This window comes from Streptomyces cyanogenus, assembly GCF_017526105.1.
Taxonomy (GTDB): domain Bacteria; phylum Actinomycetota; class Actinomycetes; order Streptomycetales; family Streptomycetaceae; genus Streptomyces; species Streptomyces cyanogenus.
In genome coordinates this window covers 2,019,698-2,077,368 of record NZ_CP071839.1, presented here as the reverse complement: position 1 = coordinate 2,077,368, position 57,671 = coordinate 2,019,698, and the positions used below count along the sequence as shown (strand labels likewise).

51 protein-coding genes and 1 pseudogene (2 of these 52 running past the window's edge) are annotated in these 57,671 nt (G+C 71.1%); 36 read left to right on the top strand and 16 right to left on the bottom strand.

Annotated elements, in window-relative coordinates; all coding sequences use genetic code 11:
* Together S1361_RS09235 and S1361_RS09230 are read right to left on the bottom strand one after the other, a co-directional pair.
* Positions 1-330: the 5' portion of a helix-hairpin-helix domain-containing protein gene (locus S1361_RS09235; protein WP_208031355.1), read on the bottom strand. The gene continues 2,010 nt to the left of window position 1, outside the view; only the first 330 of its 2,340 coding nucleotides appear in the window; its start codon is at positions 328-330; its stop codon lies beyond the left edge, outside the window.
* On the bottom strand, positions 327-1,310 hold the full coding sequence (locus S1361_RS09230) for an aldo/keto reductase (RefSeq protein ID WP_208031354.1): 984 nt from the start codon (positions 1,308-1,310) through the stop codon (positions 327-329). The genes S1361_RS09235 and S1361_RS09230 overlap by 4 nt, the downstream gene beginning before the upstream one ends.
* Before the next feature lie 169 nt (positions 1,311-1,479).
* Between S1361_RS09230 and S1361_RS09225 the strand changes: the two genes are divergently transcribed.
* The gene (locus S1361_RS09225) at positions 1,480-2,535 is read left to right on the top strand and encodes an LLM class F420-dependent oxidoreductase (protein ID WP_208031353.1); all 1,056 of its coding nucleotides are present in this window, start codon (positions 1,480-1,482) and stop codon (positions 2,533-2,535) included.
* A 265-nt stretch (positions 2,536-2,800) separates the two neighbouring features.
* Positions 2,801-3,589 carry a ferritin-like domain-containing protein gene (locus S1361_RS09220; protein ID WP_208031352.1) on the top strand — a complete coding sequence of 263 codons (789 nt, stop codon included), beginning with the start codon at positions 2,801-2,803 and terminating at the stop codon, positions 3,587-3,589.
* Between the two features lie 7 nt (positions 3,590-3,596).
* On the opposite strand, the gene corA is transcribed toward S1361_RS09220, so the two are convergent.
* Positions 3,597-4,592, bottom strand: coding sequence for a magnesium/cobalt transporter CorA (gene corA, locus S1361_RS09215; protein WP_208036530.1), 996 nt, complete (start codon positions 4,590-4,592; stop codon positions 3,597-3,599).
* Between the two features lie 62 nt (positions 4,593-4,654).
* On the opposite strand from corA, the gene S1361_RS09210 reads away from it, so the two are divergent.
* The 4 genes from S1361_RS09210 to mshC all read left to right on the top strand — a co-directional run bounded on the left by S1361_RS09210 (position 4,655) and on the right by mshC (position 8,143).
* Complete coding sequence (locus S1361_RS09210) at positions 4,655-5,341, top strand: histidine phosphatase family protein (RefSeq protein WP_208031351.1); 687 nt, start codon at positions 4,655-4,657, stop codon at positions 5,339-5,341.
* A 100-nt stretch (positions 5,342-5,441) separates the two neighbouring features.
* Positions 5,442-6,032, top strand: coding sequence for a DUF3090 domain-containing protein (locus tag S1361_RS09205; RefSeq protein ID WP_208031350.1), 591 nt, complete (start codon positions 5,442-5,444; stop codon positions 6,030-6,032).
* Positions 5,996-6,820, top strand: a complete 825-nt coding sequence (locus tag S1361_RS09200; protein WP_208031349.1) for an SCO1664 family protein — start codon at positions 5,996-5,998, stop codon at positions 6,818-6,820. Before S1361_RS09205 ends, S1361_RS09200 begins: the two co-directional genes overlap by 37 nt.
* Positions 6,821-6,913: 93 nt before the next feature.
* The gene (mshC, locus tag S1361_RS09195) at positions 6,914-8,143 is read left to right on the top strand and encodes a cysteine--1-D-myo-inosityl 2-amino-2-deoxy-alpha-D-glucopyranoside ligase (protein ID WP_208031348.1); all 1,230 of its coding nucleotides are present in this window, start codon (positions 6,914-6,916) and stop codon (positions 8,141-8,143) included.
* A 171-nt stretch (positions 8,144-8,314) separates the two neighbouring features.
* On the opposite strand, the gene S1361_RS09190 is transcribed toward mshC, so the two are convergent.
* From S1361_RS09190 to S1361_RS09165, 6 genes are all read right to left on the bottom strand, one after another.
* On the bottom strand, positions 8,315-9,235 hold the full coding sequence (locus tag S1361_RS09190; RefSeq protein WP_208031347.1) for a PAC2 family protein: 921 nt from the start codon (positions 9,233-9,235) through the stop codon (positions 8,315-8,317).
* Positions 9,236-9,398: 163 nt separating this feature from the next.
* Positions 9,399-10,070, bottom strand: coding sequence for a FadR/GntR family transcriptional regulator (locus S1361_RS09185; protein ID WP_208031346.1), 672 nt, complete (start codon positions 10,068-10,070; stop codon positions 9,399-9,401).
* A 388-nt stretch (positions 10,071-10,458) separates the two neighbouring features.
* Positions 10,459-12,075, bottom strand: coding sequence for a glycerol-3-phosphate dehydrogenase/oxidase (locus S1361_RS09180; RefSeq protein ID WP_208031345.1), 1,617 nt, complete (start codon positions 12,073-12,075; stop codon positions 10,459-10,461).
* 47 nt (positions 12,076-12,122) lie between these two features.
* Positions 12,123-13,661 carry a glycerol kinase GlpK gene (gene glpK, locus S1361_RS09175; protein ID WP_208031344.1) on the bottom strand — a complete coding sequence of 513 codons (1,539 nt, stop codon included), beginning with the start codon at positions 13,659-13,661 and terminating at the stop codon, positions 12,123-12,125.
* A gap of 65 nt (positions 13,662-13,726) precedes the next feature.
* Positions 13,727-14,521, bottom strand: coding sequence for an MIP/aquaporin family protein (locus tag S1361_RS09170; protein ID WP_208031343.1), 795 nt, complete (start codon positions 14,519-14,521; stop codon positions 13,727-13,729).
* A 338-nt stretch (positions 14,522-14,859) separates the two neighbouring features.
* Positions 14,860-15,624, bottom strand: a complete 765-nt coding sequence (locus S1361_RS09165) for an IclR family transcriptional regulator (RefSeq protein ID WP_208031342.1) — start codon at positions 15,622-15,624, stop codon at positions 14,860-14,862.
* Positions 15,625-15,904: 280 nt separating this feature from the next.
* On the opposite strand from S1361_RS09165, the gene metH reads away from it, so the two are divergent.
* From metH to S1361_RS09145, 4 genes are all read left to right on the top strand, one after another.
* Positions 15,905-19,420: a methionine synthase gene (gene metH, locus S1361_RS09160; protein ID WP_208031341.1), complete on the top strand. Its 3,516-nt coding sequence runs from the start codon at positions 15,905-15,907 to the stop codon at positions 19,418-19,420.
* Between the two features lie 112 nt (positions 19,421-19,532).
* Positions 19,533-20,234, top strand: a complete 702-nt coding sequence (locus S1361_RS09155) for an HAD family hydrolase (protein ID WP_208031340.1) — start codon at positions 19,533-19,535, stop codon at positions 20,232-20,234.
* 433 nt (positions 20,235-20,667) lie between these two features.
* The gene (locus S1361_RS09150) at positions 20,668-22,272 is read left to right on the top strand and encodes an ABC transporter substrate-binding protein (RefSeq protein WP_208031339.1); all 1,605 of its coding nucleotides are present in this window, start codon (positions 20,668-20,670) and stop codon (positions 22,270-22,272) included.
* Between the two features lie 100 nt (positions 22,273-22,372).
* A complete protein-coding gene (locus S1361_RS09145) occupies positions 22,373-23,953 on the top strand; it encodes an ABC transporter substrate-binding protein (RefSeq protein WP_208031338.1) in 1,581 nt (526 codons plus the stop codon).
* Positions 23,954-24,047: 94 nt separating this feature from the next.
* Here the strand turns inward: S1361_RS09145 and S1361_RS09140 are convergent, their stop codons facing one another.
* Both S1361_RS09140 and S1361_RS09135 read right to left on the bottom strand, forming a co-directional pair.
* On the bottom strand, positions 24,048-24,719 hold the full coding sequence (locus tag S1361_RS09140) for a response regulator (protein WP_208031337.1): 672 nt from the start codon (positions 24,717-24,719) through the stop codon (positions 24,048-24,050).
* Between the two features lie 53 nt (positions 24,720-24,772).
* Positions 24,773-25,651: a RecB family exonuclease gene (locus S1361_RS09135; RefSeq protein WP_279577653.1), complete on the bottom strand. Its 879-nt coding sequence runs from the start codon at positions 25,649-25,651 to the stop codon at positions 24,773-24,775.
* Between the two features lie 487 nt (positions 25,652-26,138).
* Here S1361_RS09135 and S1361_RS09130 point away from each other — a divergent pair, with 487 nt between their 5' ends.
* The 3 genes from S1361_RS09130 to S1361_RS09120 all read left to right on the top strand — a co-directional run bounded on the left by S1361_RS09130 (position 26,139) and on the right by S1361_RS09120 (position 29,409).
* The gene (locus S1361_RS09130) at positions 26,139-27,656 is read left to right on the top strand and encodes a site-2 protease family protein (RefSeq protein ID WP_208031336.1); all 1,518 of its coding nucleotides are present in this window, start codon (positions 26,139-26,141) and stop codon (positions 27,654-27,656) included.
* Between the two features lie 44 nt (positions 27,657-27,700).
* Positions 27,701-28,603, top strand: a complete 903-nt coding sequence (locus S1361_RS09125; RefSeq protein ID WP_043499232.1) for a tRNA (adenine-N1)-methyltransferase — start codon at positions 27,701-27,703, stop codon at positions 28,601-28,603.
* Between the two features lie 224 nt (positions 28,604-28,827).
* On the top strand, positions 28,828-29,409 hold the full coding sequence (locus tag S1361_RS09120; protein ID WP_208031335.1) for a hypothetical protein: 582 nt from the start codon (positions 28,828-28,830) through the stop codon (positions 29,407-29,409).
* Between the two features lie 7 nt (positions 29,410-29,416).
* On the opposite strand, the gene S1361_RS09115 is transcribed toward S1361_RS09120, so the two are convergent.
* On the bottom strand, positions 29,417-29,719 hold the full coding sequence (locus S1361_RS09115; RefSeq protein ID WP_208031334.1) for a ferredoxin: 303 nt from the start codon (positions 29,717-29,719) through the stop codon (positions 29,417-29,419).
* Positions 29,720-30,238: 519 nt separating this feature from the next.
* On the opposite strand from S1361_RS09115, the gene arc reads away from it, so the two are divergent.
* The 6 genes from arc (at position 30,239) to prcA (ending at position 36,380) form a co-directional block, all read left to right on the top strand.
* Positions 30,239-32,005 carry a proteasome ATPase gene (arc, locus tag S1361_RS09110; RefSeq protein WP_208031333.1) on the top strand — a complete coding sequence of 589 codons (1,767 nt, stop codon included), beginning with the start codon at positions 30,239-30,241 and terminating at the stop codon, positions 32,003-32,005.
* A gap of 232 nt (positions 32,006-32,237) precedes the next feature.
* Positions 32,238-33,749 carry a depupylase/deamidase Dop gene (gene dop / locus S1361_RS09105; RefSeq protein ID WP_341829299.1) on the top strand — a complete coding sequence of 504 codons (1,512 nt, stop codon included), beginning with the start codon at positions 32,238-32,240 and terminating at the stop codon, positions 33,747-33,749.
* 172 nt (positions 33,750-33,921) lie between these two features.
* Positions 33,922-34,140, top strand: coding sequence for a ubiquitin-like protein Pup (locus S1361_RS09100; RefSeq protein ID WP_020939002.1), 219 nt, complete (start codon positions 33,922-33,924; stop codon positions 34,138-34,140).
* Between the two features lie 113 nt (positions 34,141-34,253).
* Positions 34,254-34,766, top strand: coding sequence for an endonuclease VII domain-containing protein (locus S1361_RS09095; RefSeq protein ID WP_208031332.1), 513 nt, complete (start codon positions 34,254-34,256; stop codon positions 34,764-34,766).
* Positions 34,718-35,563 carry a proteasome subunit beta gene (gene prcB / locus S1361_RS09090; protein WP_208031331.1) on the top strand — a complete coding sequence of 282 codons (846 nt, stop codon included), beginning with the start codon at positions 34,718-34,720 and terminating at the stop codon, positions 35,561-35,563. The genes S1361_RS09095 and prcB overlap by 49 nt, the downstream gene beginning before the upstream one ends.
* 61 nt (positions 35,564-35,624) lie before the next feature.
* A complete protein-coding gene (gene prcA, locus S1361_RS09085; RefSeq protein WP_208031330.1) occupies positions 35,625-36,380 on the top strand; it encodes a proteasome subunit alpha in 756 nt (251 codons plus the stop codon).
* Positions 36,381-36,434: 54 nt separating this feature from the next.
* Here the strand turns inward: prcA and S1361_RS09080 are convergent, their stop codons facing one another.
* Positions 36,435-37,454, bottom strand: coding sequence for a LacI family DNA-binding transcriptional regulator (locus tag S1361_RS09080; RefSeq protein ID WP_208031329.1), 1,020 nt, complete (start codon positions 37,452-37,454; stop codon positions 36,435-36,437).
* A gap of 117 nt (positions 37,455-37,571) precedes the next feature.
* Here S1361_RS09080 and S1361_RS09075 point away from each other — a divergent pair, with 117 nt between their 5' ends.
* The 16 genes from S1361_RS09075 (at position 37,572) to S1361_RS09000 (ending at position 54,124) form a co-directional block, all read left to right on the top strand.
* Positions 37,572-38,831, top strand: a complete 1,260-nt coding sequence (locus S1361_RS09075) for an MFS transporter (protein ID WP_208031328.1) — start codon at positions 37,572-37,574, stop codon at positions 38,829-38,831.
* Between the two features lie 9 nt (positions 38,832-38,840).
* Positions 38,841-40,202: a Pup--protein ligase gene (gene pafA / locus S1361_RS09070; protein WP_189300199.1), complete on the top strand. Its 1,362-nt coding sequence runs from the start codon at positions 38,841-38,843 to the stop codon at positions 40,200-40,202.
* Positions 40,203-40,345: 143 nt separating this feature from the next.
* Complete coding sequence (locus S1361_RS09065; protein WP_208031327.1) at positions 40,346-41,350, top strand: FKBP-type peptidyl-prolyl cis-trans isomerase; 1,005 nt, start codon at positions 40,346-40,348, stop codon at positions 41,348-41,350.
* 87 nt (positions 41,351-41,437) lie between these two features.
* Positions 41,438-41,809, top strand: a complete 372-nt coding sequence (locus S1361_RS09060; RefSeq protein ID WP_004002537.1) for an FKBP-type peptidyl-prolyl cis-trans isomerase — start codon at positions 41,438-41,440, stop codon at positions 41,807-41,809.
* 159 nt (positions 41,810-41,968) lie between these two features.
* On the top strand, positions 41,969-42,922 hold the full coding sequence (locus tag S1361_RS09055; protein WP_208031326.1) for a helix-turn-helix transcriptional regulator: 954 nt from the start codon (positions 41,969-41,971) through the stop codon (positions 42,920-42,922).
* Positions 42,923-42,936: 14 nt separating this feature from the next.
* The gene (locus S1361_RS09050) at positions 42,937-43,941 is read left to right on the top strand and encodes a helix-turn-helix transcriptional regulator (RefSeq protein ID WP_208031325.1); all 1,005 of its coding nucleotides are present in this window, start codon (positions 42,937-42,939) and stop codon (positions 43,939-43,941) included.
* 142 nt (positions 43,942-44,083) lie between these two features.
* Positions 44,084-44,344, top strand: coding sequence for a hypothetical protein (locus tag S1361_RS09045; RefSeq protein ID WP_208036527.1), 261 nt, complete (start codon positions 44,084-44,086; stop codon positions 44,342-44,344).
* 42 nt (positions 44,345-44,386) lie between these two features.
* On the top strand, positions 44,387-44,581 hold the full coding sequence (locus tag S1361_RS09040) for a hypothetical protein (protein WP_208031324.1): 195 nt from the start codon (positions 44,387-44,389) through the stop codon (positions 44,579-44,581).
* A 258-nt stretch (positions 44,582-44,839) separates the two neighbouring features.
* Complete coding sequence (gene tatA / locus S1361_RS09035; protein WP_208031323.1) at positions 44,840-45,118, top strand: Sec-independent protein translocase subunit TatA; 279 nt, start codon at positions 44,840-44,842, stop codon at positions 45,116-45,118.
* A 45-nt stretch (positions 45,119-45,163) separates the two neighbouring features.
* Entirely contained in the window at positions 45,164-46,117 is a 954-nt protein-coding gene (gene tatC / locus S1361_RS09030) for a twin-arginine translocase subunit TatC (protein WP_208031322.1), read from the top strand.
* Positions 46,118-46,247: 130 nt separating this feature from the next.
* The gene (locus tag S1361_RS09025) at positions 46,248-49,100 is read left to right on the top strand and encodes a DEAD/DEAH box helicase (RefSeq protein ID WP_208031321.1); all 2,853 of its coding nucleotides are present in this window, start codon (positions 46,248-46,250) and stop codon (positions 49,098-49,100) included.
* A gap of 351 nt (positions 49,101-49,451) precedes the next feature.
* A complete protein-coding gene (locus S1361_RS09020) occupies positions 49,452-51,134 on the top strand; it encodes a sensor histidine kinase (RefSeq protein ID WP_243769128.1) in 1,683 nt (560 codons plus the stop codon).
* Positions 51,131-51,535, top strand: a complete 405-nt coding sequence (locus S1361_RS09015) for a roadblock/LC7 domain-containing protein (protein ID WP_208031320.1) — start codon at positions 51,131-51,133, stop codon at positions 51,533-51,535. Before S1361_RS09020 ends, S1361_RS09015 begins: the two co-directional genes overlap by 4 nt.
* Positions 51,532-51,981, top strand: a complete 450-nt coding sequence (locus S1361_RS09010; RefSeq protein WP_208031319.1) for a DUF742 domain-containing protein — start codon at positions 51,532-51,534, stop codon at positions 51,979-51,981. Before S1361_RS09015 ends, S1361_RS09010 begins: the two co-directional genes overlap by 4 nt.
* The gene (locus S1361_RS09005; protein ID WP_208031318.1) at positions 51,962-52,582 is read left to right on the top strand and encodes a GTP-binding protein; all 621 of its coding nucleotides are present in this window, start codon (positions 51,962-51,964) and stop codon (positions 52,580-52,582) included. The genes S1361_RS09010 and S1361_RS09005 overlap by 20 nt, the downstream gene beginning before the upstream one ends.
* A gap of 45 nt (positions 52,583-52,627) precedes the next feature.
* Positions 52,628-54,124: a cytochrome P450 gene (locus S1361_RS09000; protein ID WP_208031317.1), complete on the top strand. Its 1,497-nt coding sequence runs from the start codon at positions 52,628-52,630 to the stop codon at positions 54,122-54,124.
* A 24-nt stretch (positions 54,125-54,148) separates the two neighbouring features.
* Here S1361_RS09000 and S1361_RS08995 read toward each other — a convergent pair whose 3' ends face one another.
* A complete protein-coding gene (locus S1361_RS08995) occupies positions 54,149-55,093 on the bottom strand; it encodes a pseudouridine synthase (protein WP_208031316.1) in 945 nt (314 codons plus the stop codon).
* Positions 55,094-55,181: 88 nt separating this feature from the next.
* Here S1361_RS08995 and S1361_RS08990 point away from each other — a divergent pair, with 88 nt between their 5' ends.
* Entirely contained in the window at positions 55,182-55,763 is a 582-nt protein-coding gene (locus S1361_RS08990) for a GNAT family N-acetyltransferase (RefSeq protein ID WP_208031315.1), read from the top strand.
* An 83-nt stretch (positions 55,764-55,846) separates the two neighbouring features.
* Here the strand turns inward: S1361_RS08990 and S1361_RS08985 are convergent, their stop codons facing one another.
* Both S1361_RS08985 and S1361_RS08980 read right to left on the bottom strand, forming a co-directional pair.
* On the bottom strand, positions 55,847-56,695 hold the full coding sequence (locus S1361_RS08985; protein ID WP_208031314.1) for a siderophore-interacting protein: 849 nt from the start codon (positions 56,693-56,695) through the stop codon (positions 55,847-55,849).
* Positions 56,696-56,808: 113 nt separating this feature from the next.
* Positions 56,809-57,671: pseudogene (locus S1361_RS08980) on the bottom strand (5'-3' exonuclease); it runs 69 nt beyond the window's last position.

The following is a 57,671-nucleotide window of genomic DNA, read 5'->3' as shown; positions in this document are numbered from 1 at the left end:
CTCGGACAGCCCGGCGCCGGCACCGCCCTCGGCGGCGGCCCCGTCCCCGCCTCCGGCGGGCTCGCCACCGCCGGCACCTTCGACGGGCTCGCCACCGCCGGCACCTTCGACGGGCTCGCCACCGTCGGCCGTCTCCGTGTCGTCGGCGGTCACTGTGCCGTCGGTGGTCTCCGTGCTGTCGGCGGTCACTGTTCCCTCGGCGGTTTCCGTGCCGTCGGCCGTCTCCGGGCCCTCGGTCGTGACGTCCCCGCCGGTGCTCCGGTCCGGGGTCTCACGGGTGTCCGGTGTCCCCGGCCCGGCGTTCTCCGTGGTCTCCGGCTCCGTGCTCACAGCGTGCTCCAGTCGTGATCGGGGTAGCGGTGCACGGGCGCCGACACATCGTCCAGCGCCCGGCAGATCTCGTCAGGAAGACTAAGGGCCTCCACTGACAACGCCGCCGTGAGCTGCTGCGCGTTGCGCGCGCCGACGATCGGCGCGGCCACCCCGGGCCGGTCCCGCACCCAGGCGAGGGCCACCTGGAGGGGGGTGACCGCGAGCCCGTCCGCGGCCGTCGTCACCGCGTCCACGATCCGGGTCGCCGTGTCGTCCAGGTACGGCTCGACGAACGGCGCCAGATGCTCCGAGGCGCCGCGCGAGTCGGGGGGAGTGGTGTGCCGGTACTTGCCGGTGAGCACGCCCCGGCCCAGCGGGGAGGAGGGCAGCAGGCCCACGCCGAGGTCGAGCGCGGCCGGCAGCACCTCGCGCTCCACGCCCCGCTGCAGCAGCGAGTACTCCATCTGCGTGCCGGCCAGCCGGGTGCGGGTGCCCGGCGCGGCGAGCTGCCAGGTGGCCGCCTTGGCCAGCTGCCAGCCGCAGAAGTTGGCGACCCCGACGTACCGCGCCCGACCGCTGCTCACCGCGAGGTCGAGGGCGTGGAGGGTCTCCTCCAGCGGGGTGTCGGGGTCGTAGGCGTGGACCTGCCACAGGTCGACGTGGTCCGTGCCCAGGCGGGCCAGGGAGGCGTCGAGCGCGGCGAGCAGATGGCCGCGGGAGCCGTCGAAGCGGCGGTCAGGATCGGGGACGCTGCCCGCCTTGGTGGAGATCACCAGGTCCCGGCGCGGCACCAGGCCGTCCATGAGCTGTCCGAGCAGATACTCCGCCTCCCCGTTGCCGTACACGTCCGCGGTGTCGACAAGGGTGCCGCCGGCCTCCCAGAACGCCTTCAGCATGTCCGCGGCGTCGTGCTCGTCGGTGTCCCGGCCCCAGGTGAGGGTGCCGAGCCCGATCCGGGACACGCGCAGGCCGGTCCGGCCGAGATGCCTCTGCTCCATGCGGGCGAGATTACTGGCCGGAACGGGCGCGGTGGGTTGCCTGTGGATAACCGTGTCGGGCGCGTGAACGCCCCGATGAGCAGCGGTCCCCACACCCTGCCCCCGGCACCCGCCCTCGCGCTAAGGTCACCCCGACAGGCACGTTACTCATGGGTAAGGGGAATCGGCCATGCAGCTCGGGATCAACCTCGGCTACTGGGGTGCCGGAATGGACGGCGACAACCTGGCCGTGGCGCAGGAGGCCGACCGGCTGGGTTACGCGGTGTGCTGGGCCGCCGAGGCCTACGGCTCCGACGCGGCCACCGTGCTCAGCTGGGTCGCCGCGCAGACCGAGCGCATCGACGTCGGCTCGGCCATCTTCCAGATCCCGGCCCGGCAGCCCGCGATGACCGCGATGACCGCGGCCACGCTCGACTCGCTCTCCGGCGGCCGGTTCCGGCTCGGCCTCGGCGTCTCGGGCCCGCAGGTCTCCGAGGGCTGGTACGGCGTCAAGTTCGACAAGCCGCTGTCGCGCACCCGCGAGTACGTGGAGATCGTCCGCAGGGCGATGACCCGGGAGCGGCTGACGTACGAGGGCGAGCACTGGACGCTGCCGCTGCCCGGCGGCCCCGGCAAGCCGATCAAGCTGACCGTGCACCCGCAGCGCGAGCACATCCCGCTCTACATCGCCGCGATCGGCCCGAAGAACCTGGAGCAGACCGGCGAGATCGCCGACGGCGCGCTGCTCATCTTCCCCTCCGCCGAGCACCTGGAGGAGACCACGATCACCCACCTGCGCGCCGGCCGCGAGAAGGCGGGCCTGACGCTCGACGGCTTCGACGTGTGCCCGACCCTGCCGCTCGCGGTCGGCGACGACAAGGACGTGCCCCGGCTCGCGGACACCTTCAGGCCGTACACCGCGCTCTACGTGGGCGGCATGGGCAGCGCCAAGCAGAACTTCTACAACAGGCTCGCGCAGCGCATGGGGTACGAGAAGGAGGCCGCCGAGATCCAGCAGAAGTACCTGTCCGGGGACAAGCAGGGCGCCGCGGCCGCGATCCCGCACGACCTCATCGACAAGACCACGCTGCTGGGTTCGGTCGAGCGCATCGCCGACCGGATGAAGGCCTACGCCGCCGCCGGGGTCACCACCCTCAGCCTGGCCCCGGCCGGCTTCACGCTGGAGGAGCGGATCGCGTCCCTGCGGGCCGGCAGCGAGGCACTGGAGCGCGCCGGGCTGGCGTAAGGGGTTCCAGCGGCCGTGGTGGGGGCTCGGGGGTCTTCCCCGCCACGGCCGTCACCCGGAACAACGCGCCCGGCGCCGCGCGGTTACGACCCGCGCGGCCCTTCTTTCCCGGCCCTCGCGCCCCGCCTTCCGCCGGGGCCGGGACTCCGCCGTTCGGACGAGCCGGCCGGCACCCCTGTTGCGGCCCGGGTCTGTCCGCATTTGACTCGTTCTTCGCGGAATCCGTTCGGTGCGGGAGTCCGCCGGAGCCGCGGAGGTGTCTGCCATGCTTTCGGCCAAGAGTCTGTTCCAGGAGATCCTCGACCACGACGAGTCCTTCCGGCTCTTCTGCTCCATCGCCGCCAGCGGAGAGGCCCAGGGCGGCTGGGAGAACGGCCGGATCGCCGCACTCGTACCGGAGAGCGAACGCGCACTGGCCCCGAAGATCGCCCGGCACGGCGCCGACGAGGACAAGCACGGCCGCATCTTCCACGCCCTGCTGAGGAAGCGCGGCCTCACCCCGGTCCCCGTCCCGCCCGAGACCGACTACACCATGCTCCTGGAGCGGTGCGGCATCGGCCTGGCCCACGACAGGCTCCGCCGGGACGAGCCGCTCACCGTGCGGGACGTCATCGTCTACCTCGCACACAGCCGGGTCACCGAACAGCGCGCCGCCGAGCAGATGGCGGTGCTCCGGACGTGCTTCGCCGGCCACCCCGAGGTCGGCAAGGCCGTCCGTGTGATCGCGGACGACGAGGACGACCACCTCGCCTACACCCACGAGGAACTCCTGCGCCTGGCCGCGGCCGGGCACGGCCGGCTGATCCAGCGCACCCTGCGCGCGTGCGCGCTCACCGAGATCCGCGTCCACCGGGACGTCAGCCTCGCCGTCATGGCGCGCATGGGCCGCATCCTCGGCTGGTCCAGGGCCAGGTCGGCGCTGCTCGCGGCCGGCATCCACGCCGTGTACGTCTACGAACGCCTCGCCGGCTGGCACCGCATGGTCACCCTGAACACGCCCGAGCGCCGCGACCCCCTCGGCGGCCCCGCGGCGCCCGCCCCCGAGTTCGCCTGAACCGGCCTCACAGCCAGCCGCGCCGCTTGAACAGCCGGTACAGCAGTACCTCCAGCACGGCCATCAGCAGGATCACCGCCGGGTACGACCACAGCCAGCGCAGCTCGGGCATGTGGTCGAAGTTCATGCCGTAGATCCCGGCGATCATCGTGGGGACCGCGGCCATCGCCGCCCACGCGGAGATCTTCCGCATGTCGTCGTTCTGCCGCACGCTTATCTGCGCCAGGTGGGCCGAGAGGATGTCCGACACCAGCCGGTCGAGGGCCTCCACGGACTCGTTCACGCGCGTGAGGTGGTCGCCCACGTCCCGGAAGAAGGGCCGCGCCTTGTCGTGGACGAACGGCGTCGCGCCGCCGAGGGGGCCGTTGCCGGCCAGCCGAGCCAGCGGCAGCGCCAGCGGCCCGGTGGCCCGGCGGAACTCCAGGACCTGCCGCTTGAAGGTGTAGATCCGGGACGCGGTGGTGCGGGAACCTCCGGTGTCCGGCTCGAAGACCTGCGCCTCCAGCTCGTCCAGGTCGGTCTGGAGCTCCGTCGCCACCTCCAGATAGTGGTCGACGGTCGCGTCGGCGATCGCGTACAGCACCGCGGTGGGCCCCTTGTCGAGCATCTCCGGCTCCTCCTCCAGCCGGCGCCGCACCGTCGCCAGCGGCGCGCCCTCGCCGTGCCGGACGGTCACCACGAAACAGTCGCCGACGAAGACCATCACATCGCCGGCCGACACCGTGTCGCTGTCGGCCTCGTACACGACCGGTTTGACCACCATGAACAGCGAGTCGTCGTACACCTCCAGCTTGGGCCGCTGATGGGCCTTGAGGGCGTCCTCGACCGCCAGCGGATGCAGCCCGAACTCGTCGGTGACGAGATCGAACTCCCGCTCCGACGGCTCGTACAGACCGATCCACACGAACCCGCCCGCGGCCCGCGCCTCGGCGAGCGCGTCGGAGAGGTCCTCCGGGCCCTCGGTGCGGTGTCCGTGCCGGTAGATGGCGCAGTCCACGATCACGGTGCGCATTCTCCCTTCGCCCGACCGTCGGCGCACCGGGTGATGCGCCTACCCTGGTCCGCATGCCCACGCTGATCCTCGTAAGGCACGGACGTTCCACCGCGAACACCTCGGGCGTGCTCGCCGGCCGGACCCCCGGCGTCGCGCTGGACGAGCGCGGTGCCGCGCAGGCCGCCGCGCTGCCCGCCCGGCTCGCCGGCCTGCCGATCGCCGAGGTCGTCACCAGCCCGCTCCAGCGCTGCCAGGAGACCGTACGGCCGCTGCTGGAGGCCCGCCCCGGCCTGCGCTGCCACACCGAGGAGCGGATCGGGGAGTGCGACTACGGCGACTGGTCCGGCCGCAAGCTCGCCGAGCTGAAGGACGAGCCGCTGATGGAGGTCGTCCAGGCCCACCCGTCCGCCGCCGCCTTCCCCGGCGGGGAGTCCATGCGGGCCATGCAGACCCGCGCCGCCGAGGCCGTACGCGAGTGGAACGCGCGCGTGGAGCGTGAGCACGGCGCCGACGCCGTCTACCTCATGTGCTCCCACGGTGACATCATCAAATCGCTGGTCGCCGACGCCCTCGGCCTCCACCTCGACCTGTTCCAGCGGATCTCCGTGGAACCCTGCTCCGTCACCGTCATCCGCTACACCCGCCTGCGGCCCTTCCTCGTCCGGCTCGGCGACACCGGTGACTTCGCTTCGCTCGCCCCGCACGAGGAACCCGGTGACGGCGACGCCCCCGTCGGGGGCGGTGCGGGCGCACCGTGATCGTCCGCCGCAGTAGGGTGAAGCGATCCACCCCCGTGGCGTATCCGCACGGCACGCACCGCTGAACCGCTCGAAACCACGAATCCAATGGAGACAGGACGTGTCCCGTCAGGTGTTCCTCTACGACCAGCCGGACCGCTTCGTGGCCGGCACGGTCGGACTGCCCGGGCGCCGTACCTTCTTCCTCCAGGCCATCGCAGGCTCCCGGGTGACCAGCGTGGTCCTGGAGAAGACCCAGGTCGCCGCGCTCGCCGAGCGCATGGAAGAACTGCTGGACGAGGTCGTCCGGCGTAGTGGCGGCAGCGCCCCCGTCCCCGCCGTGGCGCCCGCCGAGATCACCGACACCGCCCCGCTCGACACCCCCATCGAGGAGGAGTTCCGCGTCGGCACCATGGCCCTGGCCTGGGACGGCGAGGAACAGCGCATGATCGTCGAGGCCCAGGCTCTGGTCGAGCTGGACGCCGACACCGATGAGGACCTCGCGGAGGCCGAGGAGCGGCTGCTCCAGGACGAGGAGAACGGACCCCCGATGCTGCGGGTCCGGCTGACCGGCGCGCAGGCCCGGGCCTTCGCCAAGCGCGCCCTCGACATCGTCAACGCCGGGCGGCCACCGTGCCCGCTGTGCAGCCTCCCGCTCGATCCGGAAGGACATGTATGTCCGCGCCAGAACGGATACCGCCGCGGAGCGTGACGGCCGACCCGAACCCCGCCGAGCTGCTCGCGCGGGGTGAGCTGACCGTGCGCGGCCGGATCCGCGAGGCGTCCAACGCCGCCCTGTTCTGCACGGTAGCCCTGGACGGCCGGGAAGCCGCCTGCGTGTACAAGCCGGTGGCCGGGGAGCGTCCCCTGTGGGACTTCCCCGACGGCACCCTCGCCGGCCGCGAGGTGGCCGCCTACGAGGTCTCCGAGGCCACCGGCTGGGGGCTCGTGCCCGCCACCGTGCTGCGCGACGGGCCGTACGGCGAGGGCATGTGCCAGCTGTGGATCGACGTCCACGCCGAGGCGGAGCTGCTCGCCCTGGTGGACGCCGAGGAGCCGGAGCCGGGCTGGAAGGCCGTCGCCCTCGCCGAGGTCGGCGAGGGCCGCACCGCGCTGCTGGTGCACGCCGACGACGAGCGGCTGCGCCGGCTCGCCGTGCTCGACGCGGTGATCAACAACGCCGACCGCAAGGGCGGCCATCTGCTGCCCACCGCCGACGGCCGGCTCTACGGCATCGATCACGGCGTCACCTTCAACGTCGACGACAAGCTGCGCACGCTGCTGTGGGGCTGGGCCGGGGAGCCCCTGACCCAGGAGGCCGTCGGCGTCCTGAAGGGGCTGCGCGACGCCCTGGACGCGGAGCTGGGGGTGCGGCTGGCCGCGCTGATCACGGCGGCGGAGATCGACGCCACGCGCGCGCGGGTCGACGCGCTGCTCACCTCGGGCCTGCACCCGGAGCCGGGCGGGGAGTGGCCCGCCATCCCCTGGCCGCCCGTGTAAGCACATCCGGCCCCGAGGTACAAGACCGCGAAATTGGCCATCCGGCGCGCTCCCGTTCGTATCCGCAGCTCGGCGCCGGTTAGGCTCATGTACATGCATGCCTGGCCCGCTTCCGAGGTCCCCGCCCTGCCTGGTCAGGGCCGCGACCTGAGGATCCACGACACCGCGACCGGCGGCCTGGTCACCCTCGACCCCGGTCCCGTCGCCCGTATCTACGTCTGCGGCATCACGCCGTACGACGCGACCCACATGGGTCACGCGGCGACCTACAACGCGTTCGACCTCGTTCAGCGCGTGTGGCTCGACACCAAGCGGCAGGTCCACTACGTCCAGAACGTCACCGACGTCGACGATCCGCTGCTGCAGCGGGCGGACCGGGACGGCGTCGACTGGGTCGCCCTCGCCGAGAAGGAGACGGCCCTCTTCCGCGAGGACATGACCGCCCTGCGGATGCTCCCGCCCCAGCACTACATAGGCGCCGTCGAGGCGATACCCGGCATCGTCCCGGTCGTGGAGCGGCTGCGCGAACTCGGCGCGGCCTACGAGCTGGACGGCGACATCTACTTCTCCGTCGAGGCCGATCCGCACTTCGGCAAGGTCTCCCACCTCGACGCCGCCGCCATGCGGCTGCTGTCCGCCGAGCGCGGCGGCGACCCGGACCGCCCGGGCAAGAAGAACCCCGTCGACCCGATGCTGTGGATGGCGGCCCGGCCCGGCGAGCCGAGCTGGGACGGCGGCTCCCTCGGCCGCGGCCGGCCCGGCTGGCACATCGAGTGCGTGGCCATCGCCCTCGACCACCTCGGCATGGGCTTCGACGTCCAGGGCGGCGGCTCCGACCTCGCCTTCCCGCACCACGAGATGGGCGCCTCGCACGCCCAGGTGCTCACCGGCGAGTTCCCGATGGCCAAGGCCTACGTCCACGCCGGCATGGTCGCCCTGAACGGCGAGAAGATGTCCAAGTCCAAGGGCAATCTCGTCTTCGTCTCCCGGCTCCGCCGGGACGGCGTCGACCCCGCCGCCATCCGCCTGGCCCTCCTCTCCCACCACTACCGCGCCGACTGGGAGTGGACCGACCAGGTCCTCCAGGACGCCGTCACCCGCCTCTCCCGCTGGCGCGCGGCGGTCTCCCGTCCCGACGGCCCGTCCGCCGACGCGCTGGTGGAGGAGATCCGCGAGGCCCTGGCGAACGACCTGGACGCGCCGGCCGCGCTCGCTGCGGTGGACCGCTGGGCGGCCCGCCAGGAACAGGAGGGCGGCACGGACACGGGCGCACCGGGACTGGTCACACGAGCGGTCGACGCGCTGCTGGGGGTGGCTCTCTGAGCACCGCCAGGGACAGCGCCCCGTCAGGGGCGCGGGGAGCTGCGCGACCAGTAACAACGAACCCGCAGACGCCCGACGGTCCCAGCGGCACCGCCTGAGGCGCCGGCAACACGAAGAAGGGGCGCTTCCCCCGCGGGAGGCGCCCCTTCCTCGTACCTCGGCCGACGGACCTCAGTCCTCCGGGCCGTCCTCGTCGTCCTCCCGGCCCCCGCCGCCGGAGGCGGGCGGTCTCTGCTTGCCGCCCGGAGGGCCCACGTCCCGCCGCCGCAGGTACCGCTCGAACTCCCGCGCGATCGCCTCACCGGACGCCTCCGGCAGCTCCGCGGTGTCCCGGGCCTCCTCCAGCGTCTGCACGTACTCGGCGACCTCGCTGTCCTCGGCGGCCAGCTGGTCCACGCCCACCTGCCAGGCCCGCGCGTCCTCGGGCAGCTCGCCCTGCGGGATGCGGAGGTCGAGCAGGTCCTCCAGCCGGTTCAGCAGCGCCAGCGTGGCCTTGGGGTTGGGCGGCTGGGAGACGTAGTGCGGTACGGCCGCCCACAGCGAGACCGCCGGGACGCCCGCGTGCGTGCACGCCTCCTGCAGGACGCCGACGATGCCCGTCGGGCCCTCGTACTTGGTCTCCTCCAGGTCCATCCGGCGGGCCAGGTCCGGGTCGGACGTGACCCCGCTGACCGGGACCGGCCGCGTGTGCGGGGTGTCACCGAGCAGGGCGCCCAGGATGACCACCAGCTCCACCCCCAGCTCGTGCGCGAAGCCGAGCAGTTCGTTGCAGAACGAACGCCAGCGCATGGACGGCTCGATGCCCCGGACCAGCACCAGGTCGCGCGGCTTCTCGCCGCCGACGCGGACCACCGACAACCTTGTCGTCGGCCAGGTGATCTTGCGCACACCGCCGTCCATGAACACCGTGGGGCGGTTCACCTGGAAGTCGTAGTAGTCCTCGGCGTCCAGCGCCGCGAACACCTCGCCCTTCCACTCGCGTTCCAGGTGCGCGACCGCCGTGGAGGCGGCGTCGCCGGCATCGTTCCAGCCCTCGAACGCGGCCACCATGACTGGGTCGATCAGCTCGGGAACCCCCTCCAGCTCGATCACCCAGTGCCTCCTTCCGACGTGCCCTCGCTTGACCCACCAACCTTACGGCGTCCGGCGGGGGCGCCCGCAGCCCCCTTGCACGGGGGAGTGAACGGATCACTGCCCCGTTCCCGGGTCCGGAACACCCCCGGTCAGCGGGGAGGCCGGCGCCGGCACGGCGCCCTCACAGGGAGCGGCGAAGCCACTGCTCCACGCTCGCGATGTGCACGGTCGCCCAGGAGCGGGCCGCCTCCGCGTCCCGGTCGCGCAGCGCGCCCAGGATCGCCCGGTGCTCGCGCAGCGTGCGCCCGACCGCGGCCTCCTGGGTGAGCCCCCGCCAGATCCGGGCCCGGGTGGCCGGCCCGGACAGCCCGTCCAGCAGCGAGCACAGCACCGAGTTGCCGGCACCGCGCACGATGCTCCGGTGGAACTCCAGGTCGGCCGCGACCAGTTGCTCCACCGACGGTTGCGTGCCCAGGGCGTCCAACTGGGCGGACAGGACGTCCAGTTGGTCCTCCCCGATCCGCGACGCGGCCAGCGCGGTCGCGGCCGGCTCCAGGATCCGGCGCACCGCCAGGAACTCCAGCACCGTGTCGTCGCGGTGGAAGTCCACGACGAAGCTCATCGCCTCCAGCAGCAACTGAGGGTCGAGGCTGGTGACATAGGTGCCGTCGCCCTGCCGTACGTCGAGGATCCGGATCAGCGACAGCGCACGCACGGCCTCCCGCAGGGAGTTGCGCGACAGGCCCAGCTCGGCGGCCAGTTCGCTCTCCTTCGGCAGCCGGTCGCCGGGGCCCAGCGCACCGGAGACGATCATGCCCTTGATCTTCTCGATCGCCTCGTCGGTGACTGCCACGGCCGGCCTCCTGTCGCCCAGACCTCGGATGTCTCAGCGACATTATGCGGGGCCGTCTCCGGCGTGATCGTCCCGAGAAAACGGGGGTTCCCGGCGGGCGGGGACGGTGGCGGGCACCGCCCGCAGTGCGGCGGGCCGGCCCCGGGCCCGTGGACGGACGGGCCGGGGCCCGGCCGGGCGCCGGGGCCGGTGCGGGCGGCCCTTCGCGGCGAGGTGGCCTCCGCCCTGCCGGCCGGCCGGCACGGCACGGCGGTTCTCCCGGGCAGGCGAAAGGGGCGGCTCCATCGGCGTGGAGCCGCCCCCCTCGGTGGTCCGGACCCGGTGCGGCGGGGTCCGGAGTGCCGGCGGCGGACGGTCCTGGTCAGGGGAGACCGGCCGCCGCTCGGGTCTACTTCTTGTCCAGCAGGTCCTGGACCTTTGCGCGGACCTCGTCCGTGGCCAGGCCCCGGATGGTCAGCGTGGTACGGCGGCGCAGCACGTCGTCCGGCGTCTCGGCCCACTCGTGGTCACGGGCCCAGACGACCTGCGCCCAGATCTCCGGGGCGTCGGGGTGGACGCGCTCGGCCAGCTGCGGGTCGTCGTTCGCCAGACGGGCGATGTCGAAGGCGAGGGAGCCGTAGTGGGTGGCCAGGTGCTTCGCCGTGTCCGCCGCCATGCGCGGGCCCGGTGCCGGGTGGTCGACCAGGAGGCGGTGGGCCACCGCGCGCGGGTTGGCGACACCGGGCAGCGGCAGCTTCTTCGGCAGCGAGGAGATCGGCTCGAAGTCCTCGCCCAGCGGGTGGCCCGGCAGCGCTTCCAGCTTCTGCATGATCGTGCGGCCGATGTGGCGGAACGTCGTCCACTTGCCGCCCGCGACGGACAGCATGCCGGCCTTGCCCTCGGTCACCACGGTCTCGCGCTTGGCCTTGGCGGTGTCGCCGGGGCCGCCCGGCAGCACCCGCAGACCGGCGAACGCGTAGGTGATCAGGTCGCGCTGGAGCTGCTGGTCCCGGACGGAGAACGCGGCCTCGTCCAGGATCTGGGCTATGTCCTTCTCGGTGACCGAGACGTCCGCCGGGTCACCCTCGAACTCCTCGTCGGTGGTGCCGAGCAGCAGCATGTCCTCCCACGGGAGGGCGAAGGTGATGCGGTACTTGTCGATGGGGGTCGCGAGCGCGGCCTTCCAGGGGGAGGTGCGCTTCAGGACCAGGTGCGCGCCCTTCGACAGGCGGATGGACGGCGCCGCGTTCGGGTCCTCCATCCTGCGCAGGTGGTCGACCCAGGGGCCGGTCGCGTTCAGCACCAGGCGGGCGTTGACGCCGAACTCCTCACCGGACAGCCGGTCCCTGAGGTCGGCGCCGGTGACCCGGCCCTTGGTGAAGCGCAGGCCGGTGACCTCGGCGTGGTTCAGGACGACCGCGCCCGCCTCGACGGCCGCGCGGACCGTCATCAGCGCCATGCGCGCGTCGTTCATCTGGTCGTCGCCGTACACGGCCACGGCCTTGAGGTTCTCGGTGCGCAGCTCGGGCACGTCCTGCGCCGCCTTGGCCGGCGAGAGCAGGTGGCCCACGCCGTCACCGAACGCGGAGAGCGCGGAGTAGGCGAAGACGCCCGCGCCGAGCTTCGCCGCGCCGTGCGGCCCGCCCTTGTACACGGGGAGGTAGAAGGTGAGCGGGTTCGCCAGGTGGGGGGCCACCTGGCGGGAGACCGCACGGCGCTCGAAGTGGTTCTCCGCCACCAGCTTCACCGCGCCGGTCTGCAGGTAGCGCAGACCGCCGTGGAGCAGCTTGGAGGAGGCGGAGGAGGTGGCGCCGGCGAAGTCGCCGGCGTCGACCAGTGCCACCCTGAGGCCGGACTGCGCGGCGTGCCAGGCGGTGGAGATGCCCAGGATGCCGCCGCCGATCACCAGAAGGTCGTACGACGCCTTGGAGAGCTGCTCCCTGGTCTCGGCCCGGCTCGGGTTGGAGCCGGAGGCCGGGTGCGTCCCCAGGGCAGGCACGGAACTCAGGGTGGACTGACTGCTCATGTCGGGTACTTACTCCTCGTCAGAGATGGCTGAGCCGGGGGAGCCGCTCAGCTCTCGTCCTCGATCCAGCCCATGGTCCGCTCGACGGCCTTGAGCCAGTTCTTGTACTCACGGTCGCGGGTCTCCGCGTCCATCTGGGGGGTCCATTCGGCGGCGCGGCGCCAGTTGGCGCGCAGTTCGTCGGTGCTGGACCAGAAGCCGACGGCGAGGCCGGCGGCGTAGGCGGCGCCGAGGCAGGTGGTCTCGGCGACCATCGGGCGCACCACGGGTGCGTCCAGGACGTCGGCGAGGGTCTGCATCAGCAGGTTGTTGGAGGTCATGCCGCCGTCGACCTTCAGGGCCACCAGCTCGTCGCCGGAGTCCTTGACCATGGCGTCGGCGATCTCCCGGGTCTGCCAGGCGGTGGCCTCCAGGACCGCGCGGGCGAGGTGCGCCTTGGTGACGTACCGGGTCAGGCCGGCGATCACACCGCGGGCGTCGGAACGCCAGTGCGGGGCGAACAGGCCGGAGAAGGCCGGTACGAAGTAGGCGCCGCCGTTGTCCTCCACCGAGAGCGCGAGCGTCTCGATCTCGGCGGCGGTGGAGATCAGGCCCATCTGGTCGCGCATCCACTGCACCAGCGAGCCGGTGACGGCGATCGAGCCCTCCAGGGCGTAGACCGTCGGCTGATCGCCGATCTTGTAACCGACCGTGGTCAGCAGACCGGCGTAGGAGTTGATGATCTTGTCACCGGTGTTCATCACCATGAAGGTGCCGGTGCCGTAGGTGGACTTGGTCTCGCCCTCGGAGAAACAGGTCTGGCCGAACAGGGCCGCCTGCTGGTCGCCGAGCGCGGAGGCGACCGGGATGCCGCCGAGCAGGTCGCCGAGCTTGCCGCCGGTGACCTCGCCGTAGACCTCGGCGGAGGAGCGGATCTCGGGCAGGATCTGCATCGGCACGCCGATGGACTCGCAGATCTTCTCGTCCCACTGCGTGGTGTGCAGGTTCATGAGAAGGGTGCGGGAGGCGTTGGTGACGTCGGTGACGTGGCGGCCGCCGTTGACACCGCCGGTCAGGTTCCAGATGACCCAGGTGTCCATGGTGCCGAAGAGGATGTCCCCGGCCTCGGCGCGCTCCTGCAGACCGTCGACGTTGTCGAGCAGCCAGCGGGCCTTGGGCCCGGCGAAGTACGAGGCCAGCGGGAGGCCGGTCTCGCGGCGGAAGCGGTCCTGGCCGACGTTGCGGCCCAGCTCTCTGCAGAGCGCGTCGGTGCGGGTGTCCTGCCAGACGATGGCGTTGTAGACGGGCTCACCGGTGTTCTTGTCCCACAGCACGGTGGTCTCGCGCTGGTTGGTGATACCGATGGCCTTGATGTCGTCGCGGGTGATGCCGGCCTTGGCGACGGCGCCGGCGACGACCTCCTGGACGTTGGTCCAGATCTCGTTGGCGTTGTGCTCGACCCAACCCGGCTTCGGGAAGATCTGCTCGTGCTCCTTCTGGTCGACGGAGACGATACGGCCGTCCCGGTCGAAGATGATGCAGCGCGAGGAGGTCGTCCCCTGGTCGATCGCCGCGATGAAGGGGCCTGCGGTGTGGGCGTCGGTCACTGTGTGCTCCTGAGAAGATCCGTGGTGATGGGGCTGTACGTACGGCGCATGCTTCGAAGTGATGTCTAGGCGAAGGCGACGTTGTATATGCCTGCCGCGATGGCGGCGCCGATCAGCGGACCGACCACCGGGATCCAGGCGTAGCTCCAGTCCGAACCGCCCTTGTTGGGCAGGGGCAGCAGGGCGTGCACGATGCGCGGACCGAGGTCACGGGCCGGGTTGATCGCGTAGCCGGTCGGGCCGCCGAGCGAGAGGCCGATGCCGACGACCACGAAGGCCGTGATCAGGGCGCCCAGGGTGCCGAGACCGTTGCCCTTGTCGTTCAGGCCCTGCGTGAGGACGGCGAGCACCAGCACGATGGTGCCGATGATCTCCGTGGCGAGGTTCTGCACCACGTTCCGGATCTCCGGACCGGTGGAGAAGACACCCAGGACGGGGCCGGCGCCCTTCTCCTGGGCCTCGACGGCCTTGGTCGCCGTGGCCTGCGCACCCGGACCGCCGACGATCTCCTTGTCGGTGAGGTGGGCGCGGAACTGGCCGTAGTAGGCCACCCAGACCAGCGTCGCGCCGATCATGGCGCCGAGGAGCTGGCCGCCCACGTACGTGGGCACGTTGCTGAAGTCCTTGTCCTTGATCGCGAGTGCGAGCGTCACGGCCGGATTCAGGTGGGCGCCGGACAGCGGCGCCGAGGTGTAGACGGCCGTCAGTACGGCGAAGCCCCACCCGAAGGTGATGGCGAGCCAGCCGGCGTCACGGGCCTTGGAGGCCTTCAGGGTCACAGCGGCGCAGACGCCGCCGCCGAGCAGGATGAGTATGGCGGTACCGATGGTCTCGCCGATGAAGATGTCGGAGCTGGACACCCGCGACTCCTTTGTCCTTCGTCCAGGGGCCGAACCCCGGGTCCCGCCGGGATTCAGGCGCCCTCGGGGGTGAGAGCGATGCCGGCCCTTGGCGTTGTCACACTCTAGCGCGTATTGCCGTTAGGTGTTCGACAATGCCGACCGATGGACGGGAGTCTTGCTTCGGCGTTACGCGTGCGTCAAGAGTTCTGTTATCGAAAACAGGATCGTTATTGATCGCTGCGGGTTATCGAGCTTCGTGTGCGGACGCACGATCTAGCCCCATTTGTCCATTTCAGGGTAGATCGATGACCGGAACGCCGCCTGGCGTCCCGGTCGTTCCCTGACGTCTTCGCCGGTCAGAACCGCCCGGCGCCCAGGTCCCGCGAGACCGCGCGGGCGCAGTCGCGCACCGCCGCGATCAGCTCGGGGCGCAGCTCGCCGTCCCGGCACAGCCGCTCCACGGCCCCGGTGATGCCGACCGCGCCCACGGGCATGCGGCGCCGGTCGTGGATGGGCGCGGCGATCGACGCCACGCCCTCCCAGGTCTCCTCCACGTCGGCCGCGTAGCCACGCGCGCGCGTCATGTCCAGGAGGTGCTCGAAGTCCTCGGCATCGCACACCGTGCGGTCCGTGAAGGGTTTGCGCTCGGCCTCCAGGGCCTCGCTGTGCGCCACCGGGTCGTACGCCGAGAGCACCTTGCCCAGGGCCGTCGAGTGCAGGGGCTGCATGGCCCCGATCTCCAGCACCTGCCGGCTGTCGTCGGGCCGGAAGACGTGGTGCACGATGAGCACGCCCTGCTGGTGCAGGACGCCCAGGTGCACGCTCTCCCCGCTGGACCGGGCCAGGTCGTCGGCCCACACCAGCGCCCGCGCGCGCAGTTCGTGCACGTCGAGATAGGTGGTGCCGAGACGCAGCAGCTCCGCGCCCAGCTGGTAGCGGCCGGAGGCGTCGTCCTGCTCCACGAACCCCTCCTGCTGGAGGGTGCGCAGGATGCCGTGGGCGGTTCCCTTGGCGAGGCCCAGCGACGAGGCGATGTCCGAGAGGCCGAGCCGTCGCTCGCCACCCGCGAGCAGCCGCAGCATCGCCGCCGCCCGTTCGAGCGACTGGATGTTCCGTGCCATCGCCGTTCTGCCTCCGTCCCCTTCGACTGCCCACGGTGCGGAAACCCACCGTTCGGCAATGTCGAACACTACCGGTCGATGCCGACCTCTCGCTAATGGTCGGACGACACCTGTTACATCCAAGGTGACCTTCGCGTGGCATCGGGGTCACCCGCGTCCGCCTCGTGGACGCCTGTGCCCATCCAAGCCGACGGCCGGTTACCCTGGCGCCGTGCGGCCCGGCCCCGCCCGCCGGGAAAGCCGCATAGCCGACAGCCGTCGCATCCCAGGGAGCCCCTACATGGCCTCGTCGCCGACGTCCCCTTCCGCCGACAGCCGGACCCGTGCGTCCGCGCTCCGTGAGGCGCTCGCCACCCGTGTGGTGGTCGCCGACGGAGCGATGGGCACGATGCTCCAGGCACAGGAGCCCACCCTCGAGGACTTCCAGCACCTCGAGGGCTGCAACGAGATCCTCAACCTCACCCGGCCCGACATCGTGCGCTCCGTCCACGAGGCCTACTTCGCCGTGGGCGTCGACTGCGTCGAGACCAACACCTTCGGGGCCAACCTCACCGCCCTGGGCGAGTACGACATCGCCGAACGCGTCGCCGAGCTGTCCGAGGCCGGCGCCCGCATCGCCCGCGAGACGGCGGACGAGTTCGCCGCCCGCGACGGCCGGCAGCGCTGGGTGCTGGGCTCGATGGGACCCGGCACCAAGCTGCCCACCCTCGGGCACACCACCTTCACCGCCATCCGCGACGCCTACCAGCAGAACGCCGAGGGCCTGCTGGCCGGCGGCGCCGACGCCCTGCTGGTGGAGACGACCCAGGACCTCCTCCAGACCAAGGCCTCCGTGATCGCCGCCCGCCGGGCGATGGAGACCGCCGGGTACGAGGTCCCGCTGATCGTGTCGGTGACGGTGGAGACCACCGGCACCATGCTGCTCGGCTCGGAGATCGGCGCCGCGCTGACCGCGCTGGAGCCGCTCGGCATCGACATGATCGGCCTGAACTGCGCCACCGGCCCCGCCGAGATGAGCGAGCACCTGCGCTACCTGGCCCGCCAGTCACGCGTCCGCCTGTCCTGCATGCCCAATGCGGGCCTGCCCGTCCTCGGCAAGGACGGCGCCCACTACCCGCTGACCGCACCGGAGCTCGCCGACGCGCAGGAGACCTTCGTCCGCGAATACGGCCTCTCCCTGATCGGCGGCTGCTGCGGCACCACCCCCGAGCACCTGCGCCAGGTCGTCGAGCGGGTCCGGGACCTCGCCCCCGCCGAGCGCGACCCGCGCCCCGAGCCGGGCGCCGCCTCCCTGTACCAGTCGGTCCCGTTCCGGCAGGACACCTCCTACCTGGCCATCGGCGAGCGCACCAACGCCAACGGCTCCAAGAAGTTCCGCGAGGCCATGCTGGAGGGCCGCTGGGACGACTGCGTGGAGATGGCCCGGGAGCAGATCCGCGAGGGCGCGCACATGCTCGACCTGTGCGTGGACTACGTCGGCCGGGACGGCGTCGCCGACATGGAGGAGCTGGCCGGCCGCTTCGCCACCGCCTCCACCCTGCCCATCGTCCTGGACTCCACCGAGGTCGACGTCATCCGGGCCGGTCTGGAGAAGCTCGGCGGCCGCGCGGTGATCAACTCGGTGAACTACGAGGACGGCGACGGCCCGGACTCCCGGTTCGCCAAGGTCACGCAGCTGGCGCGGGAGCACGGCGCCGCGCTGATCGCGCTCACCATCGACGAGGAGGGCCAGGCCCGCACCCCGGAGAAGAAGGTCGAGATCGCCGAACGGCTGATCGCCGACCTGACCGGGAACTGGGGCATCCGTGAGGAGGACATCCTCATCGACACCCTGACCTTCACCATCTGCACCGGTCAGGAGGAGTCCCGCAAGGACGGCATCGCCACCATCGAGGCGATCCGTGAACTGAAGCGGCGGCACCCGGCCGTGCAGACCACGCTGGGCCTGTCGAACATCTCCTTCGGCCTCAACCCGGCCGCCCGCATCCTGCTGAACTCCGTCTTCCTGGACGAATGCGTCAAGGCGGGCCTGGACTCGGCGATCGTGCACGCCTCCAAGATCCTGCCGATCGCCCGGTTCAGCGAGGAAGAGGTCCAGACCGCCCTCGACCTGATCCACGACCGCCGCAGCGAGGGCTACGACCCCCTCCAGAAGCTCATGCAGCTCTTCGAGGGCGCCACGGCGAAGTCCCTGAAGGCCGGCAAGGCCGAAGAACTGGCCGCGCTGCCGCTGGACGAGCGGCTCAAGCGCCGGATCATCGACGGCGAGCGCAACGGCCTGGAGGCCGACCTCGACGAGGCCCTGCGGGACCGCCCGGCGCTCGACATCGTCAACGAGACCCTGCTGGACGGCATGAAGGTCGTCGGCGAGCTGTTCGGCTCCGGCCAGATGCAGCTGCCGTTCGTCCTGCAGTCCGCCGAGGTGATGAAGGCCGCCGTCGCCTACCTCGAACCGCACATGGAGAAGTCGGACGCCGAGGGCAAGGGCACGATCGTGCTGGCCACCGTGCGCGGCGACGTGCACGACATCGGCAAGAACCTGGTCGACATCATCCTGTCGAACAACGGCTACAACGTCGTCAACCTGGGCATCAAGCAGCCCGTCTCCGCGATCCTGGAGGCGGCCGAGGAGCACCGGGCCGACGTGATCGGCATGTCCGGGCTGCTCGTGAAGTCCACGGTGATCATGAAGGAGAACCTGGAGGAGCTGAACCAGCGCGGCCTCGCCGCCCGCTTCCCGGTCATCCTCGGCGGCGCCGCCCTCACCCGGGCCTACGTCGAACAGGACCTGCACGAGATCTACGAGGGCGAGGTCCGCTACGCCCGGGACGCCTTCGAGGGCCTGCGCCTGATGGACGCCCTGATCGGCGTCAAGCGGGGCGTCCCCGGCGCGCAGCTGCCCGAGCTGCGGCAGCGCCGGGTGCGGGCCACCGCCGCCGTCGAGGTCGAGGAGCGGCCCGAGGAGGGCCATGTCCGCTCCGACGTCGCCACCGACAACCCCGTGCCCACCCCGCCTTTCTGGGACACCCGCATCGTCAAGGGCATCCAGCTCAAGGAGTACGCGAGCTGGCTGGACGAGGGTGCGCTGTTCAAGGGCCAGTGGGGGCTGAAGCAGGCCCGCACCGGCGAGGGGCCGACCTACGAGGAACTGGTCGAGACCGAGGGGCGGCCCCGGCTGCGCGGTCTGCTCGACCGGCTCCAGACCGACAACCTCCTCGAGGCCGCCGTCGTCTACGGCTACTTCCCCTGTGTCTCCAAGGACGACGACCTGATCATCCTGGACGAGCAGGGCAACGAGCGCACCCGCTTCACCTTCCCGCGCCAGCGCCGCGGCCGTCGCCTCTGCCTGGCCGACTTCTTCCGCCCGGAGGAGTCCGGCGAGACCGATGTGGTCGGCCTCCAGGTCGTCACCGTCGGCTCCCGCATCGGCGAGGAGACGGCCAAGCTCTTCGCGGCCAACGCCTACCGCGACTACCTCGAACTGCACGGCTTGTCCGTCCAGCTGGCCGAGGCCCTGGCCGAGTACTGGCACGCCCGCGTCCGCGCCGAACTCGGCTTCGCCGGCGAGGACCCCGCCGACATCCAGGACATGTTCGACCTGAAGTACCGGGGTGCCCGCTTCTCCCTCGGCTACGGCGCCTGCCCCGACCTGGAGGACCGCGCCAAGATCGCGGAGCTGCTCCGGCCCGAGCGGATCGGCGTCCACCTGTCCGAGGAGTTCCAGCTCCACCCCGAGCAGTCCACGGACGCCATCGTGATCCACCACCCCGAGGCGAAGTACTTCAACGCACGGTGAAGCGTGTCTCACCCAGCACACTGATCGGATAAGTCGTACACTGGTCGGTCCACTGCAGGCCGGTTCCCAGCCCGGGAACCGGCCTGGTCGTCCCTCAAGGAGGTGCGCCAGGATGACCAGCACGGTCCCCGCGCTCGGAACCCGTACGGCCGAAGGCTCCGCCCTGCAGGCCGTGCTGCTCGACATGGACGGCACCCTGGTGGACACCGAGGGTTTCTGGTGGGACGTCGAGGTGGAGGTCTTCGCCTCCCTCGGGCACACCCTGGACGAGACCTGGCGGCACGTCGTCGTCGGCGGTCCCATGACCCGCAGCGCCGGCTTCCTCATCGAGGCGACCGGCGCCGACATCACGCTCGCCGAACTCACCGTGCTGCTGAACGAGGGCTTCGAGGACCGCATCGGCCGCACCCTGCCGCTGATGCCCGGCGCCTCCCGGCTCCTCGCCGAGCTGTACGAGTACGAGATCCCGACCGCCCTGGTCTCCGCCTCCCACCGGCGCATCATCGACCGTGTGCTGTCCGTCCTGGGCCCGCACCACTTCACCCTTTCCGTCGCCGGCGACGAGGTCTCCCGCACCAAGCCGTTCCCGGACCCGTATCTGCTCGCCGCCGCGGGGCTCGGTGCGGATCCGGCCAGATGTGCCGTCGTCGAGGACACCTCGACCGGGGTCGCCGCCGCCGAGGCCGCGGGCTGCCGGGTGGTCGCCGTACCCTCCGTCGCACCCATCGGCCCGGCCGCGGGGCGGACCGTCGTCTCCTCCCTGGAAGAGGTCGACCTGGCATTTCTCCGGGGCCTGATGACGGAAATGCGCTAGCCGTTCACCCAGAGTGCGATGTCCATTGGCCGTGCTGGACATATTTCCGGGGAAGTACACCGGCGGGGAATTAACAGGCTGCCGACCGGCCGAATTCTGCTGACCGACGGGACAGTTGGGGGTGTGACGTTCCTCACGCCGGAGCGGCTCGACAACGTCGGCCAAGTGTGCTGACCCACCCTGAGGTGGGGGGATCGGCGGCACCTTGTGTCCCGATTGGGGGGACGCTGCACTAATCCTGTCGCTGTCGGGTTTTCGGTGTGTCCGCGGCCGGTTCCACTGCGTGATGAGAGGTCAACTCACGGCGCTGTGAACCGGGCTGTCGGCGCGGACTAATCTCATCGCGAGAACATCACCGAGAACCCTTGTGATCCGCCGCACCACCCATGCATGCCGGATACAAGGACCCGAACAGCTCTGGAGAAACTCCCGCATGAACCGCAAGACTTTGGTGCTGCCGGCGGTGGCCGGCCTGCTCACCCCGGTTCTCGCCGCGTGCGGCGGATCGGACAGCGGGAGCAAGAGCGGTGACGCCATCGTCGTCGGTACCACGGACCAGTTCACGGCCACCAAGGACGCCCCGGCGCCCCTCGACCCGGCCTACGCCTACGACGTCGGCACGTGGAACATCCTGCGCCAGTCCGTGCAGACCCTGATGGCCCAGCCCAAGGGCGAGGGCGCCCCCACCCCGGAGGCCGCCGAGAGCTGCTCCTTCACCGACAGCGGCAGTGAGCGCTACGCCTGCAAGCTGCGCGAGGACCTGAAGTTCTCCAGCGGCGACCCGGTGACCGCCCAGGACGTCAAGTACTCCATCGAGCGTGCGCTGCGCATCAACGCCGACAGCGGTGTCTCGGCCCTGTTGAACACCATCGACACCATCGAGACGCAGGGGGACCGCGAGGTCGTCTTCCACCTGAAGACGGCCGACGCCACCTTCCCGTACAAGCTGTCCACCCCGGTCGCGGGCATCGTCAACCCGAAGGACTACGACAAGGACAAGCTCCGGGACGGCTTCGAGGTCGACGGCTCCGGCCCGTACACCTTCAAGGCCGAGGTCAAGGACGACGCGATCGTCTCCGCCACCTTCACCAGGAACCCCTCCTACAAGGGCAGCGTGAAGGTGAACAACGACAAGGTCGAGCTGCGCTCCTTCGCCGACGCCGACGCCATGAGCGCCGCGGTCGACAAGGGTGACATCGACGTCATGACCCGCACCATGTCGCCCGCGCAGATCCAGAAGCTGGACGGCGGCGGCGACGACAAGGTCGACCTGGTCGACATGCCGGGTCTGGAGATCCGCTACCTCGCCTTCAACACCGACGCCTCCAGCGTCAAGTCGAAGGCCGTACGCCAGGCCATGGCCCAGCTCATCAACCGCGGCGAACTGGTCTCCAAGGTCTACGGCACCCAGGCCGAGCCGCTGTACTCGCTGGTCCCGGCCACCGTCACCGGCCACTCCAACTCGTTCTTCAACAAGTACGGCAACCCCAGCCTCGCCAAGGCGAAGGACCTGCTCACCAAGGCCGCCATCACCACCCCGGTGAAGCTGACCCTGCACTACACCACCGACCACTACGGCTCGGCCACCAAGCAGGAGTTCGAGATCCTGCAGAAGCAGCTCAACGACAGCGGTCTGTTCGACGTCTCCATCGAGGGCCACCCCTGGGCGACCTTCCGGCCCGCCGAGCGGAAGGGCCAGTACGACGTCTACGGCATGGGCTGGTTCCCCGACTTCCCGGACGCCGACAACTTCCTCGCGCCCTTCCTCGACAAGAACAACTTCCTCGGCTCGCCGTACGACAACAGCAGCATCCAGCGCACGCTGATCCCCCAGTCCCGCCGCGAGGCGGACCGGCTCGGCGCGTCCAAGAGCCTGACCGAGATCCAGGACATCGTCGCGGAGGACGTCCCGGTGCTGCCGCTGTGGCAGGGCAAGCAGTACGTCGCCGCACGGGACGACATCACGGGCGTGGCCTACGCCCTCAACTCGTCGTCTACGCTTCAGTTGTGGGAGCTCGGCCGCGGTGTGAGCGGCTGACGGCTCTCCGCCCCCGGGGCCGAGCACAGCGCGGCCCCGGCGCCCGGGACCAGGGACGGCGGCCCCGGGCTGACGAACCGACGACAAGGCACATTTCAAAGTGAACATGCGCAACCAGTGGCCAGTCCTGCCCCTCGTGGCGGGGCTGGCCTCCGGCCTGTTGACCGGCTGCGGCTCCGAGACCGGTGACTCCGGGGGCACCGGCTCCTCCGTGGTGATGGGGATGTCCGACGACGTCCTCGCCACGGACCCGGCATCCGGCTACGACCCCGGCTCCTGGCTGTTGTTCAACAACGTCTTCCAGTCGCTGCTCAGTTTCCCCAAGGGCGCGACCGAACCCCAGCCCGAACTGGCGAAGCAGTGCGGCTTCACCGACTCCCGGGCCATGGTCTACAAGTGCGAGCTGAAGGACGGCCTGAAGTTCAGCAACGGTGACGCCCTCACCTCCGCGGACGTGAAGTTCTCCTTCGACCGCATGCTGAAGATCAACGATCCCGCCGGTCCCGCGATCATGTTCCCGATGCTCGACAAGGTCGAGACGCCGGACGCGAAGACGGCCGTCTTCCGTCTGAAGGTGCCCGACGCCACCTTCCCCAGCAAGATCGCCTCCGGCGCCGGCTCCATCGTGGACCACAGCCAGTACGACGCGAACGGCCTGCGCACCGACCACCAGGCCGTCGGCTCCGGCCCCTACAAGCTGGAATCCTTCGACAAGGACCAGGCCGTCTTCTCCGCCAACGGCAACTACCGGGGCACCGCCAAGGTCAAGAACTCCGGCGTCACGCTGAAGTTCTTCCACGGCGACCGCACCGCCCTGAAGCAGGCCCTCCTCGACGGCGGCATCGACATCGCCTACCGAGGCCTGACCGCCGCCGACATCGCCCAGCTCGACGAGCAGGCCGACAGCAAGGGCGTCGACGTCATCGAGGGCAGCAGCGCCGAGGTCCAGCACCTGGTCTTCAACATGAAGGACCCGGTGGCCGGCAAGCTCGGCGTCCGCAAGGCCATGGCCTACCTCATCGACCGCGACGCCCTCATCAAGGACGTCTACCAGGGCACCGCCACCGCGCTGTACTCGATCATCCCGGCGGGCATAACCGGCCACAACACCGCGTTCTTCGACAGCTACGGCGCCCGCCCCTCGCGGGAGAAGGCCGCCGCCGCACTGCGCGCCGACGGCATCACCGGCAAGGTGAAGCTCACCCTGTGGTCCACGCCGTCCCGCTACGGCCCGGCCACCGACGAGGAGCTGAAGGCCATCGCCGGCCAGCTCAACGCCAGCGGACTGTTCGACGCCGACGTCCAGTCGGTCGCCTACGGCCAGTACGAGAAGGACATCGCCGCCGGCAAGTACGGCGTGTACGTGAAGGGCTGGGTGCCGGACTACCCGGACGCCGACAACTTCACCGCGCCCTTCTTCGGCAAGGGCAACGTGCTGGGCAACAACTACAGCAACCGCACCATCGTCAAGTCCCTGATCCCCGGCACCGCCGCGCAGAGCGACCGCGCGGCGACCGACAAGGACTTCGGGAAGCTGCAGGACATCGTCGCCGCCGAACTGCCGGTCCTGCCGGTGTGGCAGGCCAAGCAGTACGCGGTCGTCCGCGACGGCGTCTACGGCCTCGAGTACTGCCTGGACGCTTCCACGGTGTTCCGGTTCTGGGAACTCAGCAAGAGCTGAAGCCGCATACGCCGAGGGCGCCCCGCTCCGCAGAGGCAGGGGCGCCCTTCGCCGTCGTACGGGCTCCCGTACGGGCCCTTCCGTCTCGCGGATCTCACTGGGCGCCGGGGCGCACCAGACCGCTCTCGTACGCGTACACGGCGGCCTGCACGCGGTCCCTGAGGCCCAGTTTGGTGAGCACATGCCCCACGTGCGTCTTCACCGTCGTCTCGCTGACGAACAGATCGGCGGCGATCTCGGCGTTGGACAGCCCGCGCGCCACCAGCTTCAGCACCTCGACCTCACGGTCGGTCAGGGTGTGCAGGGTGTCCGGCACCGGCTCCTCGCCGGACGGCAGGTGCGTGGCGTACTTGTCCAGCAGCCGCCGGGTGATGCTCGGCGCGAGCATGGCCTCACCGGCCGCCACCACCCGGATCGCCTGCACCAGTTCGTCGGCGGGCGCGTCCTTGAGCAGGAAGCCGCTGGCGCCGGCGCGCAGCGCCTCCACCACGTACTCGTCCAGGTCGAACGTGGTCAGCACCAGCACCTTGGCCGGACCGTCCCGGCCGGGCCCGGTGATCTGCCGGGTGGCCTCCACGCCGTCCATCCGCGGCATCCGGATGTCCATGAGCACGACGTCCGGCTGGAGCGCGCGCACCTGGTCGAGGGCCTGCAGGCCGTCACCGGCCTCGCCGACGACCGCGATGTCCTGCTCGGCCTCCAGGATCATCCGGAAACCGGTACGCAGCAGGGGCTGGTCGTCGACCAGTAGGACACGGATGGCCACGTGACACTCCTTCGCTAGTCCCGCCCCATTCTGCCCTGCCCGCGTTTCCCGGATCACCCGGTCCCGGAGGACCCGGCCGGCCCGACCGGCAGCGGGTAGGGCGGGGGAGTGCCGCCGAACTCCGGGCAGTGCGCCCGGTGGTCGCACCAGCCGCACAGCTTGGTCGGCCGGGGCCGCCAGTCCCCGGTCTCCGTGGCCTGCCGGATCGCCTCCCACAGCGCGTGCAGTCTGCGTTCCACCCGCTCCAGATCGGCGGGGACCGGGTCGTACGTCAGCACGTCCCCGCTGCCGAGGTAGACGAGCTGGAGCCGGCGCGGGACCACCCGCTTCAGCCGCCAGACCACCAGGGCGTAGAACTTCATCTGGAACAGCGCGCCCTCGGCGTACTCCGGGCGGGGCGCCTTGCCCGTCTTGTAGTCGACGATCCGCACCTCGCCGGTCGGCGCCACGTCCACCCGGTCGATGATCCCGCGCAGCCGCAGCCCCGACTCCAGCTCGGCCTCCACGAACAACTCGCGCTCGGCCGGCTCCAGCCGCGTCGGGTCCTCCAGGGTGAACCAGCGCTCCACCAGCCGCTCGGCCTCGGCGAGCCAGCCGGCCAGCCGCTCCCCGTCCGGGTCGTCCGCGAACAGCTCGGTCACCTCGGGCCTGGTCTCCCGCAGCCGGTCCCACTGCCCCGGGATCAGCGCCTTGGCCCGCGGCGCGGTCCGCTCCCCGGCGGGCGCGTCGAACAGCCGCTCCAGCACGGCGTGCACCAGCGTGCCCCGCGTCGCCGCCGCGCTCGGCTTCTCCGGCAGCCGATCGATCACCCGGAACCGGTACAGCAACGGGCACTGCATGAAGTCACTGGCCCGGGACGGCGACAAGGAGGTGGGCGGACCACCGCGCCCCCCACCCGTGCCGGAACCGCTGTCCTGCCCGGTACCGGTCACAGCGGTACCGGTCACAGCGGCGCCGCCCGCTGCCAGGCCGGCCGTGCCGGGGCAGCCGGTCTCGGTGGTGCCGCTTGCCGGTGCCGTACCGGGAGCGTCGTCCTCACCGCCCGCTGCCGGGACGGGCGCCGCCCGTCCGTCGTGCTCGGCCGTGCCGCTCGCCGGTCCGGGGGCGGTGCCGGATCCGTCGCCCGCCGGCGGCTCCGTGGGGGCGGGCATCGGCGGGCTCGGTGGCCGGGACGGGGTGGCCGGGGGTGTGCGGTCGGCGCCGCCCGGCTGGGCCGCCACCTCGTCGATGCTGCTGTCCATGTCCACAGACCTTACGGCCCGCCACTGACAGTGACCCGGTCGCCGCCCGGGTCGACCGTGCGATCGCGGGGCAAACACAAGGGGTGCCGGGGCGAAACGTGCCACGACGGCCGCATACCATCGACCAGAGACCCTTCCGTCCGGCAGGCACGGAAGACGCTTCGAACGAGGGGACACCGTGGACGTGAGCGGCGGGAGCGGGCAGCCGCGGTCCGGCAACGACGAGCCGGCCGAGCACTCCGCTGACCCTACGGCCCCGGCGACCGGACCCACCGACCACTCCGGCCCCGAGCCCGACACGCCCGCGCCCCGGCAGGACGACGCCGAGCAGACCCGGCCCGCCGGCCCCGCCCCGGACAGCGGCGGCGCGCCCGCCCCCGACGAGCCGGCCGAGCCGGAGCCCCGGGCCCCGGACGCCGCCCCCGAACACCGGGCCCCGCACGCCGCGGCCGAGCACCCGGCCCCGGACGCCACCGCCGAACACCGCTCCCTCGCCCACTCCGGCATCGCCAAGGGCGAACCGCCCGAGCCCCGGCCGAAGGAACCCGGCGGCGGCCTGCTGATGGGCCGCCCCTTCGGCGTGCCCGTCTACGTCGCGCCGAGCTGGTTCCTCGTCGCCGCCCTGATCACCTGGGTCTTCGCCGGACAGCTCGACCGCGTGCTGCCCGAGCTGGGCGCCGCCCGCTACCTGGTCTCCCTCTTCTTCGCGGTCGCCTTCTACGCCTCCGTCCTGGTCCACGAGCTGGCCCACACGGTCGCCGCGATCCGCTTCAAGCTCCCGGTCCGCCGTATCCAGCTGCAGTTCTTCGGCGGCGTCTCGGAGATCGAGAAGGAGGCCGAGACCCCCGGCCGGGAGTTCGTGCTGGCCTTCGTCGGCCCGCTGCTCTCCCTCGTGCTGGCCGGCCTGTTCTACCTCGCCATGAAACCCGTGGAACCCGGCACCGTCCCCGGCGTCCTGCTGGCCGGCCTGATGGTCTCCAACCTCATCGTGGCGATCTTCAACCTCCTCCCCGGCCTCCCCCTGGACGGCGGCCGCATGCTCCGCGCCGTCGTCTGGAAGATCAGCGGCAAGCCGATGACCGGCACGGTCGCCGCCGCCTGGGTCGGCCGCGCCCTGGCCGTCGCCGTCCTGATCGGCCTCCCGCTGCTCAACCAGTCCGGCGCCCTCGGCGGCAGCGGCGAGGACGTGGGCGGCATGGACACCGTCACCGACGCCCTGCTCGCCGCCATCCTGGCCGCGATCATCTGGACCGGCGCCGGCAACAGTCTGCGCATGGCCCGGCTGCGCGAACACCTCCCCGAGCTGCGCGCCCGCGCCCTGACCCGGCGGGCCGTACCGGTCGAGAACGACACCCCGCTCTCCGAGGCGCTGCGCCGTGCCAACGCCGCCGGCGCCCGCGCCCTGGTCGTGGTGGACGCCGACGGCAAGCCGCTCTCGCTCGTCCGCGAGGCCGCCATCGTCGGCGTACCCGAGCACCGCCGCCCCTGGGTGGCCGTCAGCGGGCTCGCCCAGGAGCTGACCGACGGCATGCGGGTCTCCGCCGAGCTGGCCGGGGAAGAACTCCTGGACGTCCTGCGCGCCACCCCGGCCACCGAGTACCTGGTGGTCGAGGAGAACGGCGAGATCTACGGCGTCCTGTCGGCCGCGGACGTCGAGCGGGCCTTCGTCAAGGCGATGGCGAGGCCCACCGCCTAGCCGCCGTGGTCGGCACCCCTCACCGGGACCGGTACGCTGGTCACATGTCCGAACCGACCGGTGCCGCCCGCAGGCGCGGGCCCTTCAAGGTCGGGGACCAGGTACAGCTGACCGACCCCAAGGGCCGCCACTACACGTTCACGCTCGAAGCAGGGAAGAACTTCCACACCCACAAGGGTTCCTTCCCGCACGACGAACTGATCGGCGCTCCCGAGGGCAGCGTTGTCCGCACCACCGGCAACGTGGCCTACCTCGCGCTGCGCCCCCTGCTCCCCGACTACGTCCTGTCCATGCCCCGCGGGGCAGCCGTCGTCTACCCGAAGGACGCGGGGCAGATCCTCGCCTTCGCCGACATCTTCCCCGGCGCCCGCGTCGTGGAGGCCGGCGTCGGCTCCGGCTCGCTCAGCAGCTTCCTGCTGCGGGCCATCGGCGACCAGGGCATGCTGCACTCCTACGAGCGCCGCGAGGACTTCGCCGAGATCGCCAGGCAGAACGTGGAGCGCTACTTCGGCGGCCCGCACCCCGCCTGGCAGCTCACCGTCGGCGACCTCCAGGACAACCTGTCCGACACCGACGTCGACCGCGTCATCCTCGACATGCTCGCCCCCTGGGAGTGCCTGGAGGCCGTCTCCAAGGCGCTCGTGCCGGGCGGCATCCTGTGCTGCTACGTGGCCACCACCACCCAGCTCGCCCGGACCGTGGAGTCCATCCGCGAGATCGGCTGCTTCAACGAGCCGACCGCCTGGGAGACCATGATCCGCAACTGGCACATCGAGGGCCTGGCCGTCCGCCCGGACCACCGGATGATCGGCCACACCGGCTTCCTGCTCACCGCCCGCCGCCTCGCGGACGGCGTCGAGCCGCCCATGCGCCGCCGCCGCCCCGCCAAGGGCGCCTACGGCGAGGACTACGCCGGCCCCAACGCCGACGGCGGCGCCGGCCGCTGACCGGCACGCGCGCGTACAACGTCAGGGCGCCGTGGCCCAGTTCCCCACCGACGGACGGGAACTCGGTCACGGCGCCCGTCCGTTGACGCGGTACCAGCATCGGAGCCTCCCGCGCGCGGGCCCGTCGCCTGCGGGAACGGCGGACCCCGCCGTTCCCTCGCACTGTGACGTGTGGCACCATGCAGGCCACCCCACCGGCACAGCCCTCACAGGAGACACTCCTCGTGCAGCAATCCGCCGTTCCGGAGCTCGCCCACACGCACACCCGGCCCATCCACTGGGTCGCCACCGCCACGGCCGTCGCGGGCGTCGTGGCCCTCTCCTCCGTCGTCCAGCCCGGATCGGCCACGGCCGCCCAGTCCGCCTCCGCCGCCGAGGGCAGGTCCGCCACGGCGGCCGTCGCGCCGCCGAGCACGGCCGGGGTGGCGTTCCCGCTGCAGTGCGGCCCGGTGAAGGCGGTGGTCGCCAAGAAGGCCACCGGCGACCTGGACGGCGACGGCAGACCGGAAACCGTCGCGGTGGTGCACTGCGACGCCCCCATGGGCACCCCGCCCGACGGGGTCTACGTCCTCACCCGCGCCGCGGACGGCGGCAGGCCACGTGTGGTCGCCACCCTCGTCGAACCCCGGCAGCGGCTCACGGTCACCGACTTCGCACTGCGCCGGCGGACCGTCTCCGCCACCCTGCTCGGTTACTCCTCGGACGCCGTGCCCAGTTGCTGCCCCGACGTGAAGACCCCGGCCGCGTGGCGGTGGAACGGCAACGCCTTCCTGCGCTCCACGCCGGCCGGGGCCCACAGCGTCTGACCCGGACTCACTCCGCGTCGGGCCCGTACACCTCGACCTTGTCCGAAACCCGGCGCACGTGGATGCACTCCCCGGGACACTCCTTCGCCGAGTCCACCACGTCCGCCAGCAGCGGCAGCGGCACCGGCGTGGTCGCCCCGGGGGCCTGGAGCAGTTCGTCGCCCGCGCCCTTCACATAGGCCAGCCCGTCGATGTCCAGCTCGAACACCTCCGGGGCGTACTGGGCGCAGATCCCGTCGCCGGTACACAGGTCCTGGTCGATCCAGACCTCCAGCGCCTCGCCGCCCGGGGCCTCCTGCTGCACGGTCATCTCTCCTGCCGTCGGTTCGCCGGGCGGTCCGGGCCCACGAGGGCCAGCCGGGTCCGCTCCAGCGGCTGTTGAACACCCTCGACCCTACCTCCGCCCGCGGCGCGGCCCGGTGGCACCGGTTCCGGGTTTCCGGCCCCGCCCGCTCGGGTACCAGCGCCGGACCGGGACAGGGGTGCCCCGACGGCCGGGTCGATCACTTCAGGCCACCACGGCGGTGACCCCGCCCGCCGGTGCCGTCGCTCTGCGTGATGATCGCAAGAGCGCCCTGCGTGCTGCCCGCGGACCGGCCGATCGGCCACGAGCGGACAACTCCGGCCGGTGGGGAAGGGATTCGACCGCGCCATGCATGGAACAAGCGGCTTTCCCCTCACGTTGAGTGGGTATCCCCTCCGTGCGAGGGAGTGTGCGCCGGGTGACCGACGACACACCTTGACAGTCTTTGTGATCTAGGGGTTTCAATCGACACCCACCCAGGTAGGGTCTGGAAGCGTCCAGCTCCCCTTGGAGGAGGTGAGGACCGTGGCAGCCCACGACGACGACATGAACCGCGGCATCCGCCCGGGACGAGGGTCCGAGGACCCGGCCGGGCAGATCGCCTACCTTGAGCAGGAGATCGCCGTCCTGCGCCGCAAGCTCGCCGACTCTCCGCGCCACACGAGGATTCTCGAAGAGCGGATCGTCGAGCTGCAGACCAACCTGGCCGGCGTGTCCGCCCAGAACGAACGACTGGCCAACACCCTCCGCGAGGCCCGCGACCAGATCGTGGCCCTCAAGGAGGAGGTCGACCGGCTCGCTCAGCCGCCGGCCGGCTTCGGTGTCTTCCTGCAGGCGAACGAGGACGGCACCGCCGACATCTTCACCGGGGGCCGCAAGCTCCGGGTGAACGTCAGCCCCAGCGTCGAGCTCGACGACCTGCGGCGCGGCCAGGAGCTCATGCTCAACGAGGCGCTCAACGTGGTCGAGGCCATGGAGTTCGAGCGCGTCGGCGACATCGTCACCCTCAAGGAGATCCTGGAGGACGGCGAGCGCGCCCTCGTGCTGGGGCACACCGACGAGGAGCGGGTGGTACGGCTCGCCGAGCCGCTGCTGGACGTCACCATCCGCCCCGGCGACGCCCTCCTGCTCGAACCCCGCTCCGGCTACGTCTACGAGGTCGTGCCCAAGAGCGAGGTCGAGGAACTGGTCCTCGAAGAGGTCCCCGACATCGGCTACGAGCAGATCGGCGGCCTCGGCAACCAGATCGAGGCCATCCGCGACGCGGTGGAGCTGCCGTACCTCTACCCGGACCTGTTCAAGGAGCACGAGCTGCGCCCGCCCAAGGGCGTCCTGCTCTACGGCCCCCCCGGCTGCGGCAAGACGCTGATCGCCAAGGCGGTCGCGAACTCGCTGGCCAAGAAGGTCGCCGAGGTCACCGGTCAGGCCGCGGGCAAGAGCTTCTTCCTGAACATCAAGGGTCCCGAGCTGCTCAACAAGTACGTCGGCGAGACCGAGCGGCAGATCCGCCTGGTCTTCCAGCGTGCGCGTGAGAAGGCCAGCGAGGGCACCCCCGTGATCGTCTTCTTCGACGAGATGGAGTCCCTCTTCCGCACCCGTGGCTCCGGTGTCAGCTCGGACGTGGAGAACACCATCGTCCCGCAGCTGCTCGCCGAGATCGACGGCGTGGAGGGCCTGCAGAACGTGGTCGTGATCGGCGCCTCCAACCGCGAGGACATGATCGACCCCGCCATCCTGCGCCCCGGCCGGCTCGACGTGAAGATCAAGATCGAGCGTCCGGACGCCGAGGCGGCGAAGGACATCTTCGGCAAGTACCTCACCGAGCGTCTCCCACTGCACGGGGACGACCTCGCGGAACACGGCGGCGACAAGAGCGCCACGGTCCAGGGCATGATCCAGACCGCGGTCGAGCACATGTACGCCGAGTCCGAGGAGAACCGCTTCCTGGAGGTCACCTACGCCAACGGCGACAAGGAAGTCCTCTACTTCAAGGACTTCAACTCCGGAGCCATGATCGAGAACATCGTGGGCCGCGCCAAGAAGATGGCGATCAAGGACTTCCTGGAGAAGAGCCAGAAGGGTCTCCGCGTCTCCCACCTGCTCCAGGCCTGCGTGGACGAGTTCAAGGAGAACGAGGACCTGCCCAACACCACGAACCCGGACGACTGGGCTCGGATCTCCGGAAAGAAGGGCGAGCGGATCGTCTACATCCGTACCCTCATCACCGGAAAGCAGGGCGCGGACACCGGACGCTCCATCGACACGGTGGCGAATACCGGTCAGTACCTGTAACGGCAGGGCGGCTGCGGGTGCCCTCGGCGGGTACCCGCAGCCGACTGTTTTGCGGGCCACGACCGGAGCAGTCAATGACGCAAATGATCTCCCCACCAGCGCAAAGGCGTTCTAGGCTCGTTCCTGCCGCCGAGTCGCGCCGTGCGGGGACGGGCACCGCACACGCACCGGAGCGCCAGCGGTACTTGAGCGGCGCCCACGACCGAGGGTGCCGCCGGGCAAGGAGGGCCGCATGACCGTACGGCGAGTAATGGGCATCGAGACGGAGTACGGGATCTCCGTCCCCGGCCACCCGAACGCCAATGCCATGCTCACCTCGTCCCAGATCGTCAACGCCTACGCGGCGGCGATGCACCGGGCCCGCCGGGCCCGCTGGGACTTCGAGGAGGAGAATCCGCTGCGGGACGCGCGAGGCTTCGACCTCGCCCGGGAGGCCGCCGACGCCAGCCAGCTCACCGACGAGGACATCGGCCTGGCCAATGTGATCCTCACCAACGGTGCCCGTCTGTACGTCGACCACGCCCACCCCGAGTACAGCGCCCCCGAGGTCACCAACCCCCGCGACGCCGTCCTGTGGGACAAGGCCGGCGAGCGGATCATGGCCGAGGCCGCCGAGCGGGCGGCACAGCTGCCCGGGGCCCAGCCGATCCACCTCTACAAGAACAACACCGACAACAAGGGCGCCTCCTACGGCACGCACGAGAACTACCTGATGAAGCGGGAGACCCCGTTCTCGGACATCGTGCGCCACCTCACGCCCTTCTTCGTCTCCCGTCAGGTCTTCGCCGGAGCGGGCCGCGTCGGCATCGGCCAGGACGGGCACGAGCACGGCTTCCAGCTCAGCCAGCGCGCGGACTACTTCGAGGTCGAGGTCGGCCTGGAGACCACGCTCAAGCGCCCGATCATCAACACCCGCGACGAGCCGCACGCGGACGCCGAGAAGTACCGCCGGCTGCATGTGATCATCGGAGACGCCAACCTCTCGGAGATCTCCACCTACCTCAAGCTGGGCACGACCGCCCTGGTCCTGTCCATGATCGAGGACGGCTTCATCGCCGTTGACCTCGCCGTCGACCAGCCCGTGCGCACCCTGCACCAGGTCTCGCACGACCCGTCCCTCAAGCGCCTGGTCACCCTGCGCAGCGGGCGCACACTCACCGCGGTCCAGTTGCAGATGGAGTACTTCGAGCTGGCCCGCAAGTACGTCGAGGAGCGCTTCGGCGCCGACGCCGACGACCAGACCAAGGACGTGCTCAGCCGCTGGGAGGACACCCTCACCCGGCTGGAGAACGACCCGATGAGCCTGGCCGGCGAGCTGGACTGGGTCGCCAAGCGGGAGCTGATGGAGGGCTACCGCCGGCGCGACGACCTGGACTGGGACGCGGCCCGGCTGCACCTGGTCGACCTCCAGTACGCCGACGTACGCGCCGAGAAGGGCCTGTACAACCGGCTGGTGGCCCGCGGGCGCATCAAGCGGCTGCTGGACGAGGCCGAGGTCGACCGGGCGCGTACGAAGCCGCCGGAGGACACGCGCGCCTACTTCCGCGGACGCTGCCTGGAGCAGTACGCGGACGACGTGGCCGCCGCGAGCTGGGACTCGGTCATCTTCGACCTGCCCGGCCGCGACTCCCTGCAGCGCGTCCCAACCCTGGAACCGCTACGCGGAACGCGAAATCACGTCAAGGAGCTGCTGGACCGCTGCCGCACGGCGGAAGACCTGGTCAGGGTCCTGTCGGGCAACTGAGAGCGATCAGCGGGTACTGGTTCCGACCCGGGCGGCCGGGGTGGAAACCCCACCGCCCGGGAATCATCCAGGTGGCCCCCGTATGTTGTGGAAACTACGGGGCCGATGTCGGACCCGGACTATAGGGTCTGATCATCACCGATCGGCAGGCGAACTGAGCGGGGTGAGGGTTATGGCGACCAAGGACACCGGCGGCGGCCAGCAGAAGGCCACCCGGTCCACGGAAGAGGTCGAGGAGCAGGCGCAGGACGCGCAGGCCTCGGAGGACCTCAAGGAACGGCACGAGAAGCTGAGCGACGACGTGGACTCGGTCCTGGACGAGATCGACGATGTCCTGGAGGAGAACGCAGAGGACTTCGTTCGAAGTTTCGTTCAGAAGGGCGGCGAGTAGCCTTCGAATCGAAGGTCGCTGGGGGGTCTGAGTTGGCAAGTGAGGCGAGCGCGAAGCGCTGCTCGCGGTGCAGGGAACCCAAGCCGCGAGCAGCATTTGCGAAGAACAAGTCCATGAGGGACGGCCTGCAGGCCTATTGCCGTGAGTGCGCGGCTGCCTACCACCAGCAGCGGCAACTGGCGCGGGGCCTTAATGTCCGTCCAAGGGTCCAGGCGCCCGAGGGGCACAAGTACTGCCGCACCTGCGGCGAGATCAAGCCGCATGGTGAGTGGACTCGCAACAGCAGTGCCTCGGACGGTCTGGCGACACTGTGCAAGGCGTGCAAGGCGGTGAAAGGCCGGCAGCACCACCTCAAGCGCAACTACGGCCTCACCGAAGCCGAGCGCGACGCGCTGATCGCCTCCCAGCACGGACTCTGTGCGATCTGTCTGGCCGCCCCGCCCGCGCATGTGGATCACTGCCACAAGACGGGTAGGGTCCGTGGCGTACTGTGCTTCAACTGCAATTCGGCCATCGGCAAGTTGCGGGACGATCCCGACGTTGGCCGTCGCGCTGTTGCTTACCTGGAAGGAAACCTGTGGAAGCCAACACTCGTGGCACCGGGCGTCTACCAGCTGCCTTCCTGACGCCAGGATCCTCTTCGTTCATGGACTTCCTCGCCGAGCACCAGCCGGAGCTGCTGCCCGGCAACCGGCAGCTGCCGCCCGTCCAGGGTGTGCTGGAGGCGCCGCACGGCACGACCATCGTGGCCGTGACGTTCCCCGGCGGCGTGGTGCTCGCCGGTGACCGCCGGGCCACGATGGGCAACGTGATCGCCCAGCGGGACATCGAGAAGGTCTTCCCGGCCGACGAGTACTCGGCCGTGGGCATCGCCGGCACCGCCGGCCTGGCCGTCGAGATGGTCAAGCTCTTCCAGCTGGAGCTGGAGCACTTCGAGAAGGTCGAGGGCGCCCAGCTGTCCCTGGAGGGCAAGGCGAACCGGTTGTCGACCATGATCCGTTCCAACCTCGGCATGGCCATGCAGGGCCTGGCCGTGGTGCCCCTCTTCGCGGGGTACGACCTGGACCGCGAGAAGGGGCGCATCTTCTCCTACGACGTCACGGGCGGCCGTTCCGAGGAGCACAACTTCGCGGCGACGGGCTCCGGCTCGGTCTTCGCGCGGGGTGCGATGAAGAAGCTGTTCCGTGACGACCTGACCGAGGAGCAGGCCACCACGCTGGTGGTGCAGGCCCTCTATGACGCGGCTGACGACGACTCGGCGACCGGCGGTCCCGATGTCGCCCGCCGGATCTACCCGATCATCACCGTGATCACCGAGGACGGCTTCCGCCGGCTCACCGAGCAGGAGGCCTCCGAGCTGTCCCGCTCGGTGCTCCAGAGGCGCCTGGAGGAGCCCGACGGCCCCAAGGCCGCCCTGCTCTGAGCGCGGGCCCGGTTCTTACCAAGGTGATCCAGTGACCATGACAGAAAGGGACGGATAACCGGTGTCGACGCCGTTCTATGTCTCACCCCAGCAGGCCATGGCCGACCGGGCGGAGTACGCCCGCAAGGGCATCGCCCGTGGCCGCAGCCTGGTCGTGCTGCAGTACGCCGACGGCATCGTGTTCGTCGGCGAGAACCCGTCCCGCGCGCTGCACAAGTTCAGCGAGATCTACGACCGGATCGGCTTCGCCGCGGCCGGCAAGTACAACGAGTACGAGAACCTGCGCATCGGCGGCGTCCGCTACGCCGACCTGCGCGGCTACACCTACGACCGCGACGACGTCACCGCCCGCGGCCTGGCCAACGTCTACGCCCAGACGCTGGGCACGATCTTCTCCTCGGCGGCCGAGAAGCCGTACGAGGTGGAGCTGGTGGTGGCCGAGGTCGGGGAGACCCCCGAGGGCGACCAGATCTACCGGCTGCCGCACGACGGCTCCATCGTGGACGAGCACGGCTCGGTCGCGGTGGGCGGCAACGCCGAGCAGATCAGTAGCTTCCTGGACCAGCGCCACCGCGACGGCATGAGCCTGGCGGAGGCCCTCAAGCTGGCCGTGCAGGCCCTGTCCCGCGACACCAACGGCAGCGAGCGGGAGATCCCCGCCGAGCGCCTGGAGGTCGCCGTACTGGACCGCACGCGCCCGCAGAAGCGCAAGTTCAAGCGCATCGTCGGCCGCCAGCTCGCCCGCCTGCTGGCGGCGGACGGCGCGAGCACGGAGGCGGAGAGCGCGGACGGCGCCGAGGACTCCGAGGAGGAGTGAGGCGCCTGCCGTGGCGCACGTACCGCCGGGTGCCCCGGCCGGGGCACCCGGCGTTCAGGCGGACGCGCGTGGCGGCGCCGTGGAGCCCCGGACGACGAGTTCCACGGGAATGTCCCCGCCCTCCGGCTCCCGGCCCTCCAGGACCGCCAGCAGGGCCCGCATGCCCCGTTCCCCGAACAGCTCGGCGTCCAGTCGTACGGTCGTCAGCTCGGGGTCGATCGCGGTGGCCAGTGCCAGGTCGTCCAGGCCGGTGACCGAGACGTCGTCGGGGACCCGCAGGCCTAGGCGGCGCAGCGCCTTGTAGGCGCCGGCGGCGAGCTTGTCGTCGTCGCAGACCACCGCCGTGGGCCGGGGCCCGGGCGCGGTGAGCGCGGTCTCGGTGGCGGCCAGCGCGCCCTCGATGGAGATCGGGGCCCGGGCGGTGCGGATCCCGGTGCCCGGGACGGCGGCCAGACGCGCGGCCAGTTCTCGCGCGCGCACCTCGAAAGTCCAGGACGGCACGTCCGCGGCCAGGTGCAGCACCCGGCGGTGGCCGAGCCCCAGCAGGTGCTCGGCGACCTGGCGGACGCCGTCGGCGATGTCCAGGTTCACGGTCGCGGCGCCCAGGCTGCCCGCGGGGTCGCTGTCGAGCATGACCAGGGGCAGCTGGTCGCCGCGGATGGCGGTGAGGGCGTCGGCGGCCATCGAGGAGGCGATGACGCCGTCCAGGGCGGCCTGCGCGGAGGCGAAGGGGTCGCGGGCCGGGCCGATGCCCTCGGGGGAGGGGTACAGCACCACGCCGAAGCCGTGCTCGGCGGCCACGCGCGCGGCACCGGTGTAGACACCGGCGAAGAACTCCGTCGTCAGGGCGGGCACCACGAGCAGGACGGTACGGGTGCGGCCGAGGCGCAGGTTGCGGGCGGCGAGGTTGGGGCGGTAGCCCAGCTCGCGGGCGGCCTCCCGCACCCGCTCGGCGGTGGTCTGCGAGACCCGGCCGCGCCACTTGTCGCCCAGGACCAGCGAGACGGCCGCCTGGGAGACCCCGGCCGCCTGGGCGACGTCCCGGCTGGTCGGGCGCGTGCTGCTGCGGGCCACCACTCACTCCCGGTCGTCTGGACGTGCGAACAGCGCACATGGTACGTATGAACAGGGACGTTATACGTAACACTTCGGGCCGTCACGGCGTCCCGGCGAGCCACGGAAGGGCAGGACATGGCCACGGGGTACCTGGAGATCCTGAAGGCGAGGCACGCCCTGCGGCTGCTCGCCGGCACCCTGGTGGGCCGGCTGCCCAACGCCACCGCCGCCATCGCCCTGGTGCTGTTCGTGCGCGCAGAGGGCGGCACCTACAGCCTCGCGGGCGCCCTCGCGGCCGTGTACGGCGTCGCCAACGCCGTCGGCCAGCCGGTGCTGGGCCGCCTCGTGGACCTCCACGGTCAGCCCCGCGTCCAGCTGCCCGCGGCCGTCCTCGCCGCCCTCGCCATGACGCTGTTCGCCTGCACCGGCACCGATCCGCTGCCGCTCGCCTACGCGGCCGTCGCGGCGGCCGGGCTGTTCACCCCGCCCCTGGAGGGCGGCCTGCGGGCGCTGTGGCCCTCCGTGCTGGACCGCGAGGAACAGGTGCACACCGCGTACGCCATGGACGCGATCGCCCAGGAGGTCATGTTCACCGTCGGCCCGCTGCTGGTGACCCTGTGCGTGTCCCTGTGGGACGAGCGCGCCGCCCTGCTGGTGCTGAGCCTGCTGGGCGTGCTCGGGGCGCTCTCCGTGGTGGTCTCGCCGCCCTCGCGCGCGTGGCGCTCGGCCCCGCGCGAGGCCCACTGGCTGGGTGCCCTGCGTTCGCCCGGCCTGCTCGCCCTGCTCGCCGCCTTCCTGTTCGTCGGCATCGCGCTGGGTTCCATCACGGTCGCCTCGGTGTCGTACGCCGACGGCCACGGCGGCGACGCGGTCTACGGCTGGCTGATGGCCGGACTGGGCCTCGGGGCGCTGGCCGGCGGCAGCGTCTACGGCGCCCGCCGGTGGGCCGGCGTGCCCGAACGGCGACTGAGGGTGCTGGTGGCCCTGCTGGCGGTCTGTTACCTGCCGCTGATGCTGACGCCGGGCGCGGTCGCCATGGTGCTGCTGAGCGTGGTCTCCGGCGTGTTCCTGGCGCCCACCATCGCCTGCGCCTTCATCATCGTGGACCGGCACGCGCCGAGCGGGACCGTCACCGAGGCGTTCTCCTGGCTGGTGACGACGTTCACCGTGGGTGCCTCGGTCGGAACGGGCCTGGCCGGGCCGGTGGTCCAGGCCGGTGGCACCCTGTGGGGCTTCGCGCTGCCGGGGGCCGCCGGGACCGTGTCGTTGCTGGTCATGCTGGCCACCGGACGGGTCCTCGCAGCTCCCGCGCGGGGTGCGGTCGTTGCGGCTTCACCGGAAAATGATCCAAATCGTGCTGCCGAACCCCGTTTCAGCTCGGGGGATCGGGCGTAATGTTCCCTCATGGACCGCCGCATTTTCGGGCTGGAGAACGAGTACGGCGTCACGTGCACGTTCAGGGGACAGCGGCGCCTGTCTCCTGACGAGGTGGCGCGGTACCTCTTCCGCCGTGTCGTGTCATGGGGCCGCAGCAGCAATGTCTTTCTGCGAAACGGCGCCCGGCTCTATCTCGACGTGGGCTCACATCCGGAATACGCGACCCCCGAATGTGACAACGTGACCGAACTGGTCACCCACGACAAAGCCGGCGAGCGCATTCTCGAAGGACTCCTGGTGGACGCGGAACGACGCCTGCACGAGGAGGGAATCGCAGGCGACGTCTACCTCTTCAAGAACAACACCGACTCGGCGGGCAACTCCTACGGCTGCCACGAGAACTACCTGGTGGCGCGGCACGGGGAGTTCTCCCGGCTCGCGGACATCCTCATCCCGTTCCTGGTCACCCGGCAGCTGCTGTGCGGCGCCGGCAAGGTGCTCCAGACCCCGCGCGGCGCCGTCTACTGCGTCAGCCAGCGCGCGGAGCACATCTGGGAGGGCGTCTCCTCGGCGACGACCCGTTCCCGGCCCATCATCAACACCCGCGACGAACCCCACGCGGACGCCGAGCGCTACCGCCGGCTGCACGTCATCGTCGGCGACTCCAACATGTCCGAGACGACGATGCTGCTCAAGGTCGGCGCCACCGACCTGGTGCTGCGCATGATCGAGGCGGGCACCGTGATGCGCGACCTCACCCTGGAGAACCCGATCCGGGCGATCCGCGAGGTCAGCCACGACATCACCGGCCGGCGCAAGGTGCGCCTGGCCAGCGGCCGGGAGGCCTCCGCGCTGGAGGTGCAGCGCGAGTACTTCGACAAGGCCCTGGACTTCTGCGACCGCCGGGGCATCCGCACCGGCACCGTCGCGCAGGTCCTGGAGCTGTGGGGCCGCACCCTGGAGGCGATCGAGAGCGAGGAACTGGACCGCATCGAGACCGAGATCGACTGGGTCATGAAGTACAAGCTCATCGAGCGGTACCGGGCCAAGCACAACATGACGATGTCGCACCCGCGGGTCGCCCAGATAGACCTCGCCTACCACGACATCCACCGCCGTCGTGGCCTGTACTACCTGCTGGAGAAGAAGGGGCAAGCCGCCCGGATCTGCAACGACTTGAAGATCTTCGAGGGCAAGTCGGTTCCCCCGCAGACCACTCGGGCCCGGCTGCGCGGCGACTTCATCCGGCGGGCACAGGAACAGCGCAGGGACTTCACGGTCGACTGGGTGCACCTCAAGCTCAACGACCAGGCGCAGCGCACCGTGTTGTGCAAGGACCCGTTCCGGTCGGTGGACGACCGGGTGGAGAAGCTGATCGCCGGAATGTAGAGCGGGATCCGCGAGCAGGGCGTTTCGGCACAGGAATGCCGGAACGCCACACGGGCGCCGTACGTTTCCCGTACGGCGCCCTTCTCGGGTCGTAGAGTTGCGCGCACGCCATCCGCAAGATCGACCGATTACGAGGCTCTTCCGTGCGCCGACGCTCACTCCTCCTGGCCGCCGTACCCGCAGGACTGGTCACACTCGCCGGATGCGGTGACGACAAGTCCGACTCCAGCAAGGCCGGCGCCTCGCCGTCGCCCTCGGTGTCCTCCGTGCCCCCGCCCAAGATCGTGGACGGCCCGCTGCCGGCGGTCACGGCGGGCCGGAAGTTCGGCGAGAAGCCGACCGTCGCCAAGGGGTCGGGCGAGCCGTCGAAGAACCTCGCGGTGAAGACGCTGATCGCCGGCAGCGGCCGCACGGTCGCGGAGAACGACTTCGTCCAGGCCGACTACCTCGGCCAGATCTGGAGCACCGGCAAGGTCTTCGACAACTCCTACGACCGCAAGCGCCCGCTGGTCATCCAGCTCGCCCAGGGCAGCGTCATCGACGGCTGGCGGTACGCGCTCGCGGGCAAGAAGACCGGCAGCCGTGTCGAGATCGCCGTCCCGCCCACCTGGGGCTACGGCAAGGAGGGCAACGCGAAGGCGGGCATCAAGGGCACCGACACCCTGGTCTTCGTCATCGACCTGATCGACTCCTTCAACTCCAAGAGCTCCGCCAAGGGCGAGCCGGTCCCGCAGACCGACGCCGCGCTGCCGAAGGTGGCCACCAACACCGACGGCGAGGTGCCCAAGGTGACCATCCCCAAGGCCGGCCCGCCGAAGAAGCTCGTGTCGGCGTACGTCCTGGAGGGCGACGGCCCCGAGCTGAAGGCCGACCAGGCCGTCCTGTGCCAGTTCCAGGGCCTGGTCTGGGACAGCGGCAAGACCTTCGAGCGGACGTACGGCTCCGGCCGGCTGAGCCAGTTCGGGCTGGAGCAGATGCAGCAGGCGGTCAAGGGCCTGGCCCAGGGGCTGACCGGCAAGAAGGTCGGCAGCCGGGTCCTGATCGTCATCCCGCCGGAGCTGGGCTACGGGGACAACCCGCCGAGCGGTGGTGTCATCGAGAAGGGCTCCACCCTCGTGTTCACCGTGGACATCCTCGCGGCGATGTGACCCCACCGGCGCCCGGAGCGGGCGGGAAGGCCGCGGAGATGAAAGACTGTCCGCGTTTCGTGTCGTACACAAGCAGGAGCTTTTGACGTGAGCATCGACAAGCCCGAGATCGACTTCCCGGGCGGCGAGCCTCCGGCTGACCTTGAGATCAAGGACATCTGGGAGGGCGACGGCCCCGTCGCGCAGGCGGGCCAGACCGTCACCGTCCACTACGTGGGCGTCGCCTTCAGCACCGGCGAGGAGTTCGACGCCAGCTGGAACCGCGGCACTCCGTTCCGCTTCCCGCTGGGCGCGGGCCGGGTCATCAAGGGCTGGGACCAGGGCGTGCAGGGCATGAAGGTCGGCGGCCGCCGCCAGCTGACCATCCCCGCCCACCTCGCCTACGGCAACCAGAGCCCGACCCCGGCGATCAAGCCCGGCGAGACCCTCATCTTCGTGGTGGACCTGCTCGGGGTCTGATCCACACCTGATCCACTCCTGATCGGCCGGCCGGGTCCGACCGGTTTCGATCACCTGGGGCCCATGCCTGCTCGGGCATGGGCCCTCGGCTTTTGTCACCGCCCCGCGGAGCGGTACGGTCATCGGTCAGAAGCACCATAGGGAAGGCGAAGGGCGTCGATGGCCATTGCCAAGGCCGAGCGGCTGATGAACCTCGCGCTGTGTCTGCTCGGCACCCGCCGGCCGCTCAGCAAGCGCGAGCTGCGGGAGTCGATCGAGGCCTACCTGGAAGCGGGCAACGACGACTCCTTCAACCGCATGTTCGAACGGGACAAGGACGACCTGCGCGAACTGGGCCTCGTCATCGAGACCGTCGAGAACCTCGACGGCGAGGTCGGCTACCTCGCCCGCCGCGACAGCAACCGCCTGCCCCCCATCACCCTGGACGCCGAGGAGGCCGCCGCCCTCGGCCTCGCCGCCAAGGTCTGGCAGCAGGCCCGGCTGGCCGGAGCCGCCAGCGGCGCCCTGCAGAAGCTGCGCGCCGCCGGCCTGCCCGAGGACGTCGACCCGTACGAGGCGCACGGCGCCCTGGAACCGCGCATCCCGGTGCACGAGGCCGCCTTCGAGCCGCTGATGCTGGCCTGCCGCGACCGCCGCCCGGTGCTCTTCGAGTACCGCAAGGCCTCCGCCGCCCGCCCCGAGCCCCGGCACGTCGAGCCGTGGGCGCTGGAGTGCTGGCGCGGTCACTGGTACCTGGCCGGCTTCGACCGCGACCGGGGCGCCGAGCGCGTCTTCCGGCTCTCCCGGATCACCGGCAAGGTCCGCTCCCGGGGTACGGGCTTCACCGCGCCCGTGCCCGATGTCGTCACCGTGCGTGAGACCGTCGCGAGCTGGGCCGGCGAGATCGCCGACCGCTCGGCGCTGATCCGGCTGCGGTCGGGCGCCGGTTACCCCCTTCGGGCGAAGGCCACCGGGGTCCGGGAACTCGGCGACGGCTGGGACGAGTTGGAGATTCCGTACGGGCACGGCCTGGACGCCTGGCTGGTGGAGTTCGGGCCGGACGTCGTGGTCCTGGAACCGGCCGAGCTGCGCGCCGACGTGGTGGACCGGCTGCGTGCCGTGGCCAAGGGCTGAGGGGGAGCAGGACTGTGGCAGTCAAACCGGCCAGGACCGTCAACGCCATCGACCAGACCCGGCGGATGCTCTCCCTGGTGACGTATCTGAGAGAGCGCCCCGGAGCCCGGATCGCCGATGTCGCACGCGCCTTCGGCATCACCGAGGACGAGCTGGTGGCCGACCTCGATCTGCTGCCCATGTGCGGCACCAGCTTCCGCGGCGGCGACCTGCTGGACATCGACACCGACGGCGAGCGCATCTGGTGGCACAACCCGGCCGCCCTCGGCGAGGAGGCGGCCGAACCGCTCCGGCTCGCCGCCGACGAGGCCACCGCCCTGCTGGTCGCCGCCCGCGCGGTGTCGACCCTGCCCGGCCTGCGGGAGAGCGACCGGCAGGCCCTGCTGCGGGCCACCGCCAAGGTGGAGGCCGCGGCGGGCGAGGCGGCCGGTGCCAGCTCCCGGCTGTCGGTGACCTTCGAGTCCGAGGGCGGTGTCTTCGCCGACGTCGACCGGGCGATCTCCGAGCGCCGCCGGCTGTGGATCCGCTACTACTCCCCGGCCCGCGACGAGGTCACCGAGCGCGAGATCGACCCCATCCGGCTGGTCAGCGTCGGCCACACCTACGTGGAGGCCTGGTGCCGCCGCTCCGAGGCCCGGCGCACCTTCCGGCTCGACCGGGTCGCCGAGATCAGGATCCTCGACGCGCCCGCGGCCCCGCCCGAGATAGAACTGCGCGACCTGTCCGAGGCCCTGGTCCAGCCGGCCGCCGAGGACCCGGAGGTCGTGGTCGAGGTCGGCCCCGGCGGCCGCTGGGTCGCCGAGTACTACCCGCACGACAGCGCCGATGAGCTTCCCGACGGCGGGCTGCGTATCACTCTGCGCACCCCCGATCCGGCCTCCCTGCGCCGGCTCGCGCTGCGGCTCGGCGGCGACGGCCGGATCGTCTCGCCGCCGGAGCTGGCCGAGAGCGCCCGGAGTGCGGCGGCGGAGGCACTGGCGGCGTACGACACGGAGCGGTCGGCAAGCTCCGGCCGGTGAGGCACGCCCGTGGGGGGCGCGGAGAGCCGCGCGACCAGCCCCGGCGGCGCCGCGGACGTGAGACGGCACGAGCGGCACTCCCGGCGGCGCGCCCGGCGGACGAGAAGAAGGAGCGAGGCCTGTGAGCGAGCGTGCGGGTGAGATGACGGTGGCGACCGCGTTCGCCGGGATGCGCAAAGTGGTCCCGGTGGTGTTCAGAGCCGGCTGCCCGGACTGCCGCGGCCGCTTCGAACTCGCCGCGAGCGCGCTGCGCCTGGCCATCGGCGCCAGCAGCCGGACGACGTTCTACTCCTTCACCTGCCCCGGCTGCGGCGCCGCCGTCCGCAAGCCCGCCGGGGAACGGATCGTGGAACTGCTCACCGGCGGCGGGGTCCGCACCCTGCGGCTGCACTCCACGGTGTAGCCGGTCGCGTTCCGGGCCGGCGGACGGTCTAGTCTCGACGTCATGTTCTGGCCGATGTTCGCGGTAGCGCTGGGTTTCCTGGGTCTTGCCGTCCTCGGGGTGCTCGCCGTGCGGGTGTTCCTGGAGGCGCGGCGCCTCGGTGAGCAGGTGGCGGACTCCGCGCGCCGTATCAACCGGGCCGCCGAGGACCTGGAGCGGGCGGCCGTGAGCGCGGCCCGCGCCGTCGACACGCTCTGAGCAGCGCCCGGCGGTGCCGGTGGGGCCGGTGGGGCAAGCGCTTTGCGTCACTTCGCCCTGTCATGCTGCCCTGCGGGAAAGGTACGCTGCTGGTCGTGGTGCGGAGAACGAGGCCCGTACCGTGGACCGGGAGTACGCACGGGGATTGCCTCTCGTTTACCCCTGAGCGTTACGATCGCTGCCAGCACGACCATCGGACACATATCCGACTGGTCGGACAGCACCCACCCAGCCGCCTCGGTGAGAAGGTAAAGACTTATGTTCGGAAGGCTCGGAGCTCCCGAGATCATTCTCATCCTCGTCGTCATCATCCTGCTGTTCGGCGCGAAGAAGCTTCCGGACATGGCCCGCTCGCTCGGCAAGTCCGCGCGCATCCTCAAGAGCGAGGCCAAGGCGATGAAGGAAGAGGGCAACTCCTCCGCACAGGCGCCCACCTCGGGCGAGCAGCCTCCGGCCCAGCGCACGATCCAGGCGGCCCCCGGCGACGTGACCAGCTCGCGGCCGGTCAACGAGCCGACGGACACCACCCAGCGCTGACGCAGGGCCGGACCCCCGGCCTGCCGCACGAGATGAGGACGTGGGTTGCTCAAGTCTGCCCGCAACAAGGAGAAGGATCCGGAGGGGCGGATGCCCCTTGCGGATCACCTTCGTGAGCTCCGCAACCGGCTCGCGAAGGCGATGCTGGCCGTCGTCCTGGTGACGGTGGTCGCCGCCTTCTTCTACAACGACATCATCAACTTCCTGACCGAACCGATCCTCGACTCGGTCGGTTGCGGGAAGAGCTTCGCGGAACTGGCCCACTCGACCGCCAAGACGCAGCCGTGTGCCCAGATCACGATCAACGGCCTGCTCGCCCCCTTCACGCTGGCGCTGCAGGTCTCGCTGATGGCCGGTGTCGTGTTCGCGTCGCCGATCTGGCTCTACCAGCTCTGGGCCTTCGTGGCACCGGGACTGCACAAGCACGAGAAGAAGTACGCGTACGCCTTCGTCTTCACCGGCGCCCCCCTGTTCTTCGCCGGTGCCTTCTTCGCGTACAAGGTGCTGCCGACCACCGCGAAGGTGCTGCTCGGCTTCACCCCGGACGGCCGGATCGCCAACCTGCTGCCGCTCGACGACCTGCTCCAGCTGGTCACGCGCATGGTGGTCGTCTTCGGTCTGTCCTTCGAGCTGCCGCTGTTGCTGATCATGCTCAACCTCACCGGGGTGCTGACCGGCAAGCGGATGATCGGCTGGTGGCGGGCCATGATCCTGGGCATCACGGTCTTCGCCGCCGTGGCCACCCCGAGCACCGACCCGCTGTCCATGCTGGCGCTCGCCGGACCGATCTGGGTGCTGTACTTCGGCGCGTGCTGCTTCTCGCTGCTCAACGACCGCCGCAGGCGCCGCCGCGACGCCGCGGGCCCCGCCGACGACGAGGCCTCCGAGCTGGACCTCACGCCCGAGGACATCGGCGAGACCGAGCCCGTCCCGGCCACCCACGCGCTGCCCGAGCAGGCGAGTGCGGACCGGATCAACGGCTACGACGACGTAACCTGAGCCACCACCAGGCCGCCACGCGATGCCCCCGCCTTCCGAGGACGGGGGCATCCGTCGTTCCGCCGCCCGTTCCTGTCCCTCTCGCCTCGTCCGCTCCCGGTGGGCCGTCGGCGGATCCACGATCCGGATAATGATCGTCCTGTTGTCAGTGGCGCCCGGTACGCTCGAAAGTACGATGACAGAGGATCTCTCACCGGCCGAGCGGTACGCGGCAGCCCGCAGGCGGGCAGCCGAGCAGGCCACCGCCCTCGCCTCCTTCCGCGAGATGTACGACTTCGGCCTCGACCCCTTCCAGATCGAGGCCTGCCAGGCGCTCGAGGCGGGGAAGGGCGTACTGGTGGCCGCCCCCACCGGCTCGGGCAAGACGATCGTGGGCGAGTTCGCCGTCCACCTCGCCCTGCAGCAGGGCAAGAAGTGCTTCTACACGACACCCATCAAGGCGCTGTCGAACCAGAAGTACGCCGACCTGTGCCGGCGCTACGGCGCGGCGAAGGTCGGCCTGCTCACCGGCGACAACAGCGTGAACTCCGACGCCCCGGTGGTCGTGATGACCACCGAGGTGCTGCGGAACATGCTCTACGCCGGCTCGCAGACCCTCCTCGGCCTCGGCTACGTGGTCATGGACGAGGTGCACTACCTCTCCGACCGCTTCCGCGGCGCCGTCTGGGAGGAGGTGATCATCCACCTGCCCGAGTCGGTGACCCTGGTCTCGCTGTCCGCCACCGTGTCCAACGCGGAGGAGTTCGGTGACTGGCTGGACACCGTCCGTGGCGACACCGAGGTGATCGTCTCCGAGCACCGGCCCGTGCCGCTGTTCCAGCACGTGCTCGCCGGGCGCCGGATGTACGACCTGTTCGAGGAGGGCGAGGGCCACAAGAAGGCCGTCAACCCCGACCTGGTCCGGCTGGCCCGCATGGAGGCCACCCGGCCGTCGTACCAGGACCGCAGGCGCGGCCGTGCGATGCGCGAGGCCGACCGGGAGCGCGAGCGCAGACAGCGCTCGCGCGTGTGGACACCGGGCCGGCCGGAGGTCATCGAGCGGCTCGACTCCGAGGGCCTGCTCCCGGCCATCACCTTCATCTTCAGCCGTGCCGCCTGCGAGGCCGCCGTCCAGCAGTGCCTGTACGCGGGCCTGCGGCTCAACGACGAGGAGGCGCGCGAGCAGGTCCGCGCCCTGGTCGAGGAGCGCACCGCCTCCATCCCGACCGAGGACCTGCACGTCCTCGGCTACTACGAGTGGCTGGAGGGCCTCGAGCGCGGCATCGCCGCCCACCACGCGGGCATGCTGCCGACCTTCAAGGAGGTCGTCGAGGAACTGTTCGTACGCGGCCTGGTCAAGGCCGTGTTCGCCACCGAGACCCTCGCGCTCGGCATCAACATGCCCGCACGCTCGGTGGTACTGGAGAAGCTCGTCAAGTGGAACGGCGAGCAGCACGCCGACATCACGCCCGGCGAGTACACCCAGCTGACCGGCCGGGCCGGCCGCCGCGGCATCGACGTCGAGGGCCACGCCGTGGTGCTCTGGCAGCGCGGGATGAGCCCCGAGCACCTCGCCGGTCTCGCGGGCACCCGTACGTATCCGCTGCGCTCCAGCTTCAAGCCGTCGTACAACATGGCGGTCAACCTGGTCGAGCAGTTCGGGCGGCACCGCTCGCGCGAGCTGCTGGAGACCTCCTTCGCGCAGTTCCAGGCCGACAAGTCGGTCGTCGGGATCTCCCGCCAGGTCCAGCGCAACGAGGAGGGTCTGGCCGGCTACAAGGCCTCCATGACCTGCCACCTCGGCGACTTCGAGGAGTACGCGCGGCTGCGCCGGGAGCTGAAGGACCGGGAGACCGAGCTGGCCCGGCAGGGCGCCGACCAGCGCCGGGCCGAGGCCGCCGTCGCCCTGGAGAAGCTGAAGCCCGGCGACGTCATCCATGTGCCCACGGGCAAGTACGCGGGCCTCGCCCTGGTACTGGACCCGGGCCTGCCCGCGGGCCGTTCCAACGGGCACCGGGGCTTCGACCACCACGACGGGCCGCGCCCGCTGGTGCTGACCGCCGAACGGCAGGTCAAGCGACTGGCGTCGATGGACTTCCCGGTGCCGGTGGAGCCGCTGGACCGGATGCGGATCCCGAAGACCTTCAACCCGCGCTCGCCGCAGTCCCGCCGGGACCTCGCCTCCGCGCTGCGCTCCAAGGCCGGGCACATCCCGCCGGAGCGGGCGCGCAAGAAGCGCTCCCAGGCCGCCGACGACCGCGAGATCGCGCGGCTGCGGACGGCGATCCGCGCGCACCCGTGCCATGGGTGCAACGACCGCGAGGACCACGCCCGCTGGGCCGAGCGCTACCACCGGCTGCTGCGCGACACCTCGCAGCTGGAGCGGCGCATCGAGGGCCGTACCAACACCATCGCGCGGACCTTCGACCGGATCGTGGCCCTGCTGACCGAGCTGGACTACCTGCGCGGCGACGAGGTCACCGAACACGGCAAGCGGCTCGCGCGGCTGTACGGCGAGCTGGACCTGCTGGCCAGCGAGTGCCTGCGGGAGCGGGTCTGGGAAGGGCTCGGCCCGGCCGAACTGGCCGCGTGCGTCTCCGCGTTGGTGTACGAGGCGCGGGTCGGCGACGACGCCATGGCGCCGAAGCTGCCCTCCGGGAAGGCCAAGGCCGCCCTCGACGAGATGGTCCGGATCTGGGGCCGGCTCGACGCCTTGGAGGAGGAGTTCCGGATCAGCCAGACCGAGGGCGTCGGGCAGCGGGAGCCGGATCTCGGCTTCGCCTGGGCCGCGTACATGTGGGCGTCCGGCAAGGGGCTCGACGAGGTGCTGCGGGAGGCCGAGATGCCGGCCGGAGACTTCGTGCGGTGGTGCAAGCAGGTCATCGACGTGCTCGGGCAGATCTCCGCTGCGGCCCATGCGGAGGGCTCGACCGTGGGGAAGGCTGCGCGCAAGGCCGTCGACCAGTTGCTGCGGGGTGTGGTCGCCTACTCGTCCGTCGGCTGACCTGTCCGTCGCCCCTGGAAACGGCGACCGGGACCGCTGAGGTGCGGTCCCGGTCGCCGTTTCATTCTTCACGGTGAGTGGGATTCGTACACCTGTTGGTCGTTACGCCTGGTGTTCGAACAAAAGCCCTGTGTGTAAAACGAGTTGAGGCTACTCCTCTTGCAGGGGTGATTTCAGGTGCTTGCCGAATATGACACGGCGATGATCCGGTCGGACTAAGCTCGCCCGCGGCGCACCGAGTTGAGGCAATTCGTGCGTCTGTTCCCAAACGTGCCGTACGTCCCGATGCTTCATGTACCTTCCCCCCGCAAGCGTCCCCGACACCCAGCCGATTCGTCTCAGAAGGCATCCATGGTGAGTGTTCAGAAGCCTCCCGGCCGCCGCGAACGCCCCTATGCGCGGGTACTCCTGCCACCGGCCATAGTGATGGCCGCGGCGGCCGGCACCGCCGTCGCCCTGGTACAGCCCTCGGCCCGGCTCGCCGTCGGTGTGTGCGGAGCGCTGGCCGTGCTGCTGGTCCTCGGCACGGCCGGGGAGGCCGCCCGCCGCGGCCGTCGGCTCCGCGAAGTACAGGCCGAACACGCCCGTCACACGGCGCAGCTGGAGCAGCGGATCGCCGCCCACAACGAGCTGATGGAGCGCTTCGCCACCGAGGTCCTGCCCAACGGCTTCTACCGGCTGCGCCGCGGCCAGGTACTGCGCAACGTCGTACGCGACGTCTTCGACGCGGACCCCTACCTGCGTTCCCTGCCGGACGGCTACCGCGAGCTGATCCGCATGGCGCTGCGCGGCGCCGACCAGGAGATCTCGATGCGCGACGCCACGGAGCGCTCCTTCGTGAGCGTGGCCCGCCGCGTCCAGGCCATCGTCCACCAACAGGCCAACGAACTCCGCGAGATGGAGGAGGACCACGGCCGCAACCCCGAGGTCTTCGACGACCTGCTGCGCATCGACCACGGCACCTCGCTGATCGGCCGGCTCGCCGACACCATCTCCGTCCTCGGCGGCGGCCGGCCAGGCCGCCAGTGGCCCAAGCCGGTCTCCCTCTACAGCGTGCTGCGCGGCGCGATGTCCCGCATCCTGGAGTACCGCCGCATCAACCTCGCCTCCATCGTCAACATCAACATCAAGGGCACGTCGGTCGAGCCGGTCATCCACGCCGCCGCCGAACTCCTCGACAACGCCACCCGTTACTCGCCACCCTCCACCAAGGTGCACGTCACCGCCGTCGAGGTGCAGGCGGGCGTGGTCATCGAGATCGAGGACTGCGGGGTCAGCCTGAGCGAGGAGGCCCGCGCCCGCATCGAGCAGATGATCGAGGACGCCAAGAACGGCGAGGACGCGCACAACCTCGGTGAGAACCCGCGCCTCGGCCTCGCCGTCGTCGGCCGCCTCTGCAAGCGGTTCGACATGGAGGTCTCGCTGCGCTCCTCCGCCTACGGCGGGGTGCGCGCCATCCTCGTCGTACCGCGCGTCATGACGACCACCGAGCCCGGCGTCGGCGCCGCGCAGGCCCACGGCATCGGCGCCGCCTCCATCCGCATCCCGACGGCGGACGCCGTCGAGGGCCCCAAGCGCCCGCCCAAGAAGCGCCGCCCCACCAGCCCCAAGATCCCCGCCGGGGTCTCCCTGGAGGACGACGTCCCCGAGGTCACCGAGTGGACCGCGGGCGGCCTGCCGCAGCGCCGCAGCCGGGTGCGGACCCCGCTCAGCCAGCGGTACGCCGAGAAGGCCGCCATCGAACGCGCCGAGCGCGAGGGCCGGCCGACCATCTGGTCGCAGCGGAAGCCGGAGCCCGAGCCCGAGATGGACCCCGAGCGCAAGAAGCTCATGGAGCGGCCCCCGGGCATGTGGATGGAGGACTTCTGGAACGGCCTGCGCGAGGGCATGCCGCCGGACACTCCCACCCACGAACTGACCGACTTCACGCTCCACCCGACCAAGTACCTGCATCTGCTCAACGATTCGGCCGACTACGCGGAAGGCGCCACCGAGGACGTCACCGAGGCCGACGACGAGGGGGACCTCAAGTGATCCAGCAGCGAGGCAACCTGGACTGGATGCTCAAGCAGCTGAACGACGGCGTGCCGGGCATCGAGATGATCGTGGTCCTCTCCGCCGACGGACTGCGCATCGCCCGCTACGGCGGCGACCCCGACGCCGCCGACCGGGTGGCCGCCGCCTGCGCGGGCGTGCAGAGCCTGGCCGGCGCCATCATCCAGGAGATGCCCGAAGCCGGCGACATGAAGACCGTCGTCTTCGAGATCGACGGCGGCTACTTCTACCTCATGAACGCCGGCCCCGGCGCCTACCTCGCGGTGCTCTCCGACGTGACCTGCGAACCGGGGCGGATGAGCGGCATGATGCGCGACCTCGTCGTCCGGATCGGGGCCCACCTCACCAGTCCGCCCCGGCGGAACGGGCAGACCGTATGACCCCTCCACGACGCACGCGGCGCCGGCCGCAGCCCCTGACCCCCGAGCCGCAGCCGGCTCCCCGGCCGTCGCAGCCACCGCAGCCTGCGCCGCCGGAGGCGGCGGACGGCCAGGGTCCGCGTGAGAACCCGGAACGGCTGTACTCCGTCGCCGGGTCCGGCGACGGCGGCCGCACCGATCTCGATCTGGTGACGCTGATCGTGGCGCGTGCCGCGCCCCCGGTCTCCGCCACCCCGGAGCAGACGGCAGTGCTCCGTCTCTGCCACGCCCCGCTGTCCGTGGCGGAGCTCTCGGCCTACCTCAGGCTTCCGTTCAGCGCGATGACCGTCCTGCTCACCGAGCTGATCACGGCCGAACTGGTGCACACGCGCGCCCCCATCGTCCGCCAGGCCGTCCCCGACCGATCACTCCTCGAAGCGGTGATGCATGGACTTCAAAGGCTCTGACACCCTCCCCGGCCCGCGCACCGAGGACCAGCTGCCGCACACGGCGCAGGCCGCGGTGAAGATCGTGATCGTGGGCGGCTTCGGCGTCGGCAAGACCACCATGGTCGGTTCGGTCAGCGAGATCAGACCGCTGACCACCGAGGAGACCATGACCCAGGCCGGCATCGGGGTCGACGACGACTACGGCTCGGAGTCCAAGACGGCCACCACCGTGGCCATGGACTTCGGCCGCATCAGCATCACCGAGAAGCTGGTGCTCTACCTCTTCGGCACCCCGGGCCAGGAGCGCTTCTGGTTCCTGTGGAACGGCCTGTTCGAAGGCGCGCTCGGCGCGGTCGTGCTGGTCGACACCCGGCGCCTGGAGGTCAGCTTCGACGTCATGGGGCGGCTGGAGGAGGGCGGCGTGCCCTTCGTCGTCGCCGTCAACTCCTTCCCGGACGCCCCCCGCTACCCCGTCGAGGAACTGCGCACCGCGCTCGACCTGAGCCCGGAGATCCCGATCATCGAGTGCGACGTGCGCCGCCGGGCCTCCAGCAAGGACGTGCTGATGACCCTGATGCGCTTCCTGCACTCGCTCGCCATGTCCGGCGCCCTCACCTGACCGGCAGTCCCCGACCCCTACCCGTTTCGTTCCGGAGCGACCACTGTGACGCCTGAACCACCCTCCCCGACCGGCACGCACGACACCCTCTCGGGACCGCCGCCGGGCTGCCCCGCGCACGGCCTCGTCCCCGGGGGAGCGCGCCGGCTCTACGGCCCCGAGGCGGAGGACCTCGGCGAGCTCTACGAGCGCCTGCGCGAGGAGCACGGCCCCGTGGCACCCGTGCTGCTCCACGACGACGTGCCGATGTGGGTGGTCCTCGGCCACGCCGAGAACCTGCACCTGGTGCGCAACCCCTCGCAGTTCACCCGCGACAGCCGGATCTGGACCCCGCTGCTCGACGGCAGGGTCAAGCCCGACCATCCGCTCATGCCGCACATCGCCTGGCAGCCCATCTGCTCGCACGCCGAGGGCGAGGAGCACGAGCGGCTGCGCGGCGCGGTCACCGCGGCCATCGCCACCATCGACCACCGCGGTGTGCGCCGGCACATCGGCCGCTACACCCAGATCCTGGTCAACAGCTTCTGCGAGCGGGGGCGGGCCGACCTGGTCTCCCAGTTCGCCGAGCACCTGCCGATGGCCGTGATGTGCGAGGTCCTCGGCATGTCCGAGGAGTACAACGACCGGATGGTGCAGGCCGCCCGGGACGCCCTCAAGGGCACCGAGACCGCCATCCAGAGCCACACCTACGTCATGGAGGCGCTCAGCCGGCTCACCGCCCGGCGGCGCGCCGAGCCCGAGGACGACTTCACCAGTCACCTCATCACCCATCCCGCCGGGCTCACCGACGACGAGGTGCGCGAGCACCTGCGGGTCGTCCTCTTCGCGGCCTACGAGGCCACGGCCAACCTCCTCGCCAACGCGCTGCGCATGGTGCTGACCGAGCCGGGGTTCCGCGCCCAGCTCAACGGCGGCCAGATGACGGTGCCGGAGGCGATCGAGCAGTCCCTGTGGGACGAGCCGCCGTTCAGTACCGTCTTCGGTTACTACGCCAAGCAGGACACCGAGCTGGGCGGCCGGCAGATCCGCAAGGGCGACGGCCTGCTCTTCGCACCCGCCCCGGGCAACGTGGACCCGCGGGTACGGCCCGACCTGTCCGCGAGCATGCAGGGCAACCGCGCGCATCTCGCCTTCGGCGGGGGCCCGCACGAGTGCCCCGGCCAGGACATCGGCCGTGCCATCGCGGACGTCGGCGTCGACGCGCTGCTGACCCGGCTGTCCGACATCCAGCTCGACTGCGCCGAGGAGGACCTGCGCTGGCGGGCGTCCATCGCCTCCCGGCACCTGGTGGCCCTGCCGGTGCGCTTCGAACCGAAGCCGCAGCAGGACGTCGACCTGCCGCCGCAGGCCATGCCCGTCCCGCAGCAGCGCTCCCACTGGCAGGTCGGCACCCTGAGCACCGACCCGGCACCGTCCGCCGGCCCCCAGCCGGTCACCGTCCGCGCCACCCTCGCCCCGCCCCCGGCCCCTCCGGCGCCCCCGCAACCCCCCCGCCCCCGCGGTTTCTGGCACCGGCTCCTGGCCTGGTGGCACGGCGAGTGAGCCCCTCTCTCCCGGGGGCCGGTCTCAGCCGGCCCAGGTCTCGTACGACGACCAGGCGTGGAGTGCGCGGTCGCTGGTGAACGCGTGGTCCGTGCCCGTGACCGGATCGGTGAACTCCAGCTTCCGGGCCAGCAGTTGGAGGGGGCGGCGGAAGGTGCCAGGAGGTTCGGGAGCGGCCACCTCGGGATAGAGCGGGTCGCCGAGGATGGGGATGCCCAGGGCATTCAGGTGCACCCTGAGCTGGTGGGTCTGGCCGGTCGTGGGGACGAGCCGGTAGCGGCCGAGCCCGGCGCGGTGGCCGGTCAGTTCGACGTGGGTCTCCGCGTTCGGCTCGCCCGCGACCTCCCGGGCGGCCTGCACTCCCCGCTCCTTGACGATCCTGCTCCGCACGGTCCGGGGCAGGGCGAGCGTGGGATCGTACGGCGCCACAGCCTCGTACTCCTTGCGCACCCGTCGGTCCCGGAAGAGCGTCTGGTACGCGCCGCGCTCCTCGGGTCGTACCGTGAACAGCACCAGCCCGGCGGTGAGCCGGTCCAGGCGGTGGGCCGCGGTCAGCGTCGGGACGCCCAGCTCGCGCCGGAGCCGGGCCAGCGCGGTCTCGGCGACGTGCGTCCCGCGCGGAGTGGTGGCCAGGAAGTGCGGCTTGTCGGCCACCACGATGTGCTCGTCCCGGTACACCACCTCCACCGGGAACGGCACCGGCACCTCGACGGGCAGCTCCCGGTGGAACCAGACGCACATCCCCGGCCGGTACGGCGCGTCCGGCGCCACGGCCCGCCCGTCGGCCCCGACCACCAGCCCCGCGGCGAGCATCGAGTCGATCGTCCCGGGCCCGGCCCCCGTCAGCCGCTCCACCAGATGGTCCCGCACGGTGGCCCACGCCCCGCCCACGGGCAGCCGTACCCGCACGGGGTCGACGCCCTCGCGCTGGGGGAGCGGGGCGGGCGGGGGCGGCGTACGGCGTCTCATCGCGGTCAAGGGTACGGGGCCACGGTCACCGGGACGGGGGGCCGAAACCGGGTGCGGCCACGGCCGCGCAGTCGGCAGGATGTCGGCCATGCCCTATCTCACCAGCCCGGTCGTGGCGCCCGGCGCCCTGGCCCGCGCCCCCCAGCCCACTCTCCCCGCCGGCGGCGGCATGGTCCTGCGCCCGTGGCGGGCCGAGGACGCGCCCGCCGTGCACGCCGCCTTCCAGGACCCGGTCCTGCGGCAGTGGCACATAAGGTCCTGCGACTCCGCCGAGGAGGCCGCCGGCTGGATCACGCAGTGGCACCAGGGGTGGGCGGACGAGCGCGAGGCACAGTGGGCCGTCGTGGACGAGGCCACGGACGCGCTGCTGGGCCGGGTCGCGCTGCGCCAGATCCTGCTCGGCGACGGCGTCGCCGAGGTGGCGTACTGGACGGTGGCGCGGGCGCGGGGCCGGGGCGTCGCCGTGCGCGCCACGGCGGCCCTGGCCCACTGGTCCTTCGAGGAGCTCGGCCTGCACCGCCTGGAACTCAACCACGCCACCGCCAACGAGGCGTCCTGCCGGGTCGCCGGCAAGACCGGGTTCGCCCTGGAGGGCACCAAGCGCAGCGCCCTGAACCACCCGGACGGCTGGCACGACATGCACCTGCACGCGCGCGTGCGCGGCGACTGAGACCCACCGGTCCCTCACCGCGGGGACGGCGACAGCGAGAGCGGCGGCACCCGGCTCGGGCGCCGCCGCTGTCGTACGTCCGCTCAGGCCGCCGCTGCCGGCGCGCCCTCCTGCTCGGCCTCGATCCGGGCGTTCCACTCCCGCTTGGAGGCCTGCCAGCCGTCCTCATCGTGGCCCAGGCGCCAGTAGCCGGAGATCGACAGGTCCTCGCGCGGGACCTGCCGCTCGACCCGCAGCAGCCGGCGCAGCTCCTTCACGAAGCCCGCCTCGCCGTGCACGAACGCGTGCATCCGGCCCTCGGGGAACTCCAGCCCGCGCACGGCCTCCACCAGGGCCTCGCCGACCGGCCGGCCCCCGCGGTGCAGCCAGACCACCGGTACCTCGGTGTCGATCTTCTGCTCCTCCTCGGGGCCGGACACCTCGACGAAGGCGTGCGCACGGGCGCCGGCGGGCAGCGTCTCCAGGGCACGGGCGATCGCGGGCAGCGCGCTCTCGTCACCGGCGAGCAGATGCCAGTCGGCCTCCGGGTCGGGCGCGTAGGCGCCGCCGGGGCCCAGGAAGCGCACGGTGTCGCCGGGCCGCGCCCGGAGGGCCCACGGGCCGGCCAGGCCCTCGTCGCCGTGGACCACGAAGTCCAGGGTCAGCTCGCGCCGGGCCGGGTCCCAGGCGCGCACGGTGTACGTCCGGGTCACCGGCCAGTGCTCGCGTGGGAACTCGGCGCGGATCCGGTCCACGTCGAACGGCTCCGGGTAGGTGACGCCGTCGGCGCCGAAGAGCAGCTTCACGTAGTGGTCGGTGCAGGTGTCCGCGGCGAATCCGGCCAGGCCCTCGCCGCCGAGCACCACACGCTGCATGTGCGGGGTCAGCCGCTCGGTGCGCAGCACTTCGGCGGTATGGGCCTTGCGCGGCTTTCGTCCCGGACGCTCTGCCATCACAGCCTCCTGCGAGATTGGTTAGGTTTACCTAAGTTAGCATCCCGCTCCGATTCCACACCTGTTCCCCCGGTGGCCGCCGGGATCCCTTTACCGGAATATTCCGACAAGGATCAGCGTGCGAGCGTCGTCAACAGCCGCTGCAGGGAACCGCCCAGGCCCCACCGGTGGGCCAGCGCCTCCAGCGCCGCCGGATCGCGCGGGGCCCGAGGCAGGGCCGTGTCGACGTCCGGCAGCGGCACGTCGTCGGCCACCCGCACCACCTTCGGCGCGACCGCGACGTACGGCCGGGCCTCGGTGAGCCGCTTGCGCTGCGACGGCGTGAGCTTCGCCCGCGGGTCGTCGACCGCCGCCATGATCCCGGCCAGGTCGCCGAACTCGGCGAGCAGCTTGGCGGCCGTCTTCTCGCCGATCCCGGCCACGCCCGGCAGGCCGTCGCTCGGGTCGCCGCGCAGCAGCGCCAGATCCGCGTACCCGCGCCCGTCGACGCCATACTTCTCGCGCAGCACCGCCTCGTCGGTCAGCTGCAGCGTGCCGACCCCCTTCAGCGGATACAGCACCCGGATCCCCCGCTCGTCGTCCACCAGCTGGTACAGGTCGCGGTCACCGGTGACGATGTCGACCGGGCCCGCGGACCGCGTGGTGAACGTGCCGATCACGTCGTCCGCCTCGTACCCCGCGACGCCGACGCGCGCGATCCCGATCGCGTCCAGCACCTCCTCGATCACCGGCACCTGCGGGGCGAGGGTGTCCGGCACCTCCTCCGCGTCCGGTGCGCCCTCGTGCTCCTCGGCGACCCGGTGCGCCTTGTAGGTGGGGATGAGGTCCACCCGCCACTGCGGGCGCCAGTCGGCGTCCATGCAGGCCACCAGGTGCTCCGGCCGGTGGTCCTTGACCAGCCGGTCGATGAAGTCCAGCAGCCCGCGGACCGCGTTGACGGGCGTGCCGTCCGGCGCCTTCACGGAGTCCGGGACGC

What these genes read in the sequence shown, in the direction of transcription:
- S1361_RS09230 (WP_208031354.1), bottom strand. Translation starts at nt 1,310, where the DNA reads ATGGAGCAGAGGCATCTCGGCCGGACCGGCCTGCGCGTGTCCCGGATC.
- S1361_RS09225 (WP_208031353.1), top strand. Translation starts at nt 1,480, where the DNA reads ATGCAGCTCGGGATCAACCTCGGCTACTGGGGTGCCGGAATGGACGGC.
- S1361_RS09220 (WP_208031352.1), top strand. Translation starts at nt 2,801, where the DNA reads ATGCTTTCGGCCAAGAGTCTGTTCCAGGAGATCCTCGACCACGACGAG.
- S1361_RS09210 (WP_208031351.1), top strand. Translation starts at nt 4,655, where the DNA reads ATGCCCACGCTGATCCTCGTAAGGCACGGACGTTCCACCGCGAACACC.
- S1361_RS09200 (WP_208031349.1), top strand. Translation starts at nt 5,996, where the DNA reads ATGTCCGCGCCAGAACGGATACCGCCGCGGAGCGTGACGGCCGACCCG.
- mshC (WP_208031348.1), top strand. Translation starts at nt 6,914, where the DNA reads ATGCATGCCTGGCCCGCTTCCGAGGTCCCCGCCCTGCCTGGTCAGGGC.
- S1361_RS09180 (WP_208031345.1), bottom strand. Translation starts at nt 12,075, where the DNA reads ATGAGCAGTCAGTCCACCCTGAGTTCCGTGCCTGCCCTGGGGACGCAC.
- S1361_RS09165 (WP_208031342.1), bottom strand. Translation starts at nt 15,624, where the DNA reads ATGGCACGGAACATCCAGTCGCTCGAACGGGCGGCGGCGATGCTGCGG.
- metH (WP_208031341.1), top strand. Translation starts at nt 15,905, where the DNA reads ATGGCCTCGTCGCCGACGTCCCCTTCCGCCGACAGCCGGACCCGTGCG.
- S1361_RS09155 (WP_208031340.1), top strand. Translation starts at nt 19,533, where the DNA reads ATGACCAGCACGGTCCCCGCGCTCGGAACCCGTACGGCCGAAGGCTCC.
- S1361_RS09150 (WP_208031339.1), top strand. Translation starts at nt 20,668, where the DNA reads ATGAACCGCAAGACTTTGGTGCTGCCGGCGGTGGCCGGCCTGCTCACC.
- S1361_RS09125 (WP_043499232.1), top strand. Translation starts at nt 27,701, where the DNA reads ATGTCCGAACCGACCGGTGCCGCCCGCAGGCGCGGGCCCTTCAAGGTC.
- S1361_RS09115 (WP_208031334.1), bottom strand. Translation starts at nt 29,719, where the DNA reads ATGACCGTGCAGCAGGAGGCCCCGGGCGGCGAGGCGCTGGAGGTCTGG.
- dop (WP_341829299.1), top strand. Translation starts at nt 32,238, where the DNA reads ATGACCGTACGGCGAGTAATGGGCATCGAGACGGAGTACGGGATCTCC.
- S1361_RS09100 (WP_020939002.1), top strand. Translation starts at nt 33,922, where the DNA reads ATGGCGACCAAGGACACCGGCGGCGGCCAGCAGAAGGCCACCCGGTCC.
- S1361_RS09095 (WP_208031332.1), top strand. Translation starts at nt 34,254, where the DNA reads ATGAGGGACGGCCTGCAGGCCTATTGCCGTGAGTGCGCGGCTGCCTAC.
- S1361_RS09075 (WP_208031328.1), top strand. Translation starts at nt 37,572, where the DNA reads ATGGCCACGGGGTACCTGGAGATCCTGAAGGCGAGGCACGCCCTGCGG.
- pafA (WP_189300199.1), top strand. Translation starts at nt 38,841, where the DNA reads ATGGACCGCCGCATTTTCGGGCTGGAGAACGAGTACGGCGTCACGTGC.
- S1361_RS09055 (WP_208031326.1), top strand. Translation starts at nt 41,969, where the DNA reads ATGGCCATTGCCAAGGCCGAGCGGCTGATGAACCTCGCGCTGTGTCTG.
- S1361_RS09045 (WP_208036527.1), top strand. Translation starts at nt 44,084, where the DNA reads ATGACGGTGGCGACCGCGTTCGCCGGGATGCGCAAAGTGGTCCCGGTG.
- S1361_RS09040 (WP_208031324.1), top strand. Translation starts at nt 44,387, where the DNA reads ATGTTCTGGCCGATGTTCGCGGTAGCGCTGGGTTTCCTGGGTCTTGCC.
- tatA (WP_208031323.1), top strand. Translation starts at nt 44,840, where the DNA reads ATGTTCGGAAGGCTCGGAGCTCCCGAGATCATTCTCATCCTCGTCGTC.
- S1361_RS09025 (WP_208031321.1), top strand. Translation starts at nt 46,248, where the DNA reads ATGATCGTCCTGTTGTCAGTGGCGCCCGGTACGCTCGAAAGTACGATG.
- S1361_RS09020 (WP_243769128.1), top strand. Translation starts at nt 49,452, where the DNA reads ATGGTGAGTGTTCAGAAGCCTCCCGGCCGCCGCGAACGCCCCTATGCG.
- S1361_RS09010 (WP_208031319.1), top strand. Translation starts at nt 51,532, where the DNA reads ATGACCCCTCCACGACGCACGCGGCGCCGGCCGCAGCCCCTGACCCCC.
- S1361_RS09005 (WP_208031318.1), top strand. Translation starts at nt 51,962, where the DNA reads ATGGACTTCAAAGGCTCTGACACCCTCCCCGGCCCGCGCACCGAGGAC.
- S1361_RS08995 (WP_208031316.1), bottom strand. Translation starts at nt 55,093, where the DNA reads ATGAGACGCCGTACGCCGCCCCCGCCCGCCCCGCTCCCCCAGCGCGAG.
- S1361_RS08990 (WP_208031315.1), top strand. Translation starts at nt 55,182, where the DNA reads ATGCCCTATCTCACCAGCCCGGTCGTGGCGCCCGGCGCCCTGGCCCGC.
- S1361_RS08985 (WP_208031314.1), bottom strand. Translation starts at nt 56,695, where the DNA reads ATGGCAGAGCGTCCGGGACGAAAGCCGCGCAAGGCCCATACCGCCGAA.